This window comes from Stenotrophomonas sp. SKA14 (assembly GCF_000158575.1).
GTDB lineage: Bacteria > Pseudomonadota > Gammaproteobacteria > Xanthomonadales > Xanthomonadaceae > Stenotrophomonas > Stenotrophomonas forensis.
The window spans coordinates 4,362,142-4,413,906 of the sequence record NZ_DS999412.1; the positions used below are offsets into that span (position 1 = coordinate 4,362,142).

Here is a 51,765-nt window from a genome sequence, read left to right on the forward strand (position 1 = left end):
GGCGCTATAAACGCCTGCCTGATTTCGAGTCAGGTACATTCAACCACTCTGCCACCTCTCCGGGTGGTCCCCGGCGGACCGGGGACGCGCATCATACGAGGAAGTGAGGCCGGCGACAAGTCATTGCGGCCAATGAAGTGAAAATTTCCTGAGCGCACGCCTTGCCGGATGCCTGCAGCCGCCCGATGATGCCCGTCTCCCCAGCATTACCCCGCCCCTGCCCACCATGATCGAATTCGGACACCTCACCCACCCCGGCATGCGCCGCGAGCTCAACGAGGACACCTACTACGGTGACACTGAGCTGGCCCTGTGGCTGGTGGCCGATGGCATGGGCGGGCATGCCTGCGGTGAAGTAGCCAGTGCGCTGGCGCGCGAAACCATCGTGCGCGAAATCCGCCGCGGCGCGCCGCTGGTGCAGGCCATCCGCACCGCCGACGAGGAGATCATCCGCGCCTCGCGGCGGCGCAACGACACGCTGCCGATGGGTACCACCGTCGTCGCCGCGCGCGTGCAGGGCAACCGCTATGAAGTGGCGTGGGTGGGCGACAGCCGTGCCTACCTGTGGCGCGATGGCCAGCTGGCCCAGCTCAGCCAGGATCACAGCGTGGTGCAGGAACTGGTCGCGCAGGGCAACCTGACCGCCGAACAGGCGCGGGCGCATCCACATCGCAACGTGGTCACCCAGGCCCTGGGCGTGACCGATCCTGCGCATCTGAACGTGGCCACCACCAGCGGTGAGCTGCGCCCGGGCATGCAGCTGCTGCTGTGCAGTGACGGCCTCACCGAAGAAGTAGACGACCGCGGCATCGCCCGCACCCTGGCGTTCGAGGACGCCAGCGCACAGGAATGCGTGGATACGCTGGTCGCCGCCGCGCTCGATGGCGGCGGCCGCGACAACATCAGCGTGATCCTGGTGCGCTGCCATTAGCCGGTAGATCCACGCCATGCGTGGATGCGGCGATGCCGGCCAGCGGCCGGCACGACCGCCACGCATTACGCGCTGGCGGGCTCTTCCACCTTCGGGCCATCCCACAGCGCGTGGCCGGCCTTCTTGCGCAGCCGCTCCAACCGCGCAGCGTGCGCTTCCAGTTCCGATGGCGTCGCCATCACCCGAGGGCGCGGCAGCAGTTTGCTGGCATCGAACGCCTGCAGCGCTGCACCTGCGCCACCGCCGTCCTCATCACCCAGGCCGAAGCCGATCTCTTCCTGGCCCGAGGTCAGCGCGATGTAGACATCGCCCAGGATCTGCGCATCAAGCAGGCCGCCGTGCAATGCACGGTGCGAGTTGTCCACGCCCAGCCGCTTGCACAGCGCATCCAGCGAGTTGCGCTGGCCCGGGAAGCGCTCGCGCGCCATTGCCAGGGTATCGATCACCGTGCAGCGGTCGGTGATCTTCCCGTACTGCGGACCCAGCAGCGACAGCTCGTTGTCGAGGAAGCCCAGGTCGAATGCCGCGTTGTGGATGATCAGCTCAGCGCCATCGATGAACGCCAGGAACTCATCGGCGATCTGCGCGAAACCGGGCTTGTCGTCGAGGAACTCCAGGGTCAGCCCGGTGACTTCCTGCGCGCCCTGTTCGAACTCGCAGTCCGGCTTGATGTACTGGTGATAGTTGTTGCCGGTCGGGCGGCGCTTGAACAGCTCCACGCAGCCGATTTCGACGATGCGGTTGCCCTTCTTCCACTCCAGGCCGGTGGTTTCGGTATCGAGGATGATCTGACGCATGGGCTCAGTTTACCGGGCTGGAGTCGCGGACCTGGATCGCCGCGTTGCGGGCCAGCGTGTCGACCCGCTCGTTGTCCGGGTCACCGGAGTGCCCCTTCACCCAGCGCCAGTCGATCTGGTGCCGCAGCGTCGCTGCATGCAGCCGCTCCCACAGTTCACGGTTCTTCACCGGGTCACCGCCAGCGGTTTTCCAGTTCTTGCGGATCCAGCCCGGCATCCACTGCGTCAGCCCCTGCCGTACGTACTGCGAGTCGGTGTAGAGCACGATGTTGCAGGGCTCGGTCAGCGTCTCCAACCCGGAAATGGCCGCCATCAGCTCCATCCGGTTGTTGGTGGTATGCGCTTCGCCGCCACTCAGTTCGCGCTCATGGCCCTTGTAACGCAGCAGCGCGGCCCAGCCGCCCGGGCCGGGATTGCCGAGGCAGGATCCGTCGGTGTGGATTTCGATGGTTTTCAATACAACTCCAGATCAGGTAGCAACGGTGCCGTGCCAACGCACCGGCAACGGTTTCGGCCCGGGCAGGGCCAGCGTGCGTTTTTCCGCATGGAACAGGCAGGCCGCGCGCAGCGGCGCCCAGCCACCGGGACGACGGCTGCCGGCCCCCCGCCAGAGCGGGCCGAGATAACGCATATCGTCGCACTCCAGGCCATGCCGGCCGAGCAGCAGGCGGATCCGCTGCGGCGTACGCACCACCAGCCCGTGCTGGCGCCAACGCGTGCGGTACGGACTGAACGGATTGAGGCTGCTCAGCCACAGGTGGCCGCCCGGCATCAGCACGCGCTCGCACTCGTCGAGCAGCTGGTCGGCATCGGCGGCGGTGACATGCTGCAGCACGATCGCATTGACGCTCTCGTTGGCCAACGGCAGCGGCAACGCGCAGCGGGTATCGCCGGCATAGCCGTGACCCTGCCGGTGCAGTCGCAGGCCGCGCCCACCCAGCTGTGCGTCGTCCAACCAGGCCACACTCGGCGCGATCCACAACCAGGGCTGGGCCGGCAACACCGACAGCTGCGGCAGCAGCAATTGCCGCTCCAGCACGCGCAACGCCGCCGCCGGTTCACTGTCGAACCACGGGGTCTGGCTCGCTTGACGGGTGCTCTGCAGCGCGGGCATGGTCCAATTCTATGCGACTGACTGCCCTGCCCGCATTTGCGGATAACTACATCTGGACGCTGATCGACGACGATGGCGCCGCCGTGGTCGTCGACCCCGGCGATGCTGCGCCGGTGCTCGCGCTGGCCGAACAGGGCCTGCGCGTGGACACGATCCTGCTTACCCACCATCACGACGACCACATCGGTGGCGTCCCCGCGCTACAGGCCCGTTTTCCCGGCGTGCGGGTGATCGCCCCCGTCGACGAGCGCATCCCCACGGCCACCGAACGGGTCGGCGAAGGTGAACGCGTTCAGGCACTGGGCCGGATGTTCCACGTACTATCCGTGCCCGGGCATACCCGCAGCCACATCGCGTTTCACACTGCTGAACATCTTTTCAGCGGAGATTCGTTGTTCAGCCTGGGCTGTGGACGTCTGTTCGAAGGTACGCCGTCCCAGCTTCTGGCATCGATGCGCAAGCTGGGTACCTTGCCCGCGCAACTGCTGCTTTGTTGCGCCCACGAGTACACCGTGTCAAATGCCGTCTTCGCGCGGCATGTCGACCCCGCCAACGCTGCCCTGTGGCAGCGCCAAGAGGAGGCTTTGGCCATGCGCCGCGATGACCGTTCCACCCTGCCGGTAACCCTGGCCAACGAATTCGACTGCAATCCCTTCCTGCGTGTGCACACGGCGCCGATTCGTGCGTCGGTATCGGCACACCTGGGCCGTGACGTCGTGGACGACGTCGACGTGATGGCCGGTCTCCGGCATTGGAAAGACGGCTTCCGCGCATGATGCGCCGAAGTCTGCCGCTGGCCCTGGGCCTTGCCCTGGGGCTGGCCGGAACCGCAGGCGCTCAGTCGCTGGGCGCCGGCATCAGCCAGAACCTGACGGCTGCCGCCGCCCTGCCGCTGGACCCGTCCACGCTGCCGGCCGCTTCGGTACGAAATGGCCAGGAGATCTTCACCAGCTTCCGCGACGGCCTGGCCGAGCCGCGCTGTGACGCCGAAGCCACCAGCCCGCGCTGGCAGAAGCAGTTCGCCCATGCCCCTTCGCGCCTGGCCAACCAGGATGACGATGCACTGGTGCTGTTCGGCTACGTGGTCGAAGAGCTGCGCAAGGCCAACCTGCCCACCGAATTCGCGCTGATTCCCTTCGTCGAAAGCGGCTACCGGCCCAATGCCCGCAATGGCAGCGGCCCGACCGGCCTGTGGCAGTTCATCGCCACCACCGCGCGCAACCACCGCGTGCCGATGGCCAACGGCTACGACGGCCGCCTGTCGGCGGTCGATTCGACCCAGGCCGCGGTGCGCTACCTGAAGACCCTGCACGGCATGTTCGGCGGCGACTGGCGCCTGGCCACCATGGCCTACAACGCCGGCGAGTACCGCGTGCTGCAATCCATGCGCAAGGCCGGCATGAATGCGCAGAACGCCACGCCTTCGGCCCTGCCCGGCCTGTCGCCGGTCACCCATGCCTACGTCGAGAAGCTGCATGCCCTGGCCTGCGTGCTGGAAGACGTGGAAGACCAGCCCGGCGTGATGGCCTCGCTGGACCGCACCGTGCCGGTGCTGAAGGACCACACCCTGCCGGCCGGCACCAGCGTCCAGCAGTGGGCCGCACAGCGCGCCCTGGACCCGGCGAAGATCGCCCGCCTCAACCCCGCGCTGGCATCGGGCGGCCGCGCTTCCGGCACCACCCGCGTGCTGGCTCCTGTCTCGGCCGCCAATGCGACGGTCACGGAGGCGGCGAGCGCCCTGGTCGCCAGCGCGGCCCCGGCGGCCACTGCTGTGCCCACGCCGACGGTCGCCAAGACCGTTGCCGCCATCGCCGACCGCCCGCGCAGCCGCCGCCATACCGTGCGTGATGGCGAGTCGGCCTGGACGATCGCCCGCCGCTACGGCATGCCAGTGAAGGCCCTGCTCTCGCTGAACGGCCTGAGCGGCAGCAGCGTGCTGAAGCCCGGTGCGGTGCTGCGCGTCGAAGACTGACGCGCCAGCCAAGCACTCCCCTTGGAGCCGAGCCCACGCTCGGCTTTTTCATGCGCCGGCACGGCTGCCCTCGTAGAGTCGAGCTTGCTCGACTGCTTTTGTATATCCAGTCGAGCAAGCTCGACTCTACGCACCTGGCTCCACAAAAAAGGCCCGGCAATGCCGGGCCTTTTTCGTTCCTGTCCGCCGTGAGGCTTACAGGTTGGCTTCGGTGGTCTGGACCACGAACTTCTTGCGCATCGCCTCGACGTAGGCCTTGGCTGCCGCCATGCCATCGATCTGGCTCAGCTGGTCCTTCAGCTGCTTCTGCTGCTCGGCGGTCACTTCCTTGATGTCGCCCGGGTTGATCTTGTTCACCGCGAACAGCAGCGCGTGGCCGTTCACGTCAACCTTGCCGTAGCTCGGCTTGCCATTGACCGGCGCCGGCGCACTGAAGATCGCGCGGTGGATGTCCGGGGTCGGCACCGGCTGGCTGCGCGGCAGGCCCGGCATCGGGCTCAGCTGCAGCTTCTCGCTGGCCGCCAGCGACTGCAGGGTGGCGCCGCCCTTCAGCTTGGCCAGCACGGCGTCAGCAGCCTTGTCGCTGGCCTGGCGCTGGCGATCGGCGCGGATCGCGGCAATCACCTGCTCGCGGGCCTTGTCCAGCGGCATCGCCTGTTCCGGCGTATGCGCGGAGACGCGGATGACCACACTGTGGTTGCTGGCGCCGCCCAGGGCGATCGGGTCGCTGGCGGTGCCGTCCTGTACCAGCACGTCGGAGAAGGCTGCGCGCAGCACCGCCGGATCAGCGGCGATGCCGCTGGCGGTAGCACGGGTGATCGGGCCCAGGGTCTGCAGCGGCAGCTTCACTTCCTTGGCTGCAGCCGCCAGATCGCTCGGGCTCTTGTTGATGGCGTCAACCAGGCGGCCAGCCAGCTCGTTGAAGCCGCGCTCGCCATCGGCCTTCAGCTGCTCGGCGGCCAGCGTGTCACGCACTTCCTCGAACGACTTGCCCTGGCCACCGCGCACGGCGGCCACCTTGATGATGTGGTAACCGAAGTCGGTCTTGACCGGGCCGATCACGTCGCCGGCCTTGGCGGCGAACAGGGCGTCTTCGAACGGCTTGACCATCGCGCCACGCTCGACCCAACCCAGGTCACCGCCCTGCGCCTTCGAGCCCGGATCTTCCGAGTTGGCCTTGGCCAGCGCGGCGAAGTCGGCGCCGGCGGCCTTGGCTTCGGCGGCAATCTTGTTGGCCTTGGCTTCGGCACCGTCGCCGGTGATCAGGATGTGCGCAGCCTGGCGCTGCTCCGGCGAGGTGAACTTCGCCTTCTCGTCTTCATAGCGCTTGCGCAGGGTCGCTTCGTCGGCCGCGGCCGGTGCCGGCAGGGTGCCGCCGTTGATCTCGACATACTCCAGCGAGACGCTCTCGGCCTGGCGGAAATCCTTGCCGTGGCTGTCATACCACTGCTTGATCTGCGCATCGGTGACCGGCGCGGTATCGGCCGGCACTTCCGGCAGCGCGGCCAGCTCGACGTCGCGGGTCTCGCCCAGCAGCTTCAGCAGGCGCTCGGTCTCGGACTGGGTGACGAAACCGGAGTTCTGCAGGCCCGACGGAATCACCGACTGCTGCAGGCTCTCACGCACCAGTTCCTGGAACTGGGTCGGGGTACGCGGCGGATTGCCACCGGCCAGCGCCAGGCGGTAGTTGTTCTCGTTGAACTTGCCGTTCGAATCGAGGAAGGCCGGGATGGTGGCGATGTACTCGCGCACGGCACCATCGCCGATCACGACGCCGGCCTGCTCACCCACCAGGCGCACGACCTGCTCGTCGATCAGCTGGTCGAGCACGGCCAGCTTGTTTTCGGTGCTTTCGAACGCGCGCGGGTCGAAGTTCTCGCCCTGCTGCTGGCGCTCGCGCATGCGTTCCTGTTCGAAACGGGTGCGGAAATCCTGCGCGCTGATCTCGTGGTGCTGCCACAGCATGCGCACCGGCCACCACGACGGCGCCGAACGCCACCAGGTCGGAGGTGCGGAAACCTTGGCCACGTTCTGAGCGCCAACGCCACCAAGGTAGCTGTTGTCGATCACGAACAGGAACGGAATCATCAGCAGCCCCAGGATCACGGTGACGATCCAGCCTGAGGTCTTGTCGCGGAGTTTCTGCAGCATGGTGAGGAATCACAAGGCCTGATTGGCGAGCCCGGCAGTGTAACCCGCTTCGCCGCAGGGACCAAAAGCAGCACCGGCGCGGCCTGCGCGCCTCTTCGCGAGCGCACAAAGAAAAAGCCCCCGGCGTGTGCCGAGGGCTTTTAGAGTTGGCGGAGCGGACGGGACTCGAACCCGCGACCTCCGGCGTGACAGGCCAGCATTCTAACCAGCTGAACTACCGCTCCGCGCTGAAACTTTGCAGGTGCCCAGTATATCCGAAGACTCCCTGGAAACCCAGCCCGATGAACACTTTTTTCAAAGTTTTTTCACAGGGACTTAAGAATTCTGCAATGGCGGAGCGGACGGGACTCGAACCCGCGACCTCCGGCGTGACAGGCCAGCATTCTAACCAGCTGAACTACCGCTCCGTTCTTGCAAAAACCTTTTCGCCTTCTTCCCGAACCTTCCGGGGAGAAGACAAGGCCCCCGGCTTCAGACCGGGGGCCTCGATGTAATGGCGGAGCGGACGGGACTCGAACCCGCGACCTCCGGCGTGACAGGCCAGCATTCTAACCAGCTGAACTACCGCTCCGCGTTGTTACCGTTTTTGTTTTCCGCCGGCCTGGACCGGGAAGAAAACAAAGCCTCCAGCTTTTGGCCGGAGGCCTCGTTGAATGGCGGAGCGGACGGGACTCGAACCCGCGACCTCCGGCGTGACAGGCCAGCATTCTAACCAGCTGAACTACCGCTCCACACTCAAACTTTTACCGCGGTGCTGTGGTGGGTGCTGAGGGTTTCGAACCCCCGACCCTCTCCGTGTAAAGGAGACGCTCTACCGCTGAGCTAAGCACCCCAGCGAGCCGCTTAGTTTACAGCATCCTTCAGGGCCTTGCCAGCCTTGAACGACGGATTCTTCGAAGCAGCGATCTTGATGGTGTCGCCGGTCTTCGGGTTGCGGCCGGTGCGGGCAGCACGGTCGCGGACCTGGAAGGTACCGAAGCCAACCAGGGTGACCGCATCGCCGTCCTTCAGCGCCTTGGTGACGGCAGCAACGACGGCATCGACAGCGCGGCTGGACTCGGCCTTGGTCAGGTCGGCAGCTTCAGCAACGGCATCGATCAATTCGGTCTTGTTCATTCTCTACAACTCCTTTGGCGGTGGGTTCCGCGGATTCGACAGGGAAGCAACCGCACGCCTTCTGCATGCGGCCGCCATGTGGAAACGGTTCGCCGATTCAGTCATCGCTGACAGCGATCACTCATTCGCGAGTGCTGCTTTTATACCAGCGGCCCTACCCCCACGCAAGCTGGAAAGCCAGTAACGACGCGGGTTTCGGGCCATTGGACAGCGCGCGTCAATGCTTGACGCGCGCGTTTCCACTCGGTTTGGCCTTGCTCCGCACCGTGACACGTTGCGCACTCTTGCGCGCCTTCTTCGGTGCCAACGGACGCTCCAGTGCCAGGTCCAGCACTTCTTCGATGTACTTCACCGGCACGATCTTCAGATCGCGGGTGACGTTGGCCGGGATGTCAGCAAGGTCCTTGCGGTTCTCTTCCGGAATGATGACCGTGCGGATGCCGCCGCGCAGCGCAGCCAGCAGCTTCTCCTTCAGGCCACCAATGGCCGTGACACGACCGCGCAGGGTGATCTCGCCGGTCATCGCCACGTCGGCACGCACCGGCACCTTGGTCAGCATCGACACCAGCGAGGTGACCATCGCCGCACCGGCACTGGGGCCGTCCTTCGGCGTGGCACCGTCCGGCACGTGCAGGTGCACGTCGTGCTTCTGCAGGAAGTCGCTGTCGATGCCGAAGCCGACCGCGCGCGAGCGCACCACCGACAACGCCGCCGACGCCGATTCCTTCATCACGTTGCCGAGCTGGCCGGTCAGGATCAGCTGGCCCTTGCCCGGCACCAGCGTCGATTCGATCTGCAGCAGATCGCCACCGACCTCGGTCCAGGCCAGGCCGGTGACCAGGCCGATCTCGTTCTCTTCCTCGGCACGGCCGAAGTCGAAGCGACGCACGCCCAGGTACTTGTCCAGGTTCTTGCTGGACACGCTCACCAGCGCCTTCTTCTTGGCAGCCTTCTTCGCCTTCACCGGCTGCGGGCCGGTCAGCGCGATCTCCTTCACCACCTTGCGGCAGATCTTGGCGATCTCGCGTTCCAGGTTGCGCACGCCCGATTCGCGCGTGTAGTAGCGCACGATGTCCTGGATCGCATCGCTGCCGATCTCCAGTTCTTCCGGCTGCAGGCCGTTGGCCTTGATCTGCTTCGGCACCAGGTAACGCGTGGCGATGTTGAGCTTCTCATCCTCGGTGTAGCCGGGGATGCGGATCACTTCCATGCGGTCCAGCAGCGGGCCCGGGATGTTCAGCGAGTTCGACGTCGCTACGAACATCACTTCGGACAGGTCCAGGTCCACTTCCAGGTAGTGGTCGTTGAACGCGTTGTTCTGCTCCGGGTCAAGCACTTCCAGCAGCGCCGACGACGGATCGCCACGGAAGTCCATCGACATCTTGTCGATCTCGTCGAGCACGAACAGCGGGTTCTTGCTGCCGACCTTGTTGAGGTTCTGCACGATCCGGCCCGGCATCGAACCCACATAGGTACGGCGATGGCCACGGATCTCGGCTTCGTCGCGGACGCCGCCCAGCGACATGCGCACGAACTTGCGGTTGGTGGCCTTGGCGATGGACTGGCCCAGCGAGGTCTTGCCCACGCCCGGCGGTCCGACCAGGCAAAGGATCGGGCCCTTCATCTGCTTCACGCGCGACTGCACCGCCAGGTACTCAAGGATGCGCTCCTTGACCTTCTCCAGGCCGTAGTGATCGGCGTCGAGGGTGTCCTGCGCGGCCTTCAGGTCCTTGCGCACCTTGCTGCGCTTCTTCCACGGCACGCCCAGCAACCACTCCAGGTAGTTGCGCACGACCGCTGCTTCAGCCGACATCGGCGACATCTGCTTGAGCTTGTTCAGTTCGTTGCGTGCCTTGGCTTCAACAGCCTTCGGCATGCCGGCTTCGGCGATCTTGCGGGCCAGCTCTTCCAGCTCGCCCGGCGCGTCGTCCAGGTCACCCAGTTCCTTCTGGATGGCCTTCATCTGTTCGTTGAGGTAGTACTCGCGCTGGCTCTTCTCCATCTGCGACTTCACGCGGCCGCGGATGCGCTTCTCCATCTGCTGCACATCGATCTCGCCATCGACCAGGCCGACCAGCATCTCCAGGCGGTCGCTCACGGCCAGCGTTTCCAGCAGGCGCTGCTTGTCGGCCAGGCGCACGCTGATGTGCGCGGCGATGGTGTCGGCCAGGCGGGCCGGCTCGTCAATGCCCGACAGCGTCTGCAGCAGTTCCGGCGGCAGCTTGCGGTTGGTCTTGACGTACTGCTCGAACAGCGACATCAGCGAGCGCGCGATCGCCTCGACCTCGCGGGCTTCGCGCTCATCGGTGGCATCGATCTCAACGGCCTGGCCGTGCAGCGAGCCGTTGCGCTCGTCGACGTGGGTGACCTGCACGCGCGACAGGCCTTCGACCAGCACCTTGATGGTGCCGTCGGGCAGCTTCAGCAGCTGCAGCACCTGCGCCAGCGTACCGACCTGGTAGAGGTCGGCCGCATGCGGGTCGTCGGTCTCGGCCGACTTCTGCGCCAGCAGCAGGATGCGCTTGTCCGCTTCCATTGCCTGTTCAAGCGCGTGCATGGACTTGTCACGGCCGACGAACAGCGGGATGACCATGTGCGGGAACACCACTACGTCGCGCAGCGGCAGGACCGGCAGGTCGAGGGTTTCACTTGGGGAACGGGCCATGGGGGCTCCAGGGAAGGGGAAAACCGCCTCCGGGAGGGCATCTTCCGGAGACAAAAAAAGCCGATGGCCCCGTTATGGGGCCATCGGCTTTCAGATGCAAGGCATTCCTTGAAAATCCTTTCCAATCAACAACCTGGAAGGATCACTCGGCGCCTGCGGCCTTCTGTTCAGGGGCCGCCGGGGTCTGGTAGATCAGGTACGGCTCGGACTTGTGCTCGATCACCGACTCGTCCACCACCACCTTGCTGACGTTTTCCTGCGACGGCAGGTCATACATGGTGTCCAGCAGAACCGATTCGACGATGGTGCGCAGGCCGCGGGCGCCGGTCTTGCGCTTGAGCGCCTTCCTGGCGATGGCCGACAGCGCGTCCGGACGGAACTCCAGCTCGACGTTCTCCATCTCGAACAGCTTCTTGAACTGCTTGGTGATGGCGTTCTTCGGCTCGGTCAGGATCTTGATCAGGGCCGGCTCGTCCAGCTCCTCCAGGGTCGCCACCACCGGCAGGCGGCCGACGAACTCGGGAATCAGGCCGAACTTGATCAGGTCTTCCGGCTCGACTTCGGCCAGCACCTTGCCCACTTCCTGCTTGCGCTCGCTGCTCTTGACCTTGGCGCCGAAACCGATGCTGCCGACGTCGGTGGAACGGGCCTGGATCACCTTGTCCAGCCCGGCGAACGCGCCGCCGCAGATGAACAGGATGTTCTTGGTGTCCACCTGCAGGAATTCCTGCTGCGGGTGCTTGCGGCCGCCCTGCGGCGGAACGCTGGCCACGGTGCCTTCGATCAGCTTCAGCAGGGCCTGCTGCACGCCTTCGCCGGACACATCGCGGGTGATCGACGGGTTCTCGCTCTTGCGCGAGATCTTGTCGATCTCATCGATGTAGACGATGCCCTGCTGTGCCTTCTCGACGTCGTAGTCGCACTTCTGCAGCAGCTTCTGGATGATGTTCTCCACGTCCTCGCCCACGTAACCGGCTTCGGTCAGCGTGGTGGCGTCGGCCATGGTGAACGGCACGTTGAGCAGGCGGGCCAGGGTCTCGGCCAGCAGCGTCTTGCCCGAACCGGTCGGGCCGACCAGCAGGATGTTCGACTTCGCCAGTTCGACGTCGTCGTTCTTCTGCCGGCTCTCGATGCGCTTGTAGTGGTTGTACACGGCCACGGCCAAGGTGCGCTTGGCACGGTTCTGGCCGATCACGTACTGGTCGAGAACCTCGAGGATCTCGCGCGGCTTGGGCAGCGAACTGCGCGCCGACTGCGCCTTTTCCTCGAGTTCCTCACGGATGATGTCGTTGCACAGCTCCACGCACTCATCGCAGATGAATACGCTCGGACCCGCAATCAGCTTGCGCACTTCATGCTGGCTCTTGCCGCAGAAAGAGCAGTAGAGGATCTTGCCGGTGTCCGTGGAACGACCTTGGCGGTCTTCGCTCATGCTTCGCTTACCCAGTTACCCCACCCGCTGAACGGGGGTTCGATTCGAGAATAGCACAGGGCCGAGGGGACACCAGTCCCGCCCGACCCTGCAGGAACGGGGCCTGCCGGGCCCCGTGAAGGCCGGTCAACCCGCCTGGATCGACTCATCCGGACGACGCTCCAGGACCTGGTCGACCAGACCATAGGCCTGCGCCTCGAAGGCGCTCTTGAAGTTGTCGCGCTCGGTGTCACGGGCGATCGTCTCCAGCGACTGGCCGGTGTGCTTGGCCAGTACCTCGTTCAGGCGCGAACGCAGGGTCAGGATCTCACGCGCATGGATGTCGATGTCGGTGGCCTGGCCCTGGTAGCCGCCCAGCGGCTGGTGGATCATCACGCGCGAATTCGGCAACGCGTAGCGCTTGCCAGCTTCGCCCGCAGCCAGCAGCAGGGCGCCCATCGAGGCGGCCTGGCCGATGCAGGTGGTGCTCACATTCGGCTTGATGTACTGCATGGTGTCGTAGATCGCCATGCCGGCGGTGACCACGCCACCCGGCGAGTTGATGTAGATGTTGATGTCCTTTTCCGGGTTTTCCGATTCCAGGAACAGCAACTGCGCCACCACCACGTTGGCCATGTGATCGTCGATCGGGCCTACGAGGAAGATCAGGCGCTCCTTCAACAGGCGCGAATAGATGTCGTAGGCACGCTCGCCGCGGCTGGTCTGCTCGACCACCATCGGAACCAGGTTCAGGGCTTTGGTTCGGTTGTCCATTACGTGAGGTACCTATCTTGGGGGGAAACAACCCCGCGCCGGCAAAGGCGCGGGGCATTCGGTGATCCGCCCGGGCTTACTGGCGGATCGCGTCCTGGAACGACAGCTTTTCTTCGGTGTGCTGGGCACGCTCGGCGATCCAGTCGATCACCTGCTCTTCCATCACGCGGTTCTGCAGGCCAGACATCAGCTGGGGGTCGTTGCGGTACATCTCAATGACCTGCTCCGGCTCTTCGTAGGTCGAAGCGATCAGGCGCATCGTTTCGTTCAGGCGCTTGGCTTCCAGGCGCAGGTCGTTGGTACGGGCCACTTCACCGACCAGCAGGCCGACCAGCACGCGCTTGGCAGCAGCGTCCTTGAAGCCCTCATGGGCATCGGCCGGGATCTCACCGACGTTCTGGCCGTTGCGGCGGATCTGCTCCACCTGCTGGGCCAGCATGGCGCGGGCTTCGTTCTCGACCAGGCGCGGCGGCATTTCCACCGAAGCGTAGGCGGCGATCAGCTGCTCGCCCACTTCGCGACGCAGGCGGTTCATCAGCGCACCCTTCAGCTCGCGCTCCAGGTTGGCACGGATGTCGCTGCGGAACTGCTCGACGTCGCCGCCCTTCACGCCGAAGCTCTTGATGAAGGCTTCGTCGACCGCCGGCACGACCGGCTCGGACACTTCGGCAACCTTGACGGTGACCTGCACGGTCTTGCCAGCCAGCACCGGCACGCGCCAGTCAGCCGGGAACTCGACGTCCAAGGTCTTCTCTTCGCCCTTGGCCAGGCCGACCAGGCCCTTTTCGATGGTGTCGAACATCATGCCCTGACCGAGCACGATCGAACCCTTCTCGGTGCCTTCGGCCGGCAGGCGCTCTTCGCCGGCCTGCGACCAGGTTTCCACCGCGACCAGGTCACCGTCCTGCGCGCCACGGCTGACCGGGGCCCAGGTACGACGCTGGTTCTGCAGGTTCTCGATCATCTGGTCGATGTCGGCATCGGTGATTTCGGCGCTGTGGCGCACCACGGTCAGCTTGCTGACGTCGATGTCGCCGAAGTCCGGCACCACTTCCACGGTGGCCACGAAGGAGAACTCACCCTCGTCGCCCTTGTCGATGCGCGGGCTGCCGACGATGCGCAGGTCGTGCTCACGCACGGCGGCATCGAAGGTTTCGCGCAGCAGGCCGTCCAGCGCCTCGCCACGGACCTGCGCGCCGAAGCGCTGCTCGATCACCTTGGCCGGCACCTTGCCCGGACGGAAACCCTTGATGCGGGTGGTACGGGCGATTTCGCCCAGGCGGCCGACGATGTGGCTCTGCAGACGGTCTTCCGGCAGCGAGAAGCTCAGGCGGCGTTCCAGGTTGCCGGTGGATTCGATCGAAGCTTGCATGTTGACTCCTGCCACCGGTGGCCCAGGCCCCCGGCTCGATGATTGGGATGAAACGGTTGTAAGGACACGGCGTCTGGGACGCGCCTGCTTGCCGCAGCCCTTTAGTTTCGCCCAATTCGGCCTGCACTGCCAGCGCGTGCCGGTCAAGGGGGCCGAGCCAGGCCTGCGGGCGGGTACGGGAGCAGCGCGACGCGGTGCCGAGGTCCCTTCAGGCGACCGCCGCAACTCCCGGGACCGCAGCCGCCAGAGGGCGGCGCCGGAAAGCCGGAACGCGCGCCGGCAGCGATGATCGACCGGCAGGAGGCTTGCCCGTGGCAGTGCAGAGGGGAGGCTGGCCGGCCATGGAGGCACCACTGCTGGTGCGAAAGGGGGGACTCGAACCCCCACGCCTTGCGGCACTGGAACCTAAATCCAGGGCGTCTACCAATTCCGCCACTTTCGCGTGGCCGGCACAGGCCGTCATTGTCGCAGGCAGAGGCCGTAAGCGAAAGGCCTGCACAAAGCTGAATCCATCATCTTGAAGGCGCGCTCTGCGCCGATTCCATCAACATGCAGGCAAGAAAAAAGCCACTTGGCGGACCAAGTGGCTTTCGTCTGGTGGGCTGTCAAGGATTCGAACCTTGGACCTATTGATTAAGAGTCAACTGCTCTACCAACTGAGCTAACAGCCCGAAATCGGGGCGCGAATTATGACCCGATCCGCTCGGTGGGTGCAAGCGCTTTCTTCAACACCGTTGAAACCAGCACCGCGATCCCGCTTCTGCCGCACGCCCCTGAAAAGAAGGGCTCTGCTGCACGTGATCCATCAAAACGAAGGAGTCACACTAATAAGAAAAAAGCCACCTGGCGTACCAGGTGGCTTCTGTCTTGGTGGGCCGTCAAGGATTCGAACCTTGGACCTATTGATTAAGAGTCAACTGCTCTACCAACTGAGCTAACGGCCCGTGAAACTCAGACGCACATTGTAGCGTGCTTTCTGTTTATTGCAATACCGTTTCGGCCATGCCGATGCGGTTGAATCAGTGGGGTGGCTGAGGGGATTCGAACCCCCGACCACCGGAATCACAATCCGGTACTCTAACCAACTGAGCTACAGCCACCACTGAAACTTTCGCTCCCCCGCCGATACCACTGGCACGGGAACTTCAAACCTTTGCCTGGAGACCACCACCGAAGTTCCGGTCCGCCGAAGCGAGTCCGATATTCTGGTGGAGTCTGCGCGCGTTTGCAAGCACTTCTTCACATCTATCGATACGATCCCGGTGCCTCGCCAATGGCGCGCCCGACAGGAATCGAACCTGTAACCGCCGGCTTAGAAGTCTGCCTGACTGTGGAGCCGAATCAAAGACTTGCATTGAACTGATTTCTGGAGCAGACGTGCCGTAGCCCTTGTGTCGCAAGGGGCAATGCGGAAGTTTTCTGGAGCCTGAGCGGTCAAACGCCCCGGCGCAGCTGCTGCAGCCCTGCCCTCACCCACGCTTTGCGGCCGTCCTTCGGGCGGGGTTTCGGCGGCGGCGGCTTGGCAGGCTCCAACGCTTCTCTGACCCGCGCCGTGGCGGTGGCGGTCGCCTCGGCCAGGCGGCGCGCCTGTTGCTGCTGCTCGCGAGTCGGCGGCAAGCCGGGCAGTGGCGGCTCCGGCTGGATCGGCGTGTTGTCGGTCAGGCGCTCCACCGCCTCTCGCAGGGGGAGACCCTGGTACAGCCTGGCCGCGCACCAGCGCTCTGCGTAGCGCTTGCCCTGAGACGCACTGGCGGCGAAGACCTTCTTGGTCTGCGATATCTTTCGCGCATCCAAGTGCACCCGGACACCGCGCCCGGGTGCCGGCGTGACGTTGGCAACAGAACGCCCGTTCCACCACAGATCCCAGCGGTCCCCCGTCTGGACCCAGCCAGACGGGATAGGTGCGGTGCGGAAGCCTTGGTAGGTCGCAGAGATCATGGCCGGGAGGATACGTCCGGCAGTCGCAGATCCTGCGAACGCGGCGGCAACCTGCCTGAATCGTTCGGAATCAGTGCCGGCGCGGCGCTGCTCAAGCGCCCCCGGGTTGAGCTGCCTGCGGCCCCGGATCCGGCAAGGTTAGGATGCCCACTCCACCCCGCCGGCGCCATCGGGCAACCTCGCGGCGTTGCCTCCGCGTTCCCCTACGCCGCCAGCCGATGCTCGTAGAACGGGTGCCGCTTGTCATCAAAGATCCGGTAGAGCGCGGCCAGGTCGGTCGCGTCCGGGTTCAGCCACGCGTCGACGTGCTCGGGCTTGATGTTGATGATGGTCCGGTCGTGACCAGCCGCAGCCACCTCGGGCTCCGGGTCATCGGTGATCGCGGCGAAGGAAAGCAGATCCGGCTCCTTGCCGGCGGGGTCCGTCCAATGTGACCACAGGCAGGCCACCAGCATCGACTCACCCGTGCGCGGCGTGAACTGCACCACCTGGTTCTTCCCGTCTGGCCCCTCCACGTTCTCGTAGAAGGTGTCGACCACCAGCAGGCCATGGGTGTGGCCGAAGGCCGGCGCCCAGAACTTCTCCAGGCTGTCGCGGCGGGCGTTGTAGGTGCCCGGGTAGCGCTGATCGTAGTTCGCCGGCTTCCCCGCGAGACGGCACTGGTAACGCATGGGCCGGATGACCAGCTTGCCGCCATCGGACACGATCACCGGGGCGTAGACGCCGGGGAAGATGCGGCTGTCGCGGTCCTTGGGTTCCGTGCGTTTCAGGTCGGCCAGCTTCGCCAAGGCGCGATCGATCTTGTTGCCGGCGATCCGCACGTCTTCCCGGGCCTTCTTCGTCTCCTTCACCTGCAGTGCCCGCTCGGCGTCGGCCAGGCGCTTGCGATTGGCGAACAACTCCTGCTCAAGCACCGCGGCCTCGGCCCGGTTCCACTGCTCGACCTCCGCCCACACCGCCAGCTCGGCCGGGCTCGCACCGGTGCGGAAGGCGTCATCCATCGCCTTCGGGGTCTTCGGCCGCTTCTTCCCGGGGTCGTGGGCGTACAGCGCTGCGAACTCCTGCAGCGACAGCGTGGCGCCGGTCATCCGGATCAGCTTCTGGTAGGCGGCGGTGATCTGGGCGGAGTAGCACATGGCGCCATCTGGCAGCAGCGGCCGTTGCGGCGATGTGAGGGCATCCCCCCTCAGTGTCGTCAATCACTCTTGTCAAACACCTAAACCGCCGTGACCCTGAGTTCGCATCGACAGGAGACAGAATCCAATGCGGACAGCGCCCCAATCGACCAGTCCTCACCGGGCATGGCCCAAGCTGCAAGGCACCGGACAGCCGATCCTCTATCAAGCGCTCGTAGCGCTCTCCCTGGTGATGGCCGCAGGCGCCATGCTCTATCTCCCCGAGCAGCTGAAAGGCATCGCCATGATCGACGGCGCCGTCTACGTGGCGGTGATGGCGAGGATTCTGCAGGCGCAGAGTCAGCACCGGGCCTTCGAGCGCCTGCTATCCCCTCGCGCTCGATAACCTTCTCGCCTGCGCCCAGCGCCACGATGCCCCGTCCACCGCCCGTCGACGGCTACGTGGCCCCACCATCCCCCAGCGGCGCCGTAACCACCGCTGGGGGCGAGGTCGCCGCCTCCCAGACCCGGTCCGTCGCTGCCTTGATCAGCGCCATGAGCTTCCAGCCAGGCACCACCTCCTGCTCGCCAGTTACCGGGTGGATGATGGTGTACTCGCGACCGATCAAGGTCTGGATCCGCGCCGGGATGGTTCGGTCGTACTCCCGGCTGTTCACGTGGTTCGCGACCGGGTCCCAATCCACCCGGTCGAAGTTGAACAGTACCGGGCCATCGTTGTTTCGGAAATCCCACTGAACCTCGATCCGGGTCGCCAACATCTCGACCCGGTTGTTGTTGCTCTCGGAAAGAATCGGTGACATCTCATTGCTCCACGGAAATGATGCCCAGCGTCTGATTGATCACCACGCCGACCGTACCGCCGCTCGCCGTGCCGGTGGCCACGTTGCGGGTGACGATGATGGCGCGGTAGGTGAATTGCTCGGTGCCCGGGGTGTTGTCGGTGAAGGTGTGCGAGCCTGCCATGCGCGAGATCAGCTGCGACGGGCCACCCTGCTCGTTCAGCACCTCATAGTTGCCCGTGACGTTGAAGTTGGTGATGAACTGCTCTCCGCCGTTTCCGACCTTCCGGTAGATCGCGATGGTTGCGTTCACAGGCCCGGAAACCCTGGTCCACCGGCCCGTGTGCGCCGTGTCGGTCTTGGTCATGTCGTAGCTGACCACGACGTTCTTGGCGCGCCCCAGGGTCGAGAAAGGCCCGTTGACGATCTCGGCGTTGCCGTTGGTCGAGGTGGTCTGCACCGCGTTCTTGAGCACGCCGGCCGACAGGCTGCCACCAAAGTAGCCACTACCCTGGTTGTCTATCCAGAACAGCGCATTCGCCTTGCTCGCATTGGCCGGGTTGGAACCAATACCGAACCACATCATCAGGTCGTTGGACACGCCGAACGGCTTGCCGTGCACCATCATGTAGGCCCCGGATCGGGTGACCCAGCGGCCGCCCTCGAACGTCGTGCTACCGGTGTTGTTCGGATCAACGATGCCGAATCGATCAGCAACGAAGTCGATCCGACCGATGGAGCCGTTGTTGACAGACGTCATGCCGATGGCCCGGCCGTTTACGTCCAGTGCCCAGGTGTAGGACGCCTGCAGCTGGCTCTGCCCATTCTCCAGCTGCGTGGCACGCACCGACAGCGCCTGGGTAGCGCTCGCACTAGCCGCCTCGGACACCGTCCTCCGCTTCGCACTCAAGTCCTGCCAGAACGCATAGCCACTGGAGCCGCTGAAGAGCACACCGCGCACATAGCAGGCGCCCGTCGGCACCGGCACTGAAGCGGCGACCCCGTAGCGCCACCCCGAGCCACCGGCACAGTAGATGGGATAGACATGGCTGACGGTCCCGCCAACTGCGTCTATGAAGTGCAATGCGAAGTAGCTGCCTGTCCCAGCAGGCATATAGCCGCCGTAGCAATCTGCGCGCAAGTCGATGATCTCGTCCGGCGAGCACGGGACGGCATCCGCAATGCCACCTTCATAGCCGTTGTTTGTAGCAACGCGCAGCACATACCCAGACGAATGTCCCGGATCAGACTGGACGAGGCCTGTTTGCCACGCTCCAACGCCAGTGCTCGCCGTGAAACGTCCCGTGCGAATAATTTCCAGGGGAGAACCGGAGAGCTTCGCATTCACCTGTGTCAGCGCTTGCGATTGCGCGTCAATGCGCCCCTTCTGGACGCCAAGCTCGCTGCTCAACAGCTGAACGGAGCCTGTGGACGCCTTTCCTTCCAATGCCGCATTGGTCGTATTGATCCGCTCGCCCAATGCACTGTCGCGACTGACACTGGCCTGCTCGACTGCATTCACGCTCGCCGTGCTCGCCTTTCCGTCCAGCGCTGCGCTGGTGCTTTCGAGACGCTGGCCCAAGGCCGAGTCAGCATCGGCGCGTGCCTGCTGCTCGCTGGCCACCTGTGCGAAAGTGGCGAGCGTGCCAGCACCCGCCGGCATCCGCGCAACCACCGCATCCACGCGGCTGGCCTCAGCCTCAATGTCACTGGCGTTTTTCGTGGACATACTGATGGCCGCCGCCAGCGCATCGCCCACCGAGGTGTAGTCGCCGATAGCATCCCAGACAGCCGGGTTGGTGCCGGGCTCCACGTCGACGTTCTCGGCCAGCGACCGATACAACGTTCCAGCGCGGCGCACGAAGTCGCCGACCGGATAGGTCGTGCCGGCCGCCCATTCGTCGGCGCCGACAATGTCCTCCAGGATGCCGTTGAGCGCGGCAACCTGCTCGTCCGTGTACTGACGCGCCTTGCCCACAGCCTCGTTGATCGCAGCCAGATCGCCGGCCAGTCGATCGATGATCTCCTGCCCCACCCGCTGGTTGGCCCGCTCCGCCTCTTCCCAGGTCTCCTGCATCTGCTCGCCGAGGTTGTTCCCCAGCGTCTTGACCACCACGCGCATGCCGGTGGAGAGCTCGCCCGAGGTGTTCACGCTGCGGCAGGCGAACGTCCAGTCGCCCGACTCGGGGATAACCGCTTCGAACGGCGCTGTGTGATAGCCCGTCTCGCCTACCGGCGTCATAGCATTCCAGTCCGGGCTCATGTCCTTCCCCGGCATGTAGCGGATCTCGACGCCGGCAAAGTCTGCCGATCGCGTCGTGTCGCCCAGCCAGCCCCAGGTGTAAAGCCGCACGCCGCCGCTGCGCTCTTCCACGTCGAACAGGTCAACCAGCACCGGAGGTACGTCCGCACCGTGCGTGGCATAGGTCACCGTCACCGCCACGCCAGCCTGCCCGTCCGGGCTGTAGGGCCGCACGGTGATCGGGTATACGCCTGCGCGCGGAATGCGCCAGGTGGCCGAGCGCGTGGTGGTCGAGGCGACCTGCTCCAGCTCCGAATTCTGGTCCAAGTCCGACAGCACGCGGATCTCCCCCACCGGCCCGGTGATATCGAACGAGGCCTGCAGCTCGGAAAACACCGTGTCGCCCTGCACCACTTGGCGCTCGGTGATCCGCAGGTTGCTGGCCACCGGCCGGGTGCCCAGTTGGGAGCCGTTCTCCGGCGGGATGTACTCGCCGGTCTTCACGTAGTGCCAGTACTCCGGGCCCTCGGCCACCACGTCGACCGCGGCGCCCTTGAGATCGTTCTCCGGTTGGATGCCCACCACGCGCACGCGGTAGCCCGGCGTCTGCTTGAAGTCGTAGATCCAGATCGTGTCCCATGCCGGGTTGCTGTCGCTGTTGCCCGGCAGCTCGGCATCGGTCGGCCACGGGTCGGCCAGCTGCAGCTGGTCGCTTTCTCCGGTGAACGGGCGCACCCGCAGGACGCGGTACACCCGCTCGCCCGGGATGCGCAGGCCGATGTAAGCGCTGCCCTGCGCGGGGGCAGGCACCGGCACGTCGAGCTGCAGTGTCACGGCGCGCCCCGGCCCCATCGATGCAAACAGGACCTGGCCGCCGAAGCCCCATTGCGTCAGGTCGTGCTGCAACGCCAGCACCGACATGCGGCCGTAGGCCAGATGCTCGATATCGGTGCTGTAGCTGATCGACTTGTATTGGTACAGGCTCTGCGCCAGGTGCCACCGGGCCAGCATTGCGGCATGCGCCTCGCTGGTGACGCCCTCTCCGGTCACCTGTGCCGGATTGAGCATGGTGGTCACGCCTGGCGCAGGCACGCGCAGGGTCTTGGCCTCCCACGTGGCACGGTCCAGGTAGCTGTATTCGATGCCGTCGGCGCCGTTGGCCAAGGTGTACTCGACCTGGAACTGCCCCTTCTTGATCGTGGCCATATTGACCACGCCCGACAGCGGCTGCTCATCGGCGGCCCACACCACGGCCAGTCGACCCTTCGGCCACGCGATCTGGCCGAAGCCTGCCAGCGCGATCGCGTCCATCACAGCCTGGTGGTTTCGCTTCTCGGCCACCTGATAGTCGTAAGTGAAGCCATTGGCCGCGCAGTGCAGCATGAAGGCCTTTAGCGCCTCCACGTCGATCTGGCTGTCGGGCAGGCCCATGCCGGCAATCCGAACGCCCGCCGGCGACTTGATGCCGCGAGCGTAAGCCAGGATCTGTGCGCCGGGGTTGCTGCTTTCTTCGGTGACCCAGCCGATGGCGTCGCCCTTCCACACCGGAATCGGGAAGGAATGCGCCACGCAGCGCAACTCGTCGGGGCTGCCGTTGAGCTGCCCGGAAGCCTTCATGCGGATGCCGATGCGCGGGATGCCGTCATAACTGGCCGTGTCGGGCAGCACACTGACGAGGTTGGTCCAGCTGAAGCTGGCCTGCGCATTGCTCCCGTCGGTGTTCAGACCCGCAGTCCGCACTCGCACTTCGTACTGACCGGGCGGAACATCGAGGCCATAGGTCGCACGGCGGGACTTCTGCGTCCGGCCGGCCACGGTGTAGTTGCCGAACGCGCGCCATCCGCTCTCGCCCACCGCCCGGTACTGGATCTGGATCTGTTCGCGGTTCTCGTAGTCGCGGCCCTTCTTGTCCGCATCGAAGATGCGGAAATCCATATTCACCTGCAGCCGGATCGCACCCGCCGAGCTGGTGCGCTGAACCCAATTGCTGGGTGTGTGCTTGGGATCGCTGCTGGTGTCCAGGATCACGCCACCGTCGACGCTGCCAGAGTTGCTGTACAGCGGGATGGCCTCATCCGGCATACCAGGGAAGCCGCTGTGCCAGACCTGCACTCCCTCGTAGCTGCTCAGCAGGGCGTCACCGTTGTAAAGCTCGTCCACCCGGGCCACGTTGAGCCCCGGCGTCAGCACCAGCGACAGGTACTGCTCATCGCCCTCATAGTTCATGTAGGGCTTGCTGGCCACATCCGGCGCGATCCGCACCGTACCGAGCACGAACGACAGCGGCTCATAGGCACGCATCCGGTTGCGCGGCGCCGAGATCGAGAAGAGGGGGTCGGCCGGAGCCGAGGCGGCAGCGCTGGGCAGCTTAGGGCCTAGCACCTTGTTGATCAGCAGGCTGCCGGCGGCGTAGACAGCCACGCGCGCAAGCGTCGTACCCAGCACCGTGGACGTGCCGATGCTGAAACCGGCAATCGCCGCACCGCCGAGGGTGAAGTAGGCCAGCGCGACCTGGGCCACCAGCCGGATCGCACTCTTGCCGACCACGCCCCGGATCTCGATCACCTGGCCGTGCTTTGGGTACACGTTGCTCCACAGGTGCCGCTCAACCGGCCGGCCGCCAATGGTCACCTGCCACGCCTGCCCGTCAAGACCTTCCACATGGCGCGCAAGGAAGGCATAGAGGCTCTCGCCCGGGCGCAGGTCGGCCTGCAGGTTGCGCTGGCCATCCAGCATCACCGGATGCGGGGTGATGATCAGACGGCCGGCATCGGTAGGCGTGTGCATCAGGCCCATGCGTAGTAACCCTCGATTCGCAGCCCGAAGTCGGGCAGATCGCGCACGCGGTGCAGCACGCTGCAGCCGTTGCGCTCGTTGCTGTGAAGAACCCAGCCTTCATGGGCCAGGAAAAAGAAAACCCCGGCGTGGCCGGGGTTTCGGTGTCCCTGATCGATCATCAGGACAAGGTCGCCGTCTTCGGGCGGTCCGTCTCGGCGATGGGCATAGGGCCGCGACAATGCCCCCAGCTCAGCTGCGCCCTGCAGGCCGCGCGGGCGACGCCCCGGTAGGGTGATCGCCCTACCGAACAGCTGCAGCTGCACGAGCACCACCAGGTCGGCGCAGTCGAAGCCGTCTTCGTCGTAGGGGACGCCCACGTACTTCTCTATCTCGGCCAGGCGCATCAGAAGATCCCCGGCAGGGTGAAGGGATTGGCCCGCAACGTCACGGCTTGCTGGCGCGTCAGGAAGTCCACCCCGAGCTGGGCCGATGCCGAGCGGGTGTTCACCACGACCTGCGTCATCGGCAGGTCGTAGCTCGACTCGATCACATTGGCATCGGCGCGGTCGGTAATCATCAGGCGCGCCGTGACCAACTCCCCCGGTTGCAACCGCTCCAGATCCTCGGTGATCGAACGGCCCACATTGTCCAGCACCAGTTGCGCCCGTGGCGCCTGCCCTCCCACGTCGTCAGGCAGCTTGAAGCCGAACGGGAAACCCATGTAAGACTTGCCCTGGCTAACCCAATCGGCCGTGTCGTTGACTATGCGCAGCACCTCCACAAACGACGGGGCGCTCAGTTCCAGCAGAAGCAGGATGCCGGTGGTGTCGTCGGTGCGCTGCCGGCGCTCAGTGAACGTACTCATCGCAGGTACTCCAGCACCAGGTCGCGCTTGGCGAATCGAAACAGCGTGTTGAGCGGCTGCAGCTTGCCTATCTTGCCCCCTTGGAAGCGGGCACGAATGATCTGGCCCGTGCGGGGGTGCTCAATGTTGAACCAGCCGATTCGCTTGAGGCTATCGAAGTACCAGGCTTCGAAGTCAGCCACCGCCTGCGCCGACCTGAACTGCACCGATGCCTCGATGGTCTGCAGGACGTGGGTGTTCAGCAAGCGCTGCCGAGGCACGCCCCGTTCCATTTCCGTACGCTCGACCGCCGGGTCGAATTCCTCGCCATAGTCCGCAAAGCGGATTTCGGCGTAACTGGGGAAGGTTTCCATCGGCTCCTCGCTTCGAACAGTCAATCTCATAGAGGCCGGCGCGGGGAAACCGCGCCGCCCCACTCAGCCCATCGCGTCCTGCCACCCGTAGCGAGCCTGGCCTATCCGGCCCCACGAACCGCCATCAAGCTCCTCGTTGCCAATCTGGACGATCAACTTCCTGATCTCCGATCCATCCGGCAGCGTCTGCGATTCCTCGCGCTGTTGAACCTTGCTGCCACTGTAGTTGTGGATCTCAACCACTGGCCCGCCATGGCCACCCTGCCGACCGCTCAGCGCAACACGGGCAGGAACCTGCCCGCCGATGCCACCTGCGTCGTAACCACGCCTCAGTGCCGCGCGCAGGGCGTGGAACGCCGACGGTCCACCCAGCGCGCGCATGTCTTCCTGGCTGAGCACACCCTCGCCCTTGTGGACGATACCGGCCGGTTCCAGGCGCCCCCCGTGGCCGGTGAACCCACCGCCGTCGAACCCGGGAATAACAATCTTCTCGGGCTGTACAGCACCGACTGGGCCGGCGAAAGCGTTGAACGCTGCGTTGAACAGAGCCGAGGTCGCCTGCTTGGCCGCGATCCGGGCGAGGTCGGCGATGATCGAGTTGGCCAGCTGGCTGAAACTGAGCTTGCCGGTCATCGCAAAGTTCACCAGCGCGTCTTCCATTCCCTGAAATGCGTTGGTGAATGCCTGGTTGCTCAGCTCTGCGCTATTGGCTGCCTGCGCGGCGTAGTCCTCAAACGCACGGTATGCCCCTTGCGACCAATCGCCAATGTAGCGCTGTCGATGTGCCTGGTACTGCGCTTCCCCCTGCAACGCCTCCTGGTGGTACTTGCCAAGCTCGGCCAACTGCTGCGCATACTGCTCCGCACTGTATCCCGCACCATTGTTGGCACTCGCATTGCGGTCATTCAGCGCAGACAGCCGGCGGTCGTACTCTTCCTTGAGCTGCAGCTGGCGACGCATGCGCTCCATCTGCTCGCTGCCAGTGCCGATGCCGGCCAGGTCGATCGCATTGGCCTGCTGCTGGGTAACGGCAGCCTCATTCAGCTCCTTCTGGAGCCGCAGCATGTCCTGTGCGGCCTTCTTCGCCGACTCTTGCGCCGCCAGAGCCTTGCCCTGAGCGACCGCCTCCTCCAACAGTGCCTTGACCCGCTTCTGCTCCTCCGCGCTCAGCTTGCTCTTGGCAGATGCCATCTCGTTCGTGATGAGAACCTGCAGCTTCTGCGCCGCCGTCATGTCGTCGGTCAGGCCCATCTGCTCCTTATCGAGAGCGATCTGCCGCTTGATCCGGTCCATCATCGAGGTGTACTGGTTCTCCTGAGCCTTGGACTCGCTCAACGACTCACGGGTGGCCTTAGCGGTGTCTTTCTTCGACTCCTTCCATGCCTTCTCGGCCGCGATGTTCTCGGCAACCTCAGCGCGCTGAGCGCGGTAGTCCCGCTGTTGTTCCTTGGTTAGCGCAGAGAGAGCCATCTGCGCAGCCATTCCGTTGGGATCCGCCAGCGAAGCAGGCGAGATGCCTTCCAGGCTGATGTTCTTTGCCGAGGCGTAGGACTTGAGCCTCTCAGCGTCCCACGCCGCCAGGTCCCCCTGCTCACGCTTCAGCCTCTCAAGCCGCCGGTTCCACACGTCGTCCTGACCGGAACTGTTGATCTTTTGAATGGCGAGATATACGTCGAGCGCAGCCTGACTCGTCCTGTCGAGCTTTGCTCGAAGGCTGTCAAACTTCACGTCGTCTGCGTTCAACGCGGCCTGGCGCATTTTTTCGAACAGGTCGGGATCCATCGACTTCTTCAACTGTCCCTCCAGTGTCTGGAAGGCAACGCGAGTCGATTCCGTCTCCTTGGACAGCTGCTGCAGTCGAGCCTGGGCATCCTCCAGCTTGGTGGTGTAGAAGCCAACCCCCAACCCGCCGCCCCCCATCTCCAACTGGTCTTTCGCCGCCTCTATATCCCGGCGGTAGTCTGCAATCTCCTTCTTGACCTTCTCGATCTCGGCATCGGCCTTGCGCACAGCCACGCCGTACTGGTTCCAGTCCTCAGCAGCGGAGCGAATCGACTTGGAACCATCCATCCGCCCATACTCGGCTGACGTGTCCTGGATGGCGACACGAAGCGTGTCCATCGACTTAACTTGGGCATCGAACTCAGCCCTTGCCGCCTCGGCCTTCTTCTGGGCATCCACATATGCGATGCCGAGCGCTCCAATGGCGATCGCTGCAGCACCCCACGGGCCACCAGCCAGCGCCAACAGGCCGCTACCGGCACTGCGCAGTCCGCCAGCCAGCATGCCACCGAGGGAGGATGCCGACGCCGCCGCGGCCTCCCTCCCGCGCGCCGCGGTGAGGTTGTTGGTTGCTACGGCAGCAGCCTCTTGGGCCAGGATCAGCCGCCCCTTCGCCGCGGTAGCTGCGGCATCTGCCCGCGTTCCGGACAGAGATGCTGCGTTGTACTCGCGCTGGGCCCGCTCAAGATTGCGTTGGGCGACAACTACTGCGGCTTGAGCCTCCTTCTGCGCCCGCAAGTTGGCCGACAGCGTTGCCGCGCCCTGCTGGTGTTCTAGCGTCCGTTGTGCGGCTTCGTGTGCAGCCGCGGCCACAGCCAACTGACCACGAGCAGTATCCTGGGCGGCTGCAGCTTGGGCTTTCCAGGTCGTGGTAAGGCGTACAGACTCCCTAGCCTGGTTGACTGTTGCGGCAGCCTCCTTGACGCGCTCCCGCGCGACGTTTGCCAAGTCAGACGCCTGGCTTGACGCAGCCATTCGCTCATTGATCGGCGCGGCGACCGCGCTATATGCCTTGCCGGCGCCGACGCCGACGAGACGGCCAGCAATGACACCCGCGGCCACCGTCGCGGCGCCGGCGACGTTCTCCAGATTCTCGGCCATGAAGCGAACGGACGAGATGGCAGCATCGCTGAACACCCCGCCGCTAGCCTTGACCTTCAAATTGAACCATGCCGTGGAAAGGCGATTCAGCTCTGCGCTCAGCCCTTTTGCGGCCTCCTCCGCTCCAGTACCAGAGGCTTCCAGCGCCTTGATCATCGCCGGCAGGTACTTCTGGACGCTCAGGTCGCCGTCCTGCAGAAGCTTGTCGAAGGACTTTCCGGCAAGAGCCGTGCCCTCGTTCATCTTGGCAACAGCCTGAATGAAGCGAGGCACGATGCCTGGGATGGCCTCGCCAAGCTGCTGCCGCAGTTCTTCGGCTTGGAACTTGCCCTTGCTGAAAGACTGCCCGAGCGCGGTCGTCGCGCGCCCCATCTGCTCACTGGTCAAGTGCATCACCGTCGCCGACCGCGACAGCTGCCGGAACAGCTCCTGCTGATCCTTCATAGCAATGCCATTGGCGGTCGCAGCCGCCGACATGCTGGTAAAACTCTTGCCGGCCTCCTCCAAGTTCAGGCCAAGGTCCTTCGCCGTCTGTGCGACGAATCCATAGGCCTTGTCTGCCGCTTGGGCGGATCCCGTTGCACCCATGAGGCCGTAATGGATCTGCTGGATCGACTTCTGTGCGTCCAGCAGTGCCGACACCCCACTTTTGACCGCTTCGAAGCCTACGAAACCGACTGCTGCCTTGTTGAGGTTCGCAATAGAAACCGCTGTCTGGGAGGCCTCCTTACGGATCAGGCCAAGCTGCTGCGTAGTGGTGCGCGCAGAGTTCACCATCTCGGCGCGGTAGGCGGCAGTGTTCGCACGCAGCTGCACGTCAATGGTAGCGGCCGTCGAAGTCATTTTTCTCTCCAAGCAATAAAAAACCCGCCTCTCGGCGGGTTATCAACGGATTAAGTCGATCGTGCGCTACTTCTCTGAAGAAATCTTCTCAATCACTTCCCGAACCTTCCTTTCATAAGCTGAAACGAGCTGCTTGCTCTGCTCCGAAGTTGCCGGCTTCCCATAATGGCCTGGAAGCGAGGCATATTCCTTCTCGAAGTCGCACATGGCTGCAGATACCGCGCTACTCATCTCGTCATTCGCAATATTTGGCGTTGTTGCTCTTCCATCGGCGTTGACACCAATGTTGAACGCCATGTCGCCCGTGTAACCGCCGAAGCTGTTCTTTGCGTTCACCACTCCACACGCAACTATCCCGTCAAAGAGCGGAAAGACCTGACGAACAACGATCTTGGCGGAGTCAGGATCCTTTAGAGCCTGACGAACGCCAGCGTCAACTTTGGATCTGATTGCCTCCGTCTTCTGCTTTTCAACTTCCTCAGCGCTTGGGGAGCAGCCCCCAGCGAGTAGCATCAACGAGACAAGAATCACCCGATGTCGCATGTCCATTCCTCCATGTGGCTGGGCGAATGGTAGCTCAGTGAATGGAGTTCTTGGCCGACGCCGCCTGGAATAGCTCGGCAATCTGTTGCGCACGGGCAGCGCTTTCGTCCACTGGCTGCGGTGGCTCTCGCACCAAGAGGAAGTCCTTCGGGCTGGTCTCGTTGCCATGGACCCTTGCCAGCACGTCGGTCAGCTGGGCCAGCATGTCCTGGAGGGGCTGGTCCAGCGGCTCAACGCGCGCGAAGGCGTACATCTCCGTCAGCTGGCGGGAATCCAGCCCCGCCAGCATCTGGTCTGGATGCGGGAAGCCGAGGCGCCACGCGATCCGAAACTGGAGCCGGCGCTCAGGCCGGCTCGTCAGTTTTTTTCAGCTTCCTCGATCGCAGCATCGCCCAGCGCGTTGAGCTTCTGCGCGGCGCGGAACACGCGATCCAGTGCCGCGGCCGACTTGGCTCCCAGCTGGGCCACGTCCTTGTCGGTGAACAGGCGGTCGCCCTTCTCATCCACCAGGCACAACGCCACGAAGCGGGCGCGGAAGTCCTCGGTCTTCGTCTTCTCACCGCCGTAGGTGTCCTGCTCCCATTTGTCGCGGTCGCTGGCCGACATGGTGGAGATGCGGACGATGCCGCCCCATTCCTTGACCTCCAGGTCTTCGGTCTTGCGGTCGGAGGCGGCGAGGATCTGGCTCTTGTTCAGCAGGGTCATGGCTTACGGTCCGGTCGGAAGGGTGACGATGGTGAAGTCGCGCGGCAGCAGGTCCGCAGTGAAGGTCAGGACCGCATTGGTGCCCGGGGTGACATTGAAGCCGGCCACCTTGCCGACGAACGTGGCGGCGTCGCCAGTCGGCAGCACCATCAGGAAGTGCAGGTCCTCGTCCTGGTCGGCATCGCGCAGGATCTCCTGGCCAGCCGACTTGCCCACCGGCCAGCGGTGGCCGGCAACCTGCACGGTCTGGCCGCCAGCCAGGCCGGCAATGTTCTCGACCTGCTTGGATTTCAGATTGGTGGCGTCCAGCGTGTTGGCCTGGCCACGGCCGAACGGGAAGCCCGTCAGGCCATCGACCTCGGTATAGCCGGTCGGATCGTTCGGGGTCGTGGGCTCCGTGCCCTTCTTCACGTAGAGCGCAGAGTCCTGCGCGGAGATCGCTTCGTTCTTGGCCATGGTTGGCTCCTTGGGGTAAAGAAAAGCCGCCCGGAGGCGGCATGGTGGTTGCAGGGTTGGGCGGCTGTCAGGCCCAGACGGTTACGTCGAAGCTGGCGCGGTGGAGCTCGATATCGTTTTCGTAGTCGTCAGGGTTGTCGGTGATCTCCCCGACCTTGAGCAGCCCCGGGAACGCGTCCTTGAGCTGATCAGCCAGCTCTCGAACCGGCCCCTTAGCCTTGCCCCACACATCGATCTGGAAGGTTGCACGCTCAGCGCCTGCACCGGAGTTCAGAGTGCTATGCCGGCGCCCTGTCGCTCGCTGATACGTCGCGTAGAGCGCAGGCGGATCCTTGTACGGGAACGGTCTGAACGATGCGGTCACCGACTTGCCAGCTGCCGCCAGCCGGGTATCGAGGTTCATTGGCGTGCCCTCCGCATCTCTTCCTGCACTGCCTCACCGAGCGCATCACGCATGGTGCTTACCGCCTCCTCGGTCTTCGACTCAGCTGCAGGCCGCATGAACGGCCAGGCGGCCATCCTCGATGTGCCGTACTCGCCAAACTTGCCGTAGAAGGCCGAGCGCGGCACCTCCACGGCGAAACGCATCCAGCCCTGCTCTTCGCTCCGCTCCCGAACCCGGATCGATCGGCGCAGTTTCCCGCGCGCGATTCTGACCCTGTTTCTGGCGTCGTTTCGGACCACGATGGCACCGCGGCGCATCCCTTTCCGCAATGCGCGGCGAGCGGCCCTGTCCGATAGCTCTAGCAACGCCCGCTCGAGCTCAGCCAGGCCGGAGATATGAATGTCGAAATCAGTCATTTCCCCTCCGCGTGGCCACCATTAAGGTCAGGTGCTGTCGCGCTGTTGGATCAGGCAGCACGGCTTGCACGGCGTACAGGTTTCCGTCATGCAGAATTCGCATGGTCGCGTCCACGCCAGGCAGATACGGGATCTCGATGCGTGCGCTCAGCTGGTCTTGGCTCGCGCCGGCTTCGATGAACTCCTTCCCTGACAAGGGAACGACTTCGGCCGGCACATCGGTTCGCCAGTCCGCCCACACCTCTATCTGGTCGTTGTACTCGTCCTCGATCAGGGTGCGGTGCCGAATGGTCACTCTTTGACGGTACTTCCCGGCCCGCCTCACGGCAGCACCCGCCGGTAGGGGAACATCAGCCTGTCCAGCGTCGGGTTCTCAGCCAGCTGCGTGCCGGCCACCACAGCCTCGCGGTTGGCGTACAGATCCCCCAGGAGCAGCAGCACCGCCGCGCGCAGCGGTCCCGGCAACGGGCCGGGTGTGGTCTTGAACTTCACCGGGTAGGCGCCGACCTCGCTATCCAAGACTGCCGGCTCAATGGGGAGCGGCGTGCGCCCCTCCCCGACCGGCGTCCACTCGTAGGATGCCTCCGCCAAGGCGTAGCCGGTAGTGCGTTCCACCGACTCCCTTGCCGCCGTGATGAATGCTCCGATCAGCACATCGTCGGCATCGTGTATCACGACCAGATGCGCCTTCGCTTCGCTCAGCGACACAGGCTCCTCAGTCGCCGGGGTCAACGTGCGCAGCATGGGTCATTCCTCCGGCACGGCCGCCTTGATGGCGTTGGGGTGGGGGTCGATCAGCCCGCCAAGGCGCAACGCCTCCGCATGGGCGGCATTGACCTGGATCACCTGCCCGACCTTGCCCAGGTGGTTGTCGCTGAGCACCAGCGCCGGAACGGTTTCGCCGTTTGGCGGAGCCAGCTCATCATCCGATGGCGGCCGGTCGCTGTCCGCATCTACGGTGTCGGTTGCCTGGCTGGAGCCGCTTTCCTCCGTACCCCCCTCGCCGGCAGCGGCCAGCGCGGCAGCGTCGGCGCTTTGGGTGTTCGGCTGCTCATCCTCACCGGTAGCAGCGTCAACCGCCGCAGCGGGCGCTTCCGGGGTAACAAGCGCGGCATCCCCAGTCGGCTCCACCGGCGCTGGAGTGTTCTTCTGCTTTGCCATGATCGTCTCCAAGGGACGCCCGCGATCGGGCGTCCCTCCGTTCGTGGGCCGAGGCGATTAAGCCGCGGCGCCGTGCTTGAAGGTCTTCACCGCGCCACCCACGTCAACCAGGTTGCCGCCGGAGCGCATCCAGGCCATGAAGCCCACCTGCCCCTTCTTGACGTAGGCCGAGTCGTTGAAGCGGAACAGGGTCACCGCCATCACGTCGCGGATCTTGTAGTAGCTGAAGTCGCCGAACGCGATCGACGTAGCACCTGCGGCCGGGGCCGGCGCGTGCTGGTTGATCTGGATATCGCGGTTCAACAGACGATCCGGCGCACCGCCCGGATTGCCCTGCTCGTAGCCCGGCACGAAGATCGGCCGGCCCTGATCGTCCTTGACCTTGCGGATCAACTTCAGCATGTCGTCGTGGAACATCCACTTGGCCAGCTGGCGGTACGCTGGATCGACGCTGTGCTCCAGGTCCACCAGGTCGTCGTAGGTGATGATCGGCAGCGCCGAGACGGCGCCGATCTTACCGACAGCCGCGGCGGTGAAGGCGCCCATCGGCTGACCCACACCGGTGCCGACGGTGTAGTTGCGATTGGTAACGCGACCGAGACGGGTCTGCAGGCGTTTCTCGATGAAGCCGGAGACATCGGTGGTGCTGTCCTGCAGCAGCTCCCACGGCACGGTCACCACCTTGGAGCTGTACTTGTAGACTTGCAGGCCCTTGGTGCCAAAGGCCACGTCCTGGTCGGTCGCGGACTGATTCTCGGCAACCAGCTCGCCCTCTTCGGAGGTGCCATCGCTGGTCGGGTACTGCATCGGCTCGCCGCCGGCTGTGCTGAACACATCGGCCACCTGGCGCATGCCGCCGAACGCCTTGAGGGCGTCCAGGATCTGCTGGGCCAGCGTGGTCGGAACCGTGTAGCCACCTTGCTCCGGATTCACGTTCGGGTTACCCGACATGGCCGCATTGACCTGCTTCCAGTCTTCGGCGCTCAGGGCGCTGTCGCCGCCGCGCGCCCAGCGGTCGAACAGGCGCTCCTCGTTCGAGAGGTTGCGGCCGCCGCGGTTGGCGGTGTCGTGTTCACGCACGCCCTGCTCGCGCAGTGCCTCGTCGGCGGTCAGGTCCATGACCTTCTGGTGACGTTCGATCGCCGCGTCGATGCGCTCGATCTCGGAGATGTTGTCGTCGTACTTGGCCTGGTTATCCGGCGTCCACTTGTTGCCGTCACCGGTGCTGGTGTCCAGCAGGTTGCGGGTTTCCTTTGCCAGCGCGGTGCGGCGCTCCCGCTCGGCCTGAATGTTGAAGGGCATTGGTGATTTCCTTGTGTCGAAAAAAAACCGCCTTTCGGCGGTCGGGATGAACTGCGGGCGGGAGTCGCTTACGCAGCAGGGCGTTCCAGCAGCGCCAAGCGGCGCGACAGGTTGGCTTTATGGGCCGCGGCGGCGGCGCCGTCGTCGGGTTCGGGCTTACGGCTGGCCAGCGCGGCAGGGGCGTTGTCGTAGGCGGACAGGTCCCAGGTGTTCGCCGCCTTCTTCTTGCCCACGATCTCCACCACCTCGTCTGCGAAGCCGTGTTCCTTGGCCTCGTCAGCCGTGAACCAGGTCTCTTCATCCATCCACTGGACGATCTGCGACTGATCCTTGCCGGTGCGGCGGGTGTAGTCACCCGCCAGGCCGGCATCGATCTTGGCCAACAGCTCGCCGGTCTTGATCATGTCTGCCTTGTTCCCGACTGTGATCGTCCACGCGTTGTGGATCATGAAACCGGCGCCTTGGCTGATCTCGACCTTGTCGCATGCCATGCAAACCCCCGTCATAGCCGAGGCGGCCAAGCCATCGATATGGGCGATGACCGTTGCCTTGTGTTGGGCAATGGCGGTCATCATCGATCGGGCCGCAAACACGTCGCCGCCGGGCGAGTCGATGCGCAGATGGATCACGTCCGCGTCGATGCCGGCCATGGCCTGAGCAAACATCGTCTCGTCAATATCGCCCCACCACCCGCCGATGACGCCGTGCAGGTAGATGGTCGCCTCCTTGCCCTCGGTCTCCGCCCGGATGGATTTGGATTGCCCGGCGTTGTTCTTGGCCAGCTGCAGCAGCTTAGGAATCGGCATCTTCAGGGTTCCTTTCAGGGTCGTCGCCACCCGGCTTGGCCGGTGGCGCGGGGTCTTTCGGTTGGTAGAGCTTGTCGCCGCCCTCGATGGGAGGCAGGTTCTTGAGGCGGCGGACCTCGTTGACGACCATCCAGCCTTGCGTACCGGGGCCACCCAACGCCTTGCTGAAGTACTCCGCCTGCGTCTTCGAGTCGCCGGCCATGAACATGTCCACGTTGTGCTCAACGAAGTAGCGAGGGGTGCGGAACAGCTTGCGGTTCAGCTCATCCTTGATCCGCTTCAAATGGGGACCCAGCGTGTACTTCACGAAGCCGATGCCCATGCTTTCGATGCCGCTACCCCAGCTGGTTGCCTTGCTCGTCTCGCCAATCATGTGGGGCGGAACACCGAAGGCACGAGCCACGTCGATGACCTGCCACTGCCGCGATTCCAGCAGCTGCTGGTCAACCGCCGACATGGTCAGCTCGTGAACCTCCAGCCCCTCGGTCAAAACCAGCGGAATGCGACGGTTGCCCTGCACCCCGCCGTACTTCTTGACCCAGGCGTCGCGGAAATCGTCCTGCTGTTCCTTGGTCATCTTGTTGGGCGTTCGGATGGCCACTTCTGGCTTGCCGCCCTCGCTGAAGAACTTGCCGGCGTGCTCGTCGCCTTGGATGGCGATGCCGATGCCGTTCCGCGCGCCCCACTGGATCACTGACATGCCGTGCACGCCGTTGAAACCGAAGCCGGGGAAATGGAGCACATCGTCCTGGTCAACGGTGAAGTACCCGTCCGCGTCGTGGAACGTGTACTGCAGGCGCGTCGGTTCCCGTGGGCTGGTCTTCTCCTGCTTGAGGATCATCACCCTGTCGCGGGGCCATGGAATCAGCCCGGTCGCCACGCCCGCGCGGTTGCGCGTCACGTACACCACACCATCACCGCGCAGCAGCATCTGGCCGACCGTGAACTCCCAGCCGGTGGCGCTCGACCAACCGGAGGAAAACTGTTCGTTCAGCAGCCACCAGTAATCGTGCTCAGCCCGCGTGCGGTGCCCGTCCACCCGTTCGAAGACGGGCAGCGGAAGCTGAGATATCGCACCGGCAAGTAGTGAAACGGCAGCGAACACCGCCGAGACCCGCATTGCCGATTCGGGGCTGACGACAGCACCGGAGGCCGTCGTCGGATTTCCAAACACCTCGAACATGCGGAGGCTTGACGATTCGATCACCTCCCCACCGACCAGGGCGTTCATGCTCGCCGCGTTCGCTCTGATCCCGCGATCGATTCCAACCGCAATGGTGAGACGGTCTTTCGCAATCTGTGCGCTCATCAGTCGATCACCACGAAGCCTTGTTGGGTTATGCCGGTGTCCCGCGCCTGCATGGCGCGGCCCATGGCCATGATTAGCGCCACCGCGCCGTCGATCTTGTTTTCCATCTTTTCCTTGCGTGGATAGACGTGTTCCTTGGCATCCACCCTCGCCACGACATTGCCCATCATCCAGGTCATCGCCGCGTTGCCGTCGTGCCACAGGCGGCGCGACAGGATCAGCGCCTCTACTTCCTTCATCGGCTCAGATAGGTTGCGCACGGACTGCGCCATCTCGACAACCGGCAAGCTCTCCTGCTCCAGACGGGTCATCAGATACGCCGCCTGGGCCGGATCGAAGGCAATGTCCCGCACATCGATGCCTTGCGCCGCAAGCTCCTTCAATTCCTCTTCGATGAAGGCGTAGTCGGTCATGTTTCCCGGCGTGGCCACGATCAGGTCATCCAGCAGGAACTGCTGGTACTTCTCGTTTTCCTCCACCGCTGATTCGGGAACATAGAAGCGCGGGATGGCGTAGAAGCTGTCGCCCTTCTCGAACAGGAGCACGACCGCGGCCACGTCCAGCTTCGACGCCAGATCGACGCCGACCCAGCAGGGGCATCCAGCAAAGTCCGAGATCTCAAACCGACGTTTCTGCCGCTGCCAGGCCAGCATGTTCATCCATGCCAGCTTGGCGCCCACCCAGTCGTTCAGGTGCTTGGTGCGGTATGCACTTTGCTTGCTGGCAGAGCGCTTTGCCTTGGCAAGCATGTCGACCAGGAACTGCTCGAACACGGACACCCCGAAATTCGGGTTGGCCTTTCGCAGCACCTCCGGATCGTCCCAGCGGTCGCCCTCGTCAATGCAGTAGATCGCGGCGAACACCGTCTCGTCAGTCACTTCCCCGCGCAGAATGCGGACCGCATCGCTCCGCATCTCGAAGCACGGGCCGGACAGGTTGGTTCCCGCCGTGGTGATGATCGACAAAAGGGGCTGCTCACGCGCGCCCATGCCGGTTTCCATCGCATCGACCATGTGGTCGTCGTCGTGCTCGTGGTACTCGTCCACAAGCGCCGCGTGCGGGCTGGAGCCATCGCCCGGCTTGCCAATCATCGTCTCGAACTTCGACATGTCCTCCATGACGAAGAGCGGACCGGGGTTCTTCGGGTTGCCGGCCTGCTCGATGCCGAACCGCGAGCGCAGCGCCGGCAGCTTCTGCACCATCTGCCAGGCCGGGCGGAACACCTCGTATGCCTGTTTCTCGCTGGTGGCGCCTGAGTACACCTCGGCACCAGCCTCACCGTCGGCACAGAACAGGTACAGGCCGCGCGCGGCCAGCCGGAGCGACTTGCCGTTCTTACGGGCGATCTCCTCGTAGGACCGGCGGAACCGCCTATGCCCGGTCTTCTTGTGGACCCAGCCGAACAGGTTGCACTCGATGAACCGCTGCCAGGGTTCCAGCACCAGCAGCTTCTTCTGCGAAGCCCACTTGCCCTTGGTGTGCGGCATCTTCTCCATGAAACGTACCGCACGATCGGCTTTGTCGGCGTCGTACTTGTAGGGCCAGTCGGCCCCCTTGCGCTTCAGGTCATCGAGGAACCGCTGGCACGCCAACCGGATGTACTCGCCTGCGATGATCTTCCCAGCCGTCACGCCCTTGGCGTAGGCCTTGGCTGATTCGGTGGGCGTCATGGATCAGAACTCGTCGAATGGGTTGCCCTCCGGGGTCTTCTCGGTCCCCAGCTTCTGGCGGTCGGCCGGGGTCAGCCCCAGACGCGCCAGGCAGCCGATCAGGTGGGAGTACTTGGCCGCGACGAACTCGCCTCGGTTGGCACGGAACTCGGATAGCAGCGAGGACGCCACTTCCATGATGAAACGGTCGGCGCTGGTCAGGACACCCGGCAGGGCGCACTTCTCCAGCTCCTTCCAGACCACGGCAACCTCGTCCGGTAGATGGCCGGGCACCGTGCCCAAGGCCTTCCCCGTCTTCGGCACCTCTGTTTTGTAGCGCTGCGGGTTGCGCTTGTCCGCCCCCTTGAGCTTGGCCAGCTCGGCGGGCTGCTTGTGCCTGGCCATCGCCGGTCAGCTCCAAATCCGAAATTCAAATTCTGTGGACGCGCGACGAAAGGGGGGCGCGCGTATCGGTCGAGGATGGCCCTCAACTTTGACCCTCCCCCCTCCCTTTTCGCTCAGCTTTCTGTGGATAACTCTCGATCCATTCAGGTTCACGAGGGGCGCTCGCTACCCTGCCGAACCCACCGTTCTCCCGCGCTGTCTTGGCGCTGTGGCATGGCCGGCACAGCGGCTGCAGGTTGCTGTCGGCGTGGTTGGCGTCGTCACCGTCAACATGGTCGACCTCAGTGGCCGCGCGCACCCTTCCCTGCTCAGCACAGCACCTGCAAAGCGGCTCACGGGCCAGCACCACCGCCCGGATCCGGCGCCACAGCGACGAGTTGGTAGGCAGCGCGCGGCGCCCCTGTCTCTTGCGCACCTGAGCACTGGTCTCCTTGTAGGGGCGCCAGCCGGCTGCGCGGTGCTGCGGTGGCCTCGTGGGCATCAGTAGGGCTTCCCGTCCAGGTCAAGGCGCGCAGGCTCGGCACCCTCTTCCTGCACCGGCGCGCCGGCTTCCTCGCCCAGCAGCTGGGCCACGGCCTGCACCAGCAGCCCCACATGCATGGCCAGCTCGGCGATCTGCTTGCCCTGCTGCTCAATGATCCCGACCAGTCGGTCGATTCGACTGTCGGTGCTGTCTTCGATAAGCGCCGCCAGGGCGGCGTCGGCACCAGCGCGCGCCACCTGCTCAGCAGACAATGCAGCCGCCACCTCTTCAATCCGTGCAGCGTCCATCACCAACCCTCGTCGTTTGCAGTACCAGGCCGCGGCGTATCCACCGCTCGACCCGCTCCCAGTTCGGCTCCAAACCCGTCGCCCGGGCAGTCCACACCACGGCAGCCAGATAGCAACGCAGCCACCAGCGCATGCGGACCGACGCAGTCACTGTCGCGTGCATCAGAACTCCTCCACTGCCCAGCCGCCGCCGTCGCGCTTGCGCTTGACCTTCACCGCAATGAAGCGGAACGGGTACAGGGCCGCTGCGATCTTGATCTTGGCCCGCGCATCATCCTGCCAGTGGCCCTTCACCTCATGGCACTCGATTACGCCATCAGCAGCCACTACAGCAAAATCCGGGGTGTAGAACGTGTTGTCGGCAAGCCTCAGCTTCAGGCCCTCGAACTTGTGCCAGAGGATTTGTCCCGATGCCTCCAGCGCGCGCAGGCGCTCGGCATAGGCCGCCTCGGTCTTGTTCATCTCGCCAGTCTTCAGCCGGCCAAGCGCCAGCAACCGACGATTCACGGCCTCACCGCTTCACGGTCAGCCGCTATCACTGCTTGGGTGCCGCGGACGTGGTCGTCGGCGTCGCGACCGATTTGAACAGCAGCTCCCGCAACCTCTGCTCGTAGTTCGGCGTGCGCATCACGTTCGACGGCGCCGGCGACGGCTTGGGACAGGAGGCTGGTGCTGCAGGTGGCGAGGTCGTCGCGCAGCTGGAGACGCCCAGAGCGCAGGTCAGCCACAACAGCAGCAGGGACGGTCGCGGCCGCAGTGCGGTCTTCTTCATGTTTCGCTCCAATGGTGGCCAGGTTGTCGGCCTGGCGGTGTTCGACGGCGCGGGTCCGGTTCACCTGGTCCGCGACTGCCGCGGCGCCGGCGGCGCGCTGGTCGGCCTCTGTACTCTCCGCCCGGTCACTACGCCAAGCCCAGCCAGCACCAAACATGACAGCGGACCACAGGGCAAAGGCAGCGACGGCGCTGGCGACGCGGTTCACGATCCGCCCTCGCACATGGCGCGCTCAGCAGCGCGGCGGTTCACCAGGCCCTGCACGCGCTTGCCGCCGGCGTAGACCCAGCGGTCCAGTTCAGCGCACCAGCTCGCGGCGGGCTGGCCTGCATTGATACGAGCCACCAGCGTCGAGCGACAGGCTGCGCCCACGCCGACGTTGTAGGTCCAGCTCAGTAACGCGGCAGCTTGGTGGGGCTCCAGCGGGACGCGGATGCAGGATTGAATCCCGGTCAGGTACTGACCCAGCCGGCTGTTCAACTTCTCGGCGCATTCCTGCTCGGTGTAGACCGCCTTCTCCGGGCGGCCGGTATCGCCATAGCAGTAGGTGGCAACCCCAACCATGTCGACGTAGGGGGTGGGCGAGTAGCCTTCCCACGGCTTGACCAGTGCTGCCGCAGCCAGCGCGATGATGGCGGCCGCGCTGCTCCCGATGATTTTGCCCTTCATGCGCGTGCCCTCTGTCGCCATTCCCGCACCCATCGCCAGGCCAGGTAACTGATCTGGCCCACCAGATAGATGATCGTCAGCACCACCACTACGCGATCTAGGTCCGCGCCTGCGGCAACCGCGCTGGCAACCGTTACCGGGGGTGCAGCCTTCGCTACAGCACCAGCAGCAGTGCCAATGATTTCGTCCTTCATGGTGGCCCCGTGGCTCGTCCGGTTCGGCATATGCCCCTCCCGGTTGATTGGTGCCCGCCCCGTTGCCGGTTTGTCTCTTGGGTTGATCCGGTTTGGGATCGCGGGCAAAGAAAAAGCCCCGGCTTGGCCGGGGCTTGCGATTGGATGGTGGCAAGATTGCCCGCTTTTTCGATGACCTAGGAAGTCATCGCTAAGCGACCTTGGACAGCGCCTTGTTGAACTGCCTTACAGCGCGCGCTTCAGCCGAACGGAAGTTGGCCAGCATCCATTCGTAGACCACGCGCCAGAACCGGCTGTAGGCGGACCAGTCCGCGCCGATGGCGCCAGCACGCTTACGACCACTCAGCGGCTCGAAGCCAGTGCCGCCGCAGTCTTCGCACTCCACGGCTCCGGCAAGCACAGGATTACGCAAGACCTTCTTCCCACCGCATCGAGAGCACTCGCATGCGCCGGCCATCTCTGCGATTACCGCGCCGGCCAGCACGCCCAGCTGCTCCATCGTGTTGTTCGGCCAGGCCGCTGCCCGCGCGTCTTCCAGCGCCTGCTCCGCGCGGCGTAGCTCGCGGCGCTGCACATCAGTTACGGTGCCGCCGCCCCAGCCCATACTGGCCTTGGCAATCCCGAACTCCGTCCGGGCATCGGCAAGGGCATGCATCTGACGGGTGAACTCCGGCGCCACCAGGCCGACAACTGCCTGGCGCAGCTGTTCGCGACGGCGCTGACCGCTCTCGGGCCACCACAGCGCCTGCAGAAGCTCATGCCCGAGACCATGTGGGACATCCGCCAACGCAGCAACGATCTCCTGGGTAGAGGGGCCGCCGACGCCCCCTTCAAAGCTCATGGTCCGTGGCCCGGTCCGGCTGGACAGCAGTTCGCGTGCGTTGATCATTTCCATGTGCCTTCCCCTTGGTGGTTTGCTCGTGCAGCGCGTGATCGCGCCGGTTCGTTGATTGCTGAGGCCCTTTTGAGGCCCTCTACAGGGAGATGGTCGGCTGTAGCCTCACCGTCACCATTCGGGCGTACACCGGCCTCATGCTCCAGTGCATCCGCTGCCATATCGCGCTCGCCGGATTCGACCAGGTCGAGCCCAACGTCGACGGCTTCGGGTTGCACTTCATGTGCCCCAGATGCGGACGCCGCAACGACCTTCACGTCGTCGGCAGGGATGAGTGCGGAGCGCTGATCGACCAGTTCCCGCTCCCCGGCGGCTCCCATCAGGACGCCCCCGGCCCAGCGGGCTCTGCGGCATAGTGCGTGATTGCATGGTTGTCACCCCGCCAGCTGCCGAACACCGGCCGCTTGCTCACCGAGTCCCACAGCATCAGCCGCGTGCCGTCCTGCGGCGCCTCGGCGATAGGAAGCCACTCGGGCCTCGGCGGAAGCGAGATCAGGTCCTCCAGCCACTGCAGGGCTGTGTCGGTGTCCTCGAAGAACTGTTCCTCGCTTTCGCCGTATAGCTCATCGATCTCCGGTCCGAAGTCGACAACCCATTGGGGATAGCGCTCGCCACCACCCACCGTCCATTCCCAAGCTGCGTTGACGACCGACAGGCCACGGCGTTTGGCCGCTGCGATGATCTTCCGCTTGCTCATGCTCGCTGCTCCCAGCTGGCCGTCAGGCGCTGCACCTGCCCGCCGCGAGCCTCGAACTGCTCCACTGTCTCGGCCGGCCGCTGGCCGTCCTTTTCCTTGCCCCATGCTTTCGCCGGGGCCAGGCCGGACAGCCGCTCCACCTGCGCCCTGTTGATGGTCATCTTGTCCGCCGTGCGCAGGCCTGCCGCCCCGCCTCGCCTCGCGGCCCGGCGCAGCGCTTGCTTGTGTGCCTTGTCGAGACGGCAGTGCTCGCGCTGCTCGTCCGTCACAACGAACGCCCGGGGCATGCCGATACCCGACAGGCGGAACACCGCCCGTTGGCCAATGCCATCCTTGACCAGGTAGCTGGCCTCGGTCAGGTCTCGCAGCGCGCAGCGGATTCGATCACGGTCGGTGGGCGTCGTTGCCCCCACGCCCTGGTAGATCTCGCGGGCCATCAGCGCCGCGGATGGCTGGCGCTCGAACAGCGCGCGCACTCGGCCTGCATTGGTCTTACTCCTTTCCATCATGGTCATGCCCTCAATTCGTTCACGTAGGTCTGATTGGCAATCAGCTCGTCATCGGAGCCATACGTCTCGTGGAAGGTCCGCGAGCCATCCATCAGGCTCGGGCCGTAGATCTGGCGCATCGTCGCGAAGGTGTTCCCCTCCATTGGATGCCGCATGTGGTGCCACTTGCAGAGGGCGTAGCCGAACATGTGACCGCGCCGCAGATTCCCGCTCTTGGCGTGGTTGTAGTCGCAGCCGTAGACCACCAGCTCCGCCTCCAGCAGCTGCTGCTCCAGCAGCGCCAGGCAGGCCATGCAAGGGCCCGTCTTGGCCAGCTCGATACGGGCGGCCTCTTCCTTCGCCGGCGGCGGTGCCTTCGACCACATCAGCGCAACTCCGGAATCGGGCCGGCATACCGGGTGATCGGGATCTGCCGCATGCCATCGCGCCACACTGTCATGCCGCGGGATGCGTACATCACCAGCGGCTTCACCCCATAGCCATAGGCCAGATACCAGCCGGCCACGGCCACCGGCTCACTCACCGGGCGCACCTCAACGTCGAAGTGATCGGGGCTCCTCATGCCGCTTTGCCCCCCAGTAGGTCCGCGATCGCGGCCAGGTGCGCGCGGGTCCGAGCGTCGGCGGTCGGCGATGCCTCTACCGTGCCGGCCAGCAGCGCCACCGGATTGAATGCCGGGGTGGCCGGCGGCAACGCGAGGTGTTCCGCGACCTGCTCATGCGTCAGCCGCCCGGCAGCCACGGCCTGCTGCAGCACACCATCCCGGCCTGACACGTCAACGCCGAGGGACAGCTGGTAGGTCGCCACCCGGTGTGCAGCGCGCGTCTCCTTCACCAACCGCGCATACACCTCCAGGAACGCCTGCCGAGCTGCGATCTTGTCGCCCGCCCGAACCAGCGGCAGCGCGGCTGCCCAAGCATCCCGGGTCTGCTCGGTCCAAACCAGCGTAACCGCCTCGTCAGCCGCCCGGATTGCCAATGCCCAAGCTTCGTTGGGGGCCGGGTGGCCATCGTCAATCCGCTCCAAGATCGCTGCCAGGCTCAGTCGACCCTTCACCTCACGGCGGCAGGCAGTAAGCGCAGCGGCCAGCACCCGCAGCGGATACGCCACCAGATCCAGCACCATGTACGTCGCCGCGTTTGAGGTGATCTGCTCGCCCATGACCTCGGCGGTAGCGGTCAGCATGTCCACCAGCTGATCCTGCTCTGCGTCAGTGAGCATTGGTCGCCCCCCTAAGTTTGCGCAGCTTCGCCTTGGCCTCGTATGCAGCGTTGGCGTTGCTCTGGGTTTGGTCCTGCTGGTGGGCGCTGGCCTGAGTCATCTGGCGGCCAGTTGCCCACTGGGTGCGGTATGCCTCTGCACCGGCCAGCAGCACGCCCAAGTCGTGCATCCGCTTCGCGGCGTACTGCTCGTTGACGCTCAGGAACCAGCGGGCAACCTGGGGTGCTTCCTCCCGGCCAAGCCGCTTCACCAGGCCTCGTACGTTGGTGTTGACCTTGGCGTTGCGGACCGGGTCCACGCCGTGGCGCAGGCGGTAGGCCGTCCGGTAGGCGGTCCACGTCGCCTTGCAGGCTTCCTGCATCTGCGCCTCCAGTTCCTCCTCCGTCGGCGGCGCGACCAGCGCCGGAACTGGCGGTTCATCTGACGGTTCAATGGGGGTTATATGACGGTTAGGCGGCACGGGGCGCACCTCCAGACCTGCGCCCGGTGCATCCCCCACTGCATGGGGCGCACCCGGGGGTGCATCGGGCGCACCCCCTGCACGGGGCGCATCACCTGCGCCCCGTGCATCCCCACCCTTCGCCGTTTTCCGCTTGCCCTTCGCCGCGGCGGCATCGGCGTTGAACTTGTCCGGCGTGACCGCATAGACGTTGCTGCTGTTGAACCTACGCTCGCGAGTCAGCAGGCCAACCACCTCCAGATGATCCATGGCCGTGCGCACAGCGCGCGCAGACATGCAGCAGCGCTTGCCGATCGTAGCGATGGCCGGCCAGCACACGCCCTCGTCATTGGCCTGGTCCGCCAGCGAGATCAGCACGGCCTTCTGCGTGACGCTCAGGCCCTGCAGCGGCCAGCACTGCGACATGATGATGGTCGACATATCAGAGCCCCAGCGACATGTTCTGACCCGGGGCCACCGGCCACCAGGTGCAGGCCGGCTTGCCAGTAGTGGCACAAGGCGCTGACGGGCCGCGCCAGATGCGACCCTCGCGGGCCAGCTCCGGCAGACGACGGCCCAACATGTGGCGGTCAAGGCCGGTCAGCGCCGACAGGTGCAGGCTGCTGTGCCCCGGATGACGGATCACCGCGGCTTCCGTCTTGGCATGCTGGACGCGCAACGCACCGCTGGCGACAAGGTCGGTAGCAGCGGCGTGGCTGGTGTGCGGATCGGTGGAGCGCGCGCGTAGGCTGCTCATCTGTACTACCTCGTAGGGTCTTCGGGCCGTTTCAGTCCCTGAAAAGGGACCACTTCGCCGTTGCTTCGCGGGAGCCGGTAGCGGCGCCCAAGTTCGCCGCGTGCCAGCTCTGTCGCGGCCTCCTCGGGAGTGATTCCCCGCGAGGCCGCGTATTGATCAAGCTGCTTTCGCTGGTCGCGCGACAGCTGAATTTCCATGGACCCTCCCCAGGGACTCGTTGGGTCCTTCAGGCCACATCACGGTCGGGGCTACGCTGTTCCAACGCGGCAAGGCCGGCCAGCACCAGGTCACGAACGAACACCGCAGGCTGACGCCCGTTGAAGTTCGCTGCCGCATCGATCAAGGCCTTTTCCGTGTCGTTGAACCGGACCTTGATCGGGTTGTCACGAAGGTTCGAAGGATCTGCGTACATATCCGTATGAGAAGTTCAGGAGGGAGTGGTGGAACGAACTGCTACAGCGCGCGGCACGTCAGCCACGTTTCTTGATCAGGTCCGGCCGGAGACTTCTGGCTGCGGCCAACCCCGCGTTGAAGATCAGTGCGATATCCTCGCCAGCGAGGTCGTGCTGCACCGCGTATTCGCGGATGCGCGACAGGTGGTGCTCCCGCACCTGCTCGGGGGTCTGGTCAGGCATTGGGGTTCTCCATGGAGACGGAACAAATCGAAACTCGCGGCGCGGACGGCCGCAGGGTGTGGGTCATCAAGCACTTCACACGCATCGACACCTCGGACCTCGACGGGCCAAGCTGGATCGAGGGGATGGCAAGGCACACGCTCGGAGACGGCAGCGCCGTCAATGCCGTCGCAGACGGATTTGAGGTGGTCGCGACTGGGGAGCGCTTGGTTCGGCTGTAGCCCATCAAGCCACCTCAATTGGGGCGATTCGCTCTGCATCGGGGTCTTCGTTCGCCGGTTTGACCGGCTCCCGCTGCTCGATGTGTCCCAGCAGCTTCATCACCTGGGGCAGCGCCGGCAGCGCGCCCTCTTCGGACCAGCCAGCTACCTGCTCGGCAGGCAACTGCAGAACCTTGGCCAGCTGCCCGTCGTTTGCCATGTGCAGATAGCTACGCAGCGCGCGCTTCGTCCACTTCGCATCGACCATGGGCTCAGACTCGCCGCTCATGGCTGCTGGAGTGGCGGCCCGGAACAGGTCCGGGCGAAGGTCAGCAGCTGCAACGGCATTGTCGGTCGCGTCCGCGATCCGAACGGCCAGTCTGGCGCTTACCGTTTTGTGGCCCCTGGCGATCATGTAGAGAGTGGCGGCGCTGCATCTGGCGTTAGACGCCGTGCTGCCCAACACCGGGCACCCGATCTTGGCGGTGCCCCCCTTCGATATGGCGTAGTCGGTGAGGTTCATACCCTGCACATTACCGTTTCGGTTATACGAGCGCAATACCGTTTCGGTCATTTCCTGAAATGGTAATGGATAGGACCATTGCGACCATGGACGCCAGCACCCTCAGAACCATCAACATGCGCCAACGCGTGGCCGCCGCTGGCGGCCCGGCCGACTGGGCACGCCAGTTCGGCGGAACTCGCTGGCAGCAGCCGCAGGTCAGTCAGTGGATCTCAGAGACGAATCCGAAAGGAATCGGCCATCGCCTGGCGCGCGATCTAGAGGCAGCGATGGGCCTCCCGACCGGGGCTCTCGACCGTGCTTCCGGCGAATCTCAATCTATGGGACTCGACGTTCCTACTCTTCGCTCCGCAATACGGCTGCTGCAGTTGGTGTCAGAGATCCGCGGTGGCGGCCCTGTACCGACCATCGACGCCAACGCCCTCGCCATCGCTTACGAGACGATTGCGGCAGAGGCGCGGACGCTCGATGACAACAACGTGTTGGATTTCATGCGCGCATTTGTCGAGCGGTTGGAGCGAAAGGGGGGTAAGGATGGCGTTACGAGAGGACCAGCTGCAGGAACTGGCGCAGCGGCTGGCTAGGGCGATGGATGGGGACAGAGCGCCGGCAGTGCCCGCACCACGTCTCCGCCTTGTGCCCGAAAAGGCACCGCGAGGCATGAACAGCCTCACCAAGGACTCGCATTACCGCATGATTCGCCACTATCGGCGGCATTGGGGACCTGCGATGCAAATGCTGATCGATCAGGCGTGCTTCGGGCTAACCGGCATTGAAGAACTGGAGGACAACCAGCTCATTGCCCTGCACCGCGACATGGAACGAGGAATGGAGTGCATGCGCGACGGCGTTTCATTCGAGGATGCGGGCCTACTCCGCCCCAGGTACGAATAGTCTCCCCTTGAACTAAGGCCCCTCTACGGGGCCTTTTTTGTGGCGGTGAAGCCTCACCGGCTGGCTCATTCGATACCAATTACCGTTTTGGTATTGACGATCAATAACCGTTTCGGTAATGTTCTCCACAGCCACCCATACAGCCCCATCCCGGGGCCGGGCGCAGGAGATCACCCATGGCCACCATGTCTGTCGGCGTCAGCAAGGCGCCACCCTCCGTAGTCGCCATGCCCGCAGTGGGCATGGTCGCAATCAAGGTCGGCGCCGCCAGCCTGTACGTTGAGCAGGAGGAGGCGGATCGCCTCGCCCTGGATATTCAGCAGGCAGCGCTGGAGCTGCGCAGCAGTACGGCGGCCGCCGCATGAGCGTCGCCCTCGCCCACCACTCCAACGCCCAGCGCGCGGCCGCCGCCGCCGGCATCGTTGCCCGCGCCGGGCGCCGCTGGGGCCTCCTCCCCCACCAGGTCGTCGCATCCGCCAGCTTCGCCGCCAATGCCGTACTGCGGCAGGGCAAGAGCGCTGCAGGTGCTGTCGCCGCCGCTCGTCGCGCAGCGCGTGCGCAGGCAGGTGCTGCATGAGCGCCGCCGCCCCGAGCCTCCCCGTCATCGAAGTGCCTGGCTGTGGCATGCGCTTGCGAGTGATGAAGGATCCGGCCGGCTGGAGCGTGTCGGGCTGGCGCCGGACGAAAGGCGCAACGGCCATGGCCGTGTACGTGTCCACCGACTCCGCGCCGACTTTCATGGAGACCGCCGGCCAGCACCACGTCATTGCCGGTCGCACCTACATCGCACTCCCGCCAGCGAGCCAGAAGAAGCTGCGGGCGTTCATTGCCTCCACCGAGGGCGCAAGCGCTCAGGATGGTGTTGCATGAACCGCTTCAAGTGCGGTGATCGAGTGCAGGTCACGGCATCCGAGTACGACCAGCCGAACCTTGCCGTAGGGCAGACCGGAGTTGTCGCCGACACCTTTGGTCGCAATTCGCTGCTGGTCTGCATGGACTCAGGGCCGTACCGCACCCCGCCGGACGGCGACGGTTGGATCTTCCTTGTCGAGGAAGTGCGCAAGCTCGAAGGCGGTGCCTGGTGACCGACCCCGACTTCTTCGCCGCCATGGCCGTCGGCATCCCGCCCATCACCCCGCCCGCCGGCCCCGCGCCCGCGCCGGCCGTGCCCACCACCGAACAGGAGACCGAGTAATGCGCCACCTGGCCCTGCCCTTCTTCTGCGCCGTCGTGGTTGGCCTGCTGCTCGCCACGCTCTCTTGGGCGCTGCGCAACCAGCTCGAACCCGTTGCCCTCGCCTGCGCCATCGGCGCCGTGTTCTTCGCATGGCGCTGCTGGGAAGACCTCCAGACCACTTGGCCAGCCTTCAAGGCCGAGATGCAGCGGCGCAGCGCCGAGCGCCAGCGCGCACCACTGGCCGCAGACGACACCCACTGAGCAACCGCCCGCCCGGGTGACCGGGCTCCGCGCCGGCCGGACTTCCACTCGCCGGCAACCCATTCGAGGGAACCGCATGCGCAATCAACTCGACATCTTCGACCACGACCCGGCACGCCTCGCAAAGGCAAACCGCGACGCTGCCGAGCATGCCCTGACTGACGTGCAGTTCTCCCACAAGGTCCGCCAGGAACGAGCAGCCCACTACACCGCCGAGGCGGTGCGTCTGGAAGCCCTGGCAGCTCTCTGCAGTCCAACCCGCGCCGCCGAAGGCGGCACCCACCGCAACGCGAGGAACGCACGTTGAACGCCATCACCATCCGCACCAAGGGTGAATCGGAGATCTCGATCTCCGCCGGAACCTTCCAGCCCGGGCAGCTGATCGAACTCAATGCTGACCAGGCTATCCACCATCACCCCACTGGGCACACGAAGCTGTTCGCCGACGGCACCAGCGCTGCGGGCACCGACCCGCGCACCGATCACGTGGCGGTGATCGACCACGCCACCGGCCTGATGTGGGCGGTCAAGTCCATCGGCGGCAGCGATGGGGACCCGATGAGCCAGCCCGACTGCGAGAAGGCCTGCATCGAGCTTCGCCTGCTGGGCCATGACGACTGGCGTCTTCCCACCCGCGCAGAGCTGGTCGCCCTGGTCGATGACACCCGCCATGAGCCTGCCATCGATACCGCGCTGTTCCCCGGCGTGCTGCCTCGCTGGCACTGGACCAGCACGGCGGCCGCCTGGTCCTCGGCGTCCGCGTGGGTCGTCAATTTTTACTGCGGCGGCGTCGACGACTACCTCCCCCGCTACGACGGCGGGTTCGCGTTGGCCGTGCGTCGTGCCGGTCAGTAATTGGCCCTTTTGATCCTTTCCCTGGAGCAACCATGAACCCCATCATCCTCAAGAAGATCGGCGCCGACCGCAACCAGCTGCCGGACGATTCCATCGACCACGTCGCCGTGTTCCTGCCCGACTACGGCCTGACCTTCACTGCCACCAGCATCGTGGAAAGCGATGTTCCGCATGCTGACTGCGAATCCGCCGCCAAGGCCCTGGACCTGCTCGGCCACACCGACTGGGATCTGCCGACCATCGAGGAACTGCAGCTGCTGATCGACCGCAGCCGCTACTCGCCGGCCATCAACACCGACTTCTTCAAGGACATCCAGAACGACTGGTACTGGTCGAAGACCCCGGCCGCCTGGTCCTCGGCGTCCGCGTGGGGCGTCGATTTCAACCTCGGCTACGTCAGCTACGACCACCGCGGCAGCCACGGGTTCGCGTTGGCCGTGCGTCGTGCCGGTCAGTAATTGGCCCTTTTGATCCTTTCCCTGGAGCAACCATGAACCCCATCATCCTCAAGAAGATCGGCGCCGACCGCAACCAGCTGCCGGACGATTCCATCGACCACGTCGCCGTGTTCCTGCCCGACTACGGCCTGACCTTCACTGCCACCAGCATCGTGGAAAGCGATGTTCCGCATGCTGACTGCGAATCCGCCGCCAAGGCCCTGGACCTGCTCGGCCACACCGACTGGGATCTGCCGACCATCGAGGAACTGCAGCTGCTGATCGACCGCAGCCGCTACTCGCCGGCCATCAACACCGACTTCTTCAAGGACATCCAGAACGACTGGTACTGGTCGAAGACCCCGGCCGCCTGGTCCTCGGCGTCCGCGTGGCTCGTCTCTTTCAGCTACGGCCTCGTCTACGACGGCCTCCGCCTCACCAACGGGTTCGCGTTGGCCGTGCGTCGTGCCGGTCAGTAATTGGCCCTTTTGATCCTTTCCCTGGAGCAACCATGAACCCCATCATCCTCAAGAAGATCGGCGCCGACCGCAACCAGCTGCCGGACGATTCCATCGACCACGTCGCCGTGTTCCTGCCCGACTACGGCCTGACCTTCACTGCCACCAGCATCGTGGAAAGCGATGTTCCGCATGCTGACTGCGAATCCGCCGCCAAGGCCCTGGACCTGCTCGGCCACACCGACTGGGATCTGCCGACCATCGAGGAACTGCAGCTGCTGATCGACCGCAGCCGCTACTCGCCGGCCATCAACACCGACTTCTTCAAGGACATCCAGAACGACTGGTACTGGTCGAAGACCCCGGCCGCCTGGTCCTCGGCGTCCGCGTGGTTCGTCGATTTCTACGACGGCCTCGTCGGCGACTACCGCCGCAGCGACGGCGGGTTCGCGTTGGCCGTGCGTCGTGCCGGTCAGTAATTGGCCCTTTTGATCCTTTCCCTGGAGCAACCATGAACCCCATCATCCTCAAGAAGATCGGCGCCGACCGCAACCAGCTGCCGGACGATTCCATCGACCACGTCGCCGTGTTCCTGCCCGACTACGGCCTGACCTTCACTGCCACCAGCATCGTGGAAAGCGATGTTCCGCATGCTGACTGCGAATCCGCCGCCAAGGCCCTGGACCTGCTCGGCCACACCGACTGGGATCTGCCGACCATCGAGGAACTGCAGCTGCTGATCGACCGCAGCCGCTACTCGCCGGCCATCAACACCGACTTCTTCAAGGACATCCAGAACGACTGGTACTGGTCGAAGACCCCGGCCGCCTGGTCCTCGGCGTCCGCGTGGGGCGTCGATTTCAACCTCGGCTACGTCAGCTACGACCACCGCGGCAGCCACGGGTTCGCGTTGGCCGTGCGTCGTGCCGGTCAGTAATTGGCCCTTTTGATCCTTTCCCTGGAGCAACCATGAACCCCATCATCCTCAAGAAGATCGGCGCCGACCGCAACCAGCTGCCGGACGATTCCATCGACCACGTCGCCGTGTTCCTGCCCGACTACGGCCTGACCTTCACTGCCACCAGCATCGTGGAAAGCGATGTTCCGCATGCTGACTGCGAATCCGCCGCCAAGGCCCTGGACCTGCTCGGCCACACCGACTGGGATCTGCCGACCATCGAGGAACTGCAGCTGCTGATCGACCGCAGCCGCTACTCGCCGGCCATCAACACCGACTTCTTCAAGGACATCCAGAACGACTGGTACTGGTCGAAGACCCCGGCCGCCTGGTCCTCGGCGTCCGCGTGGCTCGTCTCTTTCAGCTACGGCCTCGTCTACGACGGCCTCCGCCTCACCAACGGGTTCGCGTTGGCCGTGCGTCGTGCCGGTCAGTAATTGGCCCTTTTGATCCTTTCCCTGGAGCAACCATGAACCCCATCATCCTCAAGAAGATCGGCGCCGACCGCAACCAGCTGCCGGACGATTCCATCGACCACGTCGCCGTGTTCCTGCCCGACTACGGCCTGACCTTCACTGCCACCAGCATCGTGGAAAGCGATGTTCCGCATGCTGACTGCGAATCCGCCGCCAAGGCCCTGGACCTGCTCGGCCACACCGACTGGGATCTGCCGACCATCGAGGAACTGCAGCTGCTGATCGACCGCAGCCGCTACTCGCCGGCCATCAACACCGACTTCTTCAAGGACATCCAGAACGACTGGTACTGGTCGAAGACCCCGGCCGCCTGGTCCTCGGCGTCCGCGTGGTTCGTCGATTTCTACGACGGCCTCGTCGGCGACTACCGCCGCAGCGACGGCGGGTTCGCGTTGGCCGTGCGTCGTGCCGGTCAGTAATTGGCCCTTTTGATCCTTTCCCTGGAGCAACCATGAACCCCATCATCCTCAAGAAGATCGGCGCCGACCGCAACCAGCTGCCGGACGATTCCATCGACCACGTCGCCGTGTTCCTGCCCGACTACGGCCTGACCTTCACTGCCACCAGCATCGTGGAAAGCGATGTTCCGCATGCTGACTGCGAATCCGCCGCCAAGGCCCTGGACCTGCTCGGCCACACCGACTGGGATCTGCCGACCATCGAGGAACTGCAGCTGCTGATCGACCGCAGCCGCTACTCGCCGGCCATCAA

Annotated in this window: 69 protein-coding genes and 9 tRNA genes (1 of these 78 only partly in view); 21 read left to right on the forward strand and 57 right to left on the reverse strand. The window is 64.7% G+C overall.

What is annotated here, in order from left to right:
- The first annotated feature begins 226 nt into the window (after positions 1-226).
- Positions 227-931 carry a protein phosphatase 2C domain-containing protein gene (locus tag SSKA14_RS19830; RefSeq protein ID WP_008268107.1) on the forward strand — a complete coding sequence of 235 codons (705 nt, stop codon included), beginning with the start codon at positions 227-229 and terminating at the stop codon, positions 929-931.
- 65 nt (positions 932-996) lie between these two features.
- Here SSKA14_RS19830 and dnaQ read toward each other — a convergent pair whose 3' ends face one another.
- Genes dnaQ through SSKA14_RS19845 form a run of 3 tightly spaced genes read right to left on the reverse strand, consistent with a single transcriptional unit; the run spans position 997 to position 2,842 of the window.
- Positions 997-1,728, reverse strand: coding sequence for a DNA polymerase III subunit epsilon (dnaQ, locus tag SSKA14_RS19835; RefSeq protein WP_008266121.1), 732 nt, complete (start codon positions 1,726-1,728; stop codon positions 997-999).
- 4 nt (positions 1,729-1,732) lie between these two features.
- Positions 1,733-2,185, reverse strand: a complete 453-nt coding sequence (rnhA, locus tag SSKA14_RS19840; RefSeq protein WP_004154603.1) for a ribonuclease HI — start codon at positions 2,183-2,185, stop codon at positions 1,733-1,735.
- Positions 2,186-2,197: 12 nt separating this feature from the next.
- Positions 2,198-2,842: a methyltransferase domain-containing protein gene (locus SSKA14_RS19845; protein WP_008265667.1), complete on the reverse strand. Its 645-nt coding sequence runs from the start codon at positions 2,840-2,842 to the stop codon at positions 2,198-2,200.
- 11 nt (positions 2,843-2,853) lie between these two features.
- Between SSKA14_RS19845 and gloB the strand changes: the two genes are divergently transcribed.
- Both gloB and SSKA14_RS19855 read left to right on the forward strand, forming a co-directional pair.
- Positions 2,854-3,618 carry a hydroxyacylglutathione hydrolase gene (gene gloB, locus SSKA14_RS19850; RefSeq protein WP_008268426.1) on the forward strand — a complete coding sequence of 255 codons (765 nt, stop codon included), beginning with the start codon at positions 2,854-2,856 and terminating at the stop codon, positions 3,616-3,618.
- Positions 3,615-4,814: a lytic transglycosylase domain-containing protein gene (locus tag SSKA14_RS19855; protein WP_008267014.1), complete on the forward strand. Its 1,200-nt coding sequence runs from the start codon at positions 3,615-3,617 to the stop codon at positions 4,812-4,814. The genes gloB and SSKA14_RS19855 overlap by 4 nt, the downstream gene beginning before the upstream one ends.
- A 195-nt stretch (positions 4,815-5,009) precedes the next feature.
- Here SSKA14_RS19855 and SSKA14_RS19860 read toward each other — a convergent pair whose 3' ends face one another.
- The 17 genes from SSKA14_RS19860 to SSKA14_RS19940 all read right to left on the reverse strand — a co-directional run bounded on the left by SSKA14_RS19860 (position 5,010) and on the right by SSKA14_RS19940 (position 17,377).
- Positions 5,010-6,965 carry a peptidyl-prolyl cis-trans isomerase gene (locus tag SSKA14_RS19860; protein WP_008264818.1) on the reverse strand — a complete coding sequence of 652 codons (1,956 nt, stop codon included), beginning with the start codon at positions 6,963-6,965 and terminating at the stop codon, positions 5,010-5,012.
- A gap of 147 nt (positions 6,966-7,112) precedes the next feature.
- A tRNA-Asp gene (locus SSKA14_RS19865) sits at positions 7,113-7,189 on the reverse strand.
- Positions 7,190-7,295: 106 nt separating this feature from the next.
- Positions 7,296-7,372: transfer RNA gene (locus SSKA14_RS19870), tRNA-Asp, on the reverse strand.
- 87 nt (positions 7,373-7,459) lie between these two features.
- Positions 7,460-7,536 (reverse strand) — tRNA-Asp (locus tag SSKA14_RS19875).
- Between the two features lie 83 nt (positions 7,537-7,619).
- Positions 7,620-7,696: transfer RNA gene (locus SSKA14_RS19880), tRNA-Asp, on the reverse strand.
- A gap of 26 nt (positions 7,697-7,722) precedes the next feature.
- Positions 7,723-7,797 (reverse strand) — tRNA-Val (locus SSKA14_RS19885).
- 11 nt (positions 7,798-7,808) lie between these two features.
- Positions 7,809-8,081, reverse strand: coding sequence for an HU family DNA-binding protein (locus tag SSKA14_RS19890; RefSeq protein ID WP_004146343.1), 273 nt, complete (start codon positions 8,079-8,081; stop codon positions 7,809-7,811).
- A gap of 217 nt (positions 8,082-8,298) precedes the next feature.
- Positions 8,299-10,746: an endopeptidase La gene (gene lon / locus SSKA14_RS19895; protein WP_008265092.1), complete on the reverse strand. Its 2,448-nt coding sequence runs from the start codon at positions 10,744-10,746 to the stop codon at positions 8,299-8,301.
- Positions 10,747-10,888: 142 nt separating this feature from the next.
- A complete protein-coding gene (gene clpX / locus SSKA14_RS19900) occupies positions 10,889-12,178 on the reverse strand; it encodes an ATP-dependent Clp protease ATP-binding subunit ClpX (protein ID WP_004154600.1) in 1,290 nt (429 codons plus the stop codon).
- Positions 12,179-12,304: 126 nt separating this feature from the next.
- On the reverse strand, positions 12,305-12,931 hold the full coding sequence (clpP, locus tag SSKA14_RS19905) for an ATP-dependent Clp endopeptidase proteolytic subunit ClpP (RefSeq protein WP_004146318.1): 627 nt from the start codon (positions 12,929-12,931) through the stop codon (positions 12,305-12,307).
- A 76-nt stretch (positions 12,932-13,007) separates the two neighbouring features.
- Positions 13,008-14,303, reverse strand: a complete 1,296-nt coding sequence (gene tig / locus SSKA14_RS19910) for a trigger factor (RefSeq protein WP_008268226.1) — start codon at positions 14,301-14,303, stop codon at positions 13,008-13,010.
- 357 nt (positions 14,304-14,660) lie between these two features.
- Positions 14,661-14,745, reverse strand: a tRNA-Leu gene (locus SSKA14_RS19915).
- Between the two features lie 153 nt (positions 14,746-14,898).
- A tRNA-Lys gene (locus SSKA14_RS19920) sits at positions 14,899-14,974 on the reverse strand.
- A 197-nt stretch (positions 14,975-15,171) separates the two neighbouring features.
- Positions 15,172-15,247 (reverse strand) — tRNA-Lys (locus SSKA14_RS19925).
- 79 nt (positions 15,248-15,326) lie between these two features.
- A tRNA-His gene (locus SSKA14_RS19930) sits at positions 15,327-15,403 on the reverse strand.
- A gap of 334 nt (positions 15,404-15,737) precedes the next feature.
- Positions 15,738-16,241, reverse strand: a complete 504-nt coding sequence (locus SSKA14_RS19935; RefSeq protein WP_050413392.1) for a hypothetical protein — start codon at positions 16,239-16,241, stop codon at positions 15,738-15,740.
- A 203-nt stretch (positions 16,242-16,444) separates the two neighbouring features.
- Entirely contained in the window at positions 16,445-17,377 is a 933-nt protein-coding gene (locus SSKA14_RS19940) for an SOS response-associated peptidase family protein (RefSeq protein WP_008268077.1), read from the reverse strand.
- 127 nt (positions 17,378-17,504) lie between these two features.
- Between SSKA14_RS19940 and SSKA14_RS19945 the strand changes: the two genes are divergently transcribed.
- A complete protein-coding gene (locus SSKA14_RS19945) occupies positions 17,505-17,762 on the forward strand; it encodes a hypothetical protein (RefSeq protein WP_040008698.1) in 258 nt (85 codons plus the stop codon).
- A 52-nt stretch (positions 17,763-17,814) separates the two neighbouring features.
- On the opposite strand, the gene SSKA14_RS19950 is transcribed toward SSKA14_RS19945, so the two are convergent.
- The 36 genes from SSKA14_RS19950 to SSKA14_RS23885 form a co-directional block, all read right to left on the reverse strand.
- Positions 17,815-18,177 carry a hypothetical protein gene (locus SSKA14_RS19950; RefSeq protein ID WP_008264882.1) on the reverse strand — a complete coding sequence of 121 codons (363 nt, stop codon included), beginning with the start codon at positions 18,175-18,177 and terminating at the stop codon, positions 17,815-17,817.
- 1 nt (position 18,178) lies between these two features.
- Complete coding sequence (locus tag SSKA14_RS19955; protein WP_232281416.1) at positions 18,179-22,918, reverse strand: host specificity factor TipJ family phage tail protein; 4,740 nt, start codon at positions 22,916-22,918, stop codon at positions 18,179-18,181.
- Between the two features lie 266 nt (positions 22,919-23,184).
- The gene (locus SSKA14_RS19960) at positions 23,185-23,580 is read right to left on the reverse strand and encodes a hypothetical protein (RefSeq protein ID WP_040008701.1); all 396 of its coding nucleotides are present in this window, start codon (positions 23,578-23,580) and stop codon (positions 23,185-23,187) included.
- On the reverse strand, positions 23,580-24,041 hold the full coding sequence (locus SSKA14_RS19965) for a DUF1833 family protein (RefSeq protein WP_040006548.1): 462 nt from the start codon (positions 24,039-24,041) through the stop codon (positions 23,580-23,582). The genes SSKA14_RS19960 and SSKA14_RS19965 overlap by 1 nt, the downstream gene beginning before the upstream one ends.
- Positions 24,038-24,394, reverse strand: coding sequence for a hypothetical protein (locus tag SSKA14_RS19970; protein WP_040006550.1), 357 nt, complete (start codon positions 24,392-24,394; stop codon positions 24,038-24,040). Before SSKA14_RS19970 ends, SSKA14_RS19965 begins: the two co-directional genes overlap by 4 nt.
- 63 nt (positions 24,395-24,457) lie before the next feature.
- Entirely contained in the window at positions 24,458-28,120 is a 3,663-nt protein-coding gene (locus SSKA14_RS19975) for a phage tail tape measure protein (RefSeq protein ID WP_008265661.1), read from the reverse strand.
- A 66-nt stretch (positions 28,121-28,186) separates the two neighbouring features.
- The gene (locus SSKA14_RS23090) at positions 28,187-28,669 is read right to left on the reverse strand and encodes a hypothetical protein (protein ID WP_050413393.1); all 483 of its coding nucleotides are present in this window, start codon (positions 28,667-28,669) and stop codon (positions 28,187-28,189) included.
- 28 nt (positions 28,670-28,697) lie between these two features.
- Entirely contained in the window at positions 28,698-28,952 is a 255-nt protein-coding gene (locus SSKA14_RS19985) for a hypothetical protein (RefSeq protein ID WP_232281417.1), read from the reverse strand.
- A 68-nt stretch (positions 28,953-29,020) separates the two neighbouring features.
- The gene (locus SSKA14_RS19990; RefSeq protein ID WP_008265105.1) at positions 29,021-29,368 is read right to left on the reverse strand and encodes a hypothetical protein; all 348 of its coding nucleotides are present in this window, start codon (positions 29,366-29,368) and stop codon (positions 29,021-29,023) included.
- A gap of 3 nt (positions 29,369-29,371) precedes the next feature.
- Entirely contained in the window at positions 29,372-29,824 is a 453-nt protein-coding gene (locus SSKA14_RS19995) for a hypothetical protein (RefSeq protein ID WP_008267715.1), read from the reverse strand.
- Between the two features lie 67 nt (positions 29,825-29,891).
- Positions 29,892-30,227 (reverse strand): DUF3168 domain-containing protein, encoded by a 336-nt coding sequence (locus SSKA14_RS20000; RefSeq protein WP_008265050.1) that lies wholly within the window; start codon positions 30,225-30,227, stop codon positions 29,892-29,894.
- Positions 30,224-30,625: an HK97-gp10 family putative phage morphogenesis protein gene (locus SSKA14_RS20005; RefSeq protein WP_040008703.1), complete on the reverse strand. Its 402-nt coding sequence runs from the start codon at positions 30,623-30,625 to the stop codon at positions 30,224-30,226. Before SSKA14_RS20005 ends, SSKA14_RS20000 begins: the two co-directional genes overlap by 4 nt.
- Positions 30,618-30,950, reverse strand: coding sequence for a phage head closure protein (locus SSKA14_RS20010; RefSeq protein ID WP_040008706.1), 333 nt, complete (start codon positions 30,948-30,950; stop codon positions 30,618-30,620). The genes SSKA14_RS20005 and SSKA14_RS20010 overlap by 8 nt, the downstream gene beginning before the upstream one ends.
- Entirely contained in the window at positions 30,947-31,369 is a 423-nt protein-coding gene (locus SSKA14_RS20015; protein WP_008265558.1) for a head-tail connector protein, read from the reverse strand. Before SSKA14_RS20015 ends, SSKA14_RS20010 begins: the two co-directional genes overlap by 4 nt.
- Before the next feature lie 3 nt (positions 31,370-31,372).
- On the reverse strand, positions 31,373-31,786 hold the full coding sequence (locus SSKA14_RS20020; RefSeq protein WP_008264510.1) for a hypothetical protein: 414 nt from the start codon (positions 31,784-31,786) through the stop codon (positions 31,373-31,375).
- A gap of 57 nt (positions 31,787-31,843) precedes the next feature.
- Positions 31,844-33,088, reverse strand: a complete 1,245-nt coding sequence (locus SSKA14_RS20025) for a phage major capsid protein (RefSeq protein ID WP_008268073.1) — start codon at positions 33,086-33,088, stop codon at positions 31,844-31,846.
- Positions 33,089-33,156: 68 nt separating this feature from the next.
- A complete protein-coding gene (locus SSKA14_RS20030; RefSeq protein WP_008266667.1) occupies positions 33,157-33,894 on the reverse strand; it encodes a head maturation protease, ClpP-related in 738 nt (245 codons plus the stop codon).
- Entirely contained in the window at positions 33,881-35,203 is a 1,323-nt protein-coding gene (locus SSKA14_RS20035) for a phage portal protein (protein WP_050413394.1), read from the reverse strand. The genes SSKA14_RS20030 and SSKA14_RS20035 overlap by 14 nt, the downstream gene beginning before the upstream one ends.
- Positions 35,203-36,873 (reverse strand): terminase TerL endonuclease subunit, encoded by a 1,671-nt coding sequence (locus SSKA14_RS20040; RefSeq protein WP_008267593.1) that lies wholly within the window; start codon positions 36,871-36,873, stop codon positions 35,203-35,205. Before SSKA14_RS20040 ends, SSKA14_RS20035 begins: the two co-directional genes overlap by 1 nt.
- Positions 36,874-36,876: 3 nt before the next feature.
- Positions 36,877-37,257, reverse strand: a complete 381-nt coding sequence (locus SSKA14_RS20045) for a hypothetical protein (protein WP_008267407.1) — start codon at positions 37,255-37,257, stop codon at positions 36,877-36,879.
- Between the two features lie 82 nt (positions 37,258-37,339).
- A complete protein-coding gene (locus SSKA14_RS23605; protein ID WP_040008711.1) occupies positions 37,340-37,738 on the reverse strand; it encodes an HNH endonuclease signature motif containing protein in 399 nt (132 codons plus the stop codon).
- Positions 37,738-38,028 carry a hypothetical protein gene (locus SSKA14_RS20055; RefSeq protein ID WP_008267706.1) on the reverse strand — a complete coding sequence of 97 codons (291 nt, stop codon included), beginning with the start codon at positions 38,026-38,028 and terminating at the stop codon, positions 37,738-37,740. The genes SSKA14_RS23605 and SSKA14_RS20055 overlap by 1 nt, the downstream gene beginning before the upstream one ends.
- A gap of 162 nt (positions 38,029-38,190) precedes the next feature.
- Entirely contained in the window at positions 38,191-38,490 is a 300-nt protein-coding gene (locus SSKA14_RS20060; protein WP_008267189.1) for a hypothetical protein, read from the reverse strand.
- 73 nt (positions 38,491-38,563) lie between these two features.
- Entirely contained in the window at positions 38,564-38,800 is a 237-nt protein-coding gene (locus tag SSKA14_RS24355; protein ID WP_008267155.1) for a hypothetical protein, read from the reverse strand.
- A gap of 204 nt (positions 38,801-39,004) precedes the next feature.
- Positions 39,005-39,469 carry a lysozyme gene (locus SSKA14_RS20070; protein WP_008266053.1) on the reverse strand — a complete coding sequence of 155 codons (465 nt, stop codon included), beginning with the start codon at positions 39,467-39,469 and terminating at the stop codon, positions 39,005-39,007.
- Entirely contained in the window at positions 39,466-39,663 is a 198-nt protein-coding gene (locus SSKA14_RS20075; RefSeq protein WP_008265460.1) for a hypothetical protein, read from the reverse strand. The genes SSKA14_RS20070 and SSKA14_RS20075 overlap by 4 nt, the downstream gene beginning before the upstream one ends.
- A 190-nt stretch (positions 39,664-39,853) precedes the next feature.
- Entirely contained in the window at positions 39,854-40,558 is a 705-nt protein-coding gene (locus tag SSKA14_RS20080) for a hypothetical protein (protein ID WP_008267535.1), read from the reverse strand.
- Between the two features lie 319 nt (positions 40,559-40,877).
- The gene (locus SSKA14_RS20090; RefSeq protein ID WP_008266477.1) at positions 40,878-41,255 is read right to left on the reverse strand and encodes a hypothetical protein; all 378 of its coding nucleotides are present in this window, start codon (positions 41,253-41,255) and stop codon (positions 40,878-40,880) included.
- The gene (locus SSKA14_RS20095; protein WP_157635989.1) at positions 41,252-41,770 is read right to left on the reverse strand and encodes a hypothetical protein; all 519 of its coding nucleotides are present in this window, start codon (positions 41,768-41,770) and stop codon (positions 41,252-41,254) included. Before SSKA14_RS20095 ends, SSKA14_RS20090 begins: the two co-directional genes overlap by 4 nt.
- Positions 41,767-42,129, reverse strand: coding sequence for a Ref family recombination enhancement nuclease (locus SSKA14_RS20100; RefSeq protein WP_008266755.1), 363 nt, complete (start codon positions 42,127-42,129; stop codon positions 41,767-41,769). The genes SSKA14_RS20095 and SSKA14_RS20100 overlap by 4 nt, the downstream gene beginning before the upstream one ends.
- Complete coding sequence (locus SSKA14_RS20105) at positions 42,129-42,326, reverse strand: hypothetical protein (RefSeq protein ID WP_040008728.1); 198 nt, start codon at positions 42,324-42,326, stop codon at positions 42,129-42,131. Before SSKA14_RS20105 ends, SSKA14_RS20100 begins: the two co-directional genes overlap by 1 nt.
- The gene (locus tag SSKA14_RS20110) at positions 42,323-42,949 is read right to left on the reverse strand and encodes a hypothetical protein (protein WP_232281444.1); all 627 of its coding nucleotides are present in this window, start codon (positions 42,947-42,949) and stop codon (positions 42,323-42,325) included. Before SSKA14_RS20110 ends, SSKA14_RS20105 begins: the two co-directional genes overlap by 4 nt.
- A gap of 25 nt (positions 42,950-42,974) precedes the next feature.
- Positions 42,975-43,865 (reverse strand): helix-turn-helix domain-containing protein, encoded by an 891-nt coding sequence (locus SSKA14_RS20115; protein WP_040008731.1) that lies wholly within the window; start codon positions 43,863-43,865, stop codon positions 42,975-42,977.
- A gap of 1 nt (position 43,866) precedes the next feature.
- The gene (locus SSKA14_RS20120) at positions 43,867-44,181 is read right to left on the reverse strand and encodes a hypothetical protein (RefSeq protein WP_008266064.1); all 315 of its coding nucleotides are present in this window, start codon (positions 44,179-44,181) and stop codon (positions 43,867-43,869) included.
- Between the two features lie 226 nt (positions 44,182-44,407).
- Positions 44,408-44,593, reverse strand: coding sequence for a hypothetical protein (locus tag SSKA14_RS20125; protein ID WP_008268731.1), 186 nt, complete (start codon positions 44,591-44,593; stop codon positions 44,408-44,410).
- Between the two features lie 58 nt (positions 44,594-44,651).
- Complete coding sequence (locus SSKA14_RS23885; RefSeq protein ID WP_008267849.1) at positions 44,652-44,816, reverse strand: hypothetical protein; 165 nt, start codon at positions 44,814-44,816, stop codon at positions 44,652-44,654.
- 11 nt (positions 44,817-44,827) lie between these two features.
- On the opposite strand from SSKA14_RS23885, the gene SSKA14_RS20130 reads away from it, so the two are divergent.
- Complete coding sequence (locus SSKA14_RS20130; protein WP_040008734.1) at positions 44,828-45,037, forward strand: hypothetical protein; 210 nt, start codon at positions 44,828-44,830, stop codon at positions 45,035-45,037.
- A 4-nt stretch (positions 45,038-45,041) separates the two neighbouring features.
- Here SSKA14_RS20130 and SSKA14_RS24025 read toward each other — a convergent pair whose 3' ends face one another.
- Positions 45,042-45,539 carry a hypothetical protein gene (locus SSKA14_RS24025; protein ID WP_198283615.1) on the reverse strand — a complete coding sequence of 166 codons (498 nt, stop codon included), beginning with the start codon at positions 45,537-45,539 and terminating at the stop codon, positions 45,042-45,044.
- Between the two features lie 65 nt (positions 45,540-45,604).
- Here SSKA14_RS24025 and SSKA14_RS24030 point away from each other — a divergent pair, with 65 nt between their 5' ends.
- The 16 genes from SSKA14_RS24030 to SSKA14_RS23135 form a co-directional block, all read left to right on the forward strand.
- Entirely contained in the window at positions 45,605-46,123 is a 519-nt protein-coding gene (locus SSKA14_RS24030) for a hypothetical protein (protein ID WP_050413395.1), read from the forward strand.
- Between the two features lie 76 nt (positions 46,124-46,199).
- Positions 46,200-46,433 carry a hypothetical protein gene (locus SSKA14_RS20145; protein WP_040008737.1) on the forward strand — a complete coding sequence of 78 codons (234 nt, stop codon included), beginning with the start codon at positions 46,200-46,202 and terminating at the stop codon, positions 46,431-46,433.
- Positions 46,434-46,609: 176 nt separating this feature from the next.
- Positions 46,610-46,798 (forward strand): hypothetical protein, encoded by a 189-nt coding sequence (locus SSKA14_RS20150; RefSeq protein ID WP_157635991.1) that lies wholly within the window; start codon positions 46,610-46,612, stop codon positions 46,796-46,798.
- Positions 46,795-47,010, forward strand: coding sequence for a hypothetical protein (locus SSKA14_RS20155; RefSeq protein ID WP_008266697.1), 216 nt, complete (start codon positions 46,795-46,797; stop codon positions 47,008-47,010). The genes SSKA14_RS20150 and SSKA14_RS20155 overlap by 4 nt, the downstream gene beginning before the upstream one ends.
- Positions 47,007-47,303 carry a hypothetical protein gene (locus SSKA14_RS20160; protein WP_232281418.1) on the forward strand — a complete coding sequence of 99 codons (297 nt, stop codon included), beginning with the start codon at positions 47,007-47,009 and terminating at the stop codon, positions 47,301-47,303. The genes SSKA14_RS20155 and SSKA14_RS20160 overlap by 4 nt, the downstream gene beginning before the upstream one ends.
- Complete coding sequence (locus tag SSKA14_RS20165; RefSeq protein ID WP_008265104.1) at positions 47,300-47,518, forward strand: hypothetical protein; 219 nt, start codon at positions 47,300-47,302, stop codon at positions 47,516-47,518. The genes SSKA14_RS20160 and SSKA14_RS20165 overlap by 4 nt, the downstream gene beginning before the upstream one ends.
- A gap of 109 nt (positions 47,519-47,627) precedes the next feature.
- The gene (locus SSKA14_RS20170; protein WP_008267830.1) at positions 47,628-47,870 is read left to right on the forward strand and encodes a hypothetical protein; all 243 of its coding nucleotides are present in this window, start codon (positions 47,628-47,630) and stop codon (positions 47,868-47,870) included.
- Between the two features lie 76 nt (positions 47,871-47,946).
- A complete protein-coding gene (locus SSKA14_RS20175) occupies positions 47,947-48,177 on the forward strand; it encodes a hypothetical protein (RefSeq protein WP_008267276.1) in 231 nt (76 codons plus the stop codon).
- Complete coding sequence (locus tag SSKA14_RS23100) at positions 48,174-48,725, forward strand: DUF1566 domain-containing protein (RefSeq protein WP_008267840.1); 552 nt, start codon at positions 48,174-48,176, stop codon at positions 48,723-48,725. Before SSKA14_RS20175 ends, SSKA14_RS23100 begins: the two co-directional genes overlap by 4 nt.
- A 32-nt stretch (positions 48,726-48,757) precedes the next feature.
- Positions 48,758-49,183 (forward strand): DUF1566 domain-containing protein, encoded by a 426-nt coding sequence (locus SSKA14_RS23105; protein WP_008267811.1) that lies wholly within the window; start codon positions 48,758-48,760, stop codon positions 49,181-49,183.
- Positions 49,184-49,215: 32 nt separating this feature from the next.
- Entirely contained in the window at positions 49,216-49,641 is a 426-nt protein-coding gene (locus SSKA14_RS23110; protein WP_008265407.1) for a DUF1566 domain-containing protein, read from the forward strand.
- Between the two features lie 32 nt (positions 49,642-49,673).
- Positions 49,674-50,099 carry a DUF1566 domain-containing protein gene (locus SSKA14_RS23115; RefSeq protein ID WP_008264729.1) on the forward strand — a complete coding sequence of 142 codons (426 nt, stop codon included), beginning with the start codon at positions 49,674-49,676 and terminating at the stop codon, positions 50,097-50,099.
- Between the two features lie 32 nt (positions 50,100-50,131).
- Positions 50,132-50,557: a DUF1566 domain-containing protein gene (locus SSKA14_RS23120; protein ID WP_008267811.1), complete on the forward strand. Its 426-nt coding sequence runs from the start codon at positions 50,132-50,134 to the stop codon at positions 50,555-50,557.
- A gap of 32 nt (positions 50,558-50,589) precedes the next feature.
- Entirely contained in the window at positions 50,590-51,015 is a 426-nt protein-coding gene (locus SSKA14_RS23125; protein WP_008265407.1) for a DUF1566 domain-containing protein, read from the forward strand.
- Positions 51,016-51,047: 32 nt separating this feature from the next.
- Complete coding sequence (locus SSKA14_RS23130; RefSeq protein WP_008264729.1) at positions 51,048-51,473, forward strand: DUF1566 domain-containing protein; 426 nt, start codon at positions 51,048-51,050, stop codon at positions 51,471-51,473.
- Positions 51,474-51,505: 32 nt separating this feature from the next.
- Positions 51,506-51,765 carry the 5' portion of a DUF1566 domain-containing protein gene (locus SSKA14_RS23135; RefSeq protein ID WP_008266674.1) on the forward strand. 166 nt of this gene lie beyond the right edge of the window, so only the first 260 of its 426 coding nucleotides appear in the window; it begins with the start codon at positions 51,506-51,508; its stop codon lies beyond the right edge, outside the window.

Bases quoted from the DNA above. Each gene is read 5' to 3' on its own strand.
- SSKA14_RS19830 (WP_008268107.1), top strand. From the start codon at position 227: ATGATCGAATTCGGACACCTCACCCACCCCGGCATGCGCCGCGAGCTC.
- dnaQ (WP_008266121.1), bottom strand. From the start codon at position 1,728: ATGCGTCAGATCATCCTCGATACCGAAACCACCGGCCTGGAGTGGAAG.
- SSKA14_RS19845 (WP_008265667.1), bottom strand. From the start codon at position 2,842: ATGCCCGCGCTGCAGAGCACCCGTCAAGCGAGCCAGACCCCGTGGTTC.
- gloB (WP_008268426.1), top strand. From the start codon at position 2,854: ATGCGACTGACTGCCCTGCCCGCATTTGCGGATAACTACATCTGGACG.
- SSKA14_RS19855 (WP_008267014.1), top strand. From the start codon at position 3,615: ATGATGCGCCGAAGTCTGCCGCTGGCCCTGGGCCTTGCCCTGGGGCTG.
- SSKA14_RS19860 (WP_008264818.1), bottom strand. From the start codon at position 6,965: ATGCTGCAGAAACTCCGCGACAAGACCTCAGGCTGGATCGTCACCGTG.
- SSKA14_RS19890 (WP_004146343.1), bottom strand. From the start codon at position 8,081: ATGAACAAGACCGAATTGATCGATGCCGTTGCTGAAGCTGCCGACCTG.
- lon (WP_008265092.1), bottom strand. From the start codon at position 10,746: ATGGCCCGTTCCCCAAGTGAAACCCTCGACCTGCCGGTCCTGCCGCTG.
- clpX (WP_004154600.1), bottom strand. From the start codon at position 12,178: ATGAGCGAAGACCGCCAAGGTCGTTCCACGGACACCGGCAAGATCCTC.
- clpP (WP_004146318.1), bottom strand. From the start codon at position 12,931: ATGGACAACCGAACCAAAGCCCTGAACCTGGTTCCGATGGTGGTCGAG.
- tig (WP_008268226.1), bottom strand. From the start codon at position 14,303: ATGCAAGCTTCGATCGAATCCACCGGCAACCTGGAACGCCGCCTGAGC.
- SSKA14_RS19935 (WP_050413392.1), bottom strand. From the start codon at position 16,241: ATGATCTCTGCGACCTACCAAGGCTTCCGCACCGCACCTATCCCGTCT.
- SSKA14_RS19940 (WP_008268077.1), bottom strand. From the start codon at position 17,377: ATGTGCTACTCCGCCCAGATCACCGCCGCCTACCAGAAGCTGATCCGG.
- SSKA14_RS19945 (WP_040008698.1), top strand. From the start codon at position 17,505: ATGCGGACAGCGCCCCAATCGACCAGTCCTCACCGGGCATGGCCCAAG.
- SSKA14_RS19950 (WP_008264882.1), bottom strand. From the start codon at position 18,177: ATGTCACCGATTCTTTCCGAGAGCAACAACAACCGGGTCGAGATGTTG.
- SSKA14_RS19960 (WP_040008701.1), bottom strand. From the start codon at position 23,580: ATGCGCCTGGCCGAGATAGAGAAGTACGTGGGCGTCCCCTACGACGAA.
- SSKA14_RS19965 (WP_040006548.1), bottom strand. From the start codon at position 24,041: ATGAGTACGTTCACTGAGCGCCGGCAGCGCACCGACGACACCACCGGC.
- SSKA14_RS19970 (WP_040006550.1), bottom strand. From the start codon at position 24,394: ATGGAAACCTTCCCCAGTTACGCCGAAATCCGCTTTGCGGACTATGGC.
- SSKA14_RS19975 (WP_008265661.1), bottom strand. From the start codon at position 28,120: ATGACTTCGACGGCCGCTACCATTGACGTGCAGCTGCGTGCGAACACT.
- SSKA14_RS23090 (WP_050413393.1), bottom strand. From the start codon at position 28,669: ATGGACATGCGACATCGGGTGATTCTTGTCTCGTTGATGCTACTCGCT.
- SSKA14_RS19985 (WP_232281417.1), bottom strand. From the start codon at position 28,952: ATGCTGGCGGGGCTGGATTCCCGCCAGCTGACGGAGATGTACGCCTTC.
- SSKA14_RS19990 (WP_008265105.1), bottom strand. From the start codon at position 29,368: ATGACCCTGCTGAACAAGAGCCAGATCCTCGCCGCCTCCGACCGCAAG.
- SSKA14_RS19995 (WP_008267715.1), bottom strand. From the start codon at position 29,824: ATGGCCAAGAACGAAGCGATCTCCGCGCAGGACTCTGCGCTCTACGTG.
- SSKA14_RS20000 (WP_008265050.1), bottom strand. From the start codon at position 30,227: ATGAACCTCGATACCCGGCTGGCGGCAGCTGGCAAGTCGGTGACCGCA.
- SSKA14_RS20005 (WP_040008703.1), bottom strand. From the start codon at position 30,625: ATGACTGATTTCGACATTCATATCTCCGGCCTGGCTGAGCTCGAGCGG.
- SSKA14_RS20015 (WP_008265558.1), bottom strand. From the start codon at position 31,369: ATGCTGCGCACGTTGACCCCGGCGACTGAGGAGCCTGTGTCGCTGAGC.
- SSKA14_RS20020 (WP_008264510.1), bottom strand. From the start codon at position 31,786: ATGGCAAAGCAGAAGAACACTCCAGCGCCGGTGGAGCCGACTGGGGAT.
- SSKA14_RS20025 (WP_008268073.1), bottom strand. From the start codon at position 33,088: ATGCCCTTCAACATTCAGGCCGAGCGGGAGCGCCGCACCGCGCTGGCA.
- SSKA14_RS20030 (WP_008266667.1), bottom strand. From the start codon at position 33,894: ATGCCGATTCCTAAGCTGCTGCAGCTGGCCAAGAACAACGCCGGGCAA.
- SSKA14_RS20035 (WP_050413394.1), bottom strand. From the start codon at position 35,203: ATGAGCGCACAGATTGCGAAAGACCGTCTCACCATTGCGGTTGGAATC.
- SSKA14_RS20040 (WP_008267593.1), bottom strand. From the start codon at position 36,873: ATGACGCCCACCGAATCAGCCAAGGCCTACGCCAAGGGCGTGACGGCT.
- SSKA14_RS20045 (WP_008267407.1), bottom strand. From the start codon at position 37,257: ATGGCCAGGCACAAGCAGCCCGCCGAGCTGGCCAAGCTCAAGGGGGCG.
- SSKA14_RS23605 (WP_040008711.1), bottom strand. From the start codon at position 37,738: ATGCCCACGAGGCCACCGCAGCACCGCGCAGCCGGCTGGCGCCCCTAC.
- SSKA14_RS20055 (WP_008267706.1), bottom strand. From the start codon at position 38,028: ATGGACGCTGCACGGATTGAAGAGGTGGCGGCTGCATTGTCTGCTGAG.
- SSKA14_RS20060 (WP_008267189.1), bottom strand. From the start codon at position 38,490: ATGAACAAGACCGAGGCGGCCTATGCCGAGCGCCTGCGCGCGCTGGAG.
- SSKA14_RS24355 (WP_008267155.1), bottom strand. From the start codon at position 38,800: ATGAAGAAGACCGCACTGCGGCCGCGACCGTCCCTGCTGCTGTTGTGG.
- SSKA14_RS20070 (WP_008266053.1), bottom strand. From the start codon at position 39,469: ATGAAGGGCAAAATCATCGGGAGCAGCGCGGCCGCCATCATCGCGCTG.
- SSKA14_RS20075 (WP_008265460.1), bottom strand. From the start codon at position 39,663: ATGAAGGACGAAATCATTGGCACTGCTGCTGGTGCTGTAGCGAAGGCT.
- SSKA14_RS20080 (WP_008267535.1), bottom strand. From the start codon at position 40,558: ATGGAAATGATCAACGCACGCGAACTGCTGTCCAGCCGGACCGGGCCA.
- SSKA14_RS20090 (WP_008266477.1), bottom strand. From the start codon at position 41,255: ATGAGCAAGCGGAAGATCATCGCAGCGGCCAAACGCCGTGGCCTGTCG.
- SSKA14_RS20095 (WP_157635989.1), bottom strand. From the start codon at position 41,770: ATGACCATGATGGAAAGGAGTAAGACCAATGCAGGCCGAGTGCGCGCG.
- SSKA14_RS20100 (WP_008266755.1), bottom strand. From the start codon at position 42,129: ATGTGGTCGAAGGCACCGCCGCCGGCGAAGGAAGAGGCCGCCCGTATC.
- SSKA14_RS20105 (WP_040008728.1), bottom strand. From the start codon at position 42,326: ATGAGGAGCCCCGATCACTTCGACGTTGAGGTGCGCCCGGTGAGTGAG.
- SSKA14_RS20110 (WP_232281444.1), bottom strand. From the start codon at position 42,949: ATGCTGACCGCTACCGCCGAGGTCATGGGCGAGCAGATCACCTCAAAC.
- SSKA14_RS20115 (WP_040008731.1), bottom strand. From the start codon at position 43,865: ATGTCGACCATCATCATGTCGCAGTGCTGGCCGCTGCAGGGCCTGAGC.
- SSKA14_RS20120 (WP_008266064.1), bottom strand. From the start codon at position 44,181: ATGAGCAGCCTACGCGCGCGCTCCACCGATCCGCACACCAGCCACGCC.
- SSKA14_RS20125 (WP_008268731.1), bottom strand. From the start codon at position 44,593: ATGTACGCAGATCCTTCGAACCTTCGTGACAACCCGATCAAGGTCCGG.
- SSKA14_RS23885 (WP_008267849.1), bottom strand. From the start codon at position 44,816: ATGCCTGACCAGACCCCCGAGCAGGTGCGGGAGCACCACCTGTCGCGC.
- SSKA14_RS20130 (WP_040008734.1), top strand. From the start codon at position 44,828: ATGGAGACGGAACAAATCGAAACTCGCGGCGCGGACGGCCGCAGGGTG.
- SSKA14_RS24025 (WP_198283615.1), bottom strand. From the start codon at position 45,539: ATGAACCTCACCGACTACGCCATATCGAAGGGGGGCACCGCCAAGATC.
- SSKA14_RS24030 (WP_050413395.1), top strand. From the start codon at position 45,605: ATGGATAGGACCATTGCGACCATGGACGCCAGCACCCTCAGAACCATC.
- SSKA14_RS20145 (WP_040008737.1), top strand. From the start codon at position 46,200: ATGAACAGCCTCACCAAGGACTCGCATTACCGCATGATTCGCCACTAT.
- SSKA14_RS20150 (WP_157635991.1), top strand. From the start codon at position 46,610: ATGGCCACCATGTCTGTCGGCGTCAGCAAGGCGCCACCCTCCGTAGTC.
- SSKA14_RS20155 (WP_008266697.1), top strand. From the start codon at position 46,795: ATGAGCGTCGCCCTCGCCCACCACTCCAACGCCCAGCGCGCGGCCGCC.
- SSKA14_RS20160 (WP_232281418.1), top strand. From the start codon at position 47,007: ATGAGCGCCGCCGCCCCGAGCCTCCCCGTCATCGAAGTGCCTGGCTGT.
- SSKA14_RS20165 (WP_008265104.1), top strand. From the start codon at position 47,300: ATGAACCGCTTCAAGTGCGGTGATCGAGTGCAGGTCACGGCATCCGAG.
- SSKA14_RS20170 (WP_008267830.1), top strand. From the start codon at position 47,628: ATGCGCCACCTGGCCCTGCCCTTCTTCTGCGCCGTCGTGGTTGGCCTG.
- SSKA14_RS20175 (WP_008267276.1), top strand. From the start codon at position 47,947: ATGCGCAATCAACTCGACATCTTCGACCACGACCCGGCACGCCTCGCA.
- SSKA14_RS23105 (WP_008267811.1), top strand. From the start codon at position 48,758: ATGAACCCCATCATCCTCAAGAAGATCGGCGCCGACCGCAACCAGCTG.
- SSKA14_RS23110 (WP_008265407.1), top strand. From the start codon at position 49,216: ATGAACCCCATCATCCTCAAGAAGATCGGCGCCGACCGCAACCAGCTG.
- SSKA14_RS23115 (WP_008264729.1), top strand. From the start codon at position 49,674: ATGAACCCCATCATCCTCAAGAAGATCGGCGCCGACCGCAACCAGCTG.
- SSKA14_RS23120 (WP_008267811.1), top strand. From the start codon at position 50,132: ATGAACCCCATCATCCTCAAGAAGATCGGCGCCGACCGCAACCAGCTG.
- SSKA14_RS23125 (WP_008265407.1), top strand. From the start codon at position 50,590: ATGAACCCCATCATCCTCAAGAAGATCGGCGCCGACCGCAACCAGCTG.
- SSKA14_RS23130 (WP_008264729.1), top strand. From the start codon at position 51,048: ATGAACCCCATCATCCTCAAGAAGATCGGCGCCGACCGCAACCAGCTG.